At 62.8% G+C, this 57,671-nt stretch carries 52 protein-coding genes and 2 tRNA genes (2 of these 54 running past the window's edge); 26 read left to right on the top strand and 28 right to left on the bottom strand.

Annotated features, from left to right (window positions below; genetic code table 11):
- The 6 genes from NHH88_22690 to NHH88_22715 all read left to right on the top strand — a co-directional run.
- Positions 1–1,533 carry the 3' portion of an ATP-binding protein gene (locus NHH88_22690; protein USX12481.1) on the top strand. 666 nt of this gene lie to the left of the window's left edge, so only the last 1,533 of its 2,199 coding nucleotides appear in the window; its start codon lies off the left edge, out of view; its stop codon occupies positions 1,531–1,533.
- Positions 1,534–1,615: 82 nt separating this feature from the next.
- A complete protein-coding gene (locus NHH88_22695; GenBank protein ID USX12482.1) occupies positions 1,616–1,825 on the top strand; it encodes a hypothetical protein in 210 nt (69 codons plus the stop codon).
- Positions 1,826–1,890: 65 nt separating this feature from the next.
- A complete protein-coding gene (locus NHH88_22700) occupies positions 1,891–2,445 on the top strand; it encodes a phasin family protein (GenBank protein USX12483.1) in 555 nt (184 codons plus the stop codon).
- 102 nt (positions 2,446–2,547) lie between these two features.
- Entirely contained in the window at positions 2,548–4,188 is a 1,641-nt protein-coding gene (locus tag NHH88_22705) for a VRR-NUC domain-containing protein (protein ID USX12484.1), read from the top strand.
- Positions 4,185–6,518: an ATP-dependent DNA helicase gene (locus tag NHH88_22710; protein USX17402.1), complete on the top strand. Its 2,334-nt coding sequence runs from the start codon at positions 4,185–4,187 to the stop codon at positions 6,516–6,518. The genes NHH88_22705 and NHH88_22710 overlap by 4 nt, the downstream gene beginning before the upstream one ends.
- Before the next feature lie 125 nt (positions 6,519–6,643).
- Positions 6,644–6,952, top strand: coding sequence for a PEP-CTERM sorting domain-containing protein (locus tag NHH88_22715; protein ID USX12485.1), 309 nt, complete (start codon positions 6,644–6,646; stop codon positions 6,950–6,952).
- Positions 6,953–6,967: 15 nt separating this feature from the next.
- Here NHH88_22715 and NHH88_22720 read toward each other — a convergent pair whose 3' ends face one another.
- From NHH88_22720 to NHH88_22750, 7 genes are all read right to left on the bottom strand, one after another.
- The gene (locus NHH88_22720; GenBank protein ID USX12486.1) at positions 6,968–7,717 is read right to left on the bottom strand and encodes a LytTR family DNA-binding domain-containing protein; all 750 of its coding nucleotides are present in this window, start codon (positions 7,715–7,717) and stop codon (positions 6,968–6,970) included.
- Positions 7,718–7,733: 16 nt separating this feature from the next.
- Positions 7,734–8,816 carry a histidine kinase gene (locus tag NHH88_22725; protein ID USX12487.1) on the bottom strand — a complete coding sequence of 361 codons (1,083 nt, stop codon included), beginning with the start codon at positions 8,814–8,816 and terminating at the stop codon, positions 7,734–7,736.
- A gap of 13 nt (positions 8,817–8,829) precedes the next feature.
- On the bottom strand, positions 8,830–9,537 hold the full coding sequence (locus NHH88_22730; GenBank protein USX12488.1) for a cell wall-active antibiotics response protein: 708 nt from the start codon (positions 9,535–9,537) through the stop codon (positions 8,830–8,832).
- A complete protein-coding gene (locus tag NHH88_22735) occupies positions 9,534–9,911 on the bottom strand; it encodes a DUF5668 domain-containing protein (protein USX12489.1) in 378 nt (125 codons plus the stop codon). Before NHH88_22735 ends, NHH88_22730 begins: the two co-directional genes overlap by 4 nt.
- Before the next feature lie 134 nt (positions 9,912–10,045).
- Complete coding sequence (locus NHH88_22740; protein ID USX12490.1) at positions 10,046–10,207, bottom strand: hypothetical protein; 162 nt, start codon at positions 10,205–10,207, stop codon at positions 10,046–10,048.
- A gap of 206 nt (positions 10,208–10,413) precedes the next feature.
- Complete coding sequence (locus NHH88_22745; protein USX12491.1) at positions 10,414–11,295, bottom strand: LysR family transcriptional regulator; 882 nt, start codon at positions 11,293–11,295, stop codon at positions 10,414–10,416.
- 20 nt (positions 11,296–11,315) lie between these two features.
- The gene (locus tag NHH88_22750) at positions 11,316–11,933 is read right to left on the bottom strand and encodes a hemolysin III family protein (GenBank protein ID USX12492.1); all 618 of its coding nucleotides are present in this window, start codon (positions 11,931–11,933) and stop codon (positions 11,316–11,318) included.
- Positions 11,934–12,224: 291 nt separating this feature from the next.
- On the opposite strand from NHH88_22750, the gene NHH88_22755 reads away from it, so the two are divergent.
- From NHH88_22755 to NHH88_22765, 3 genes are all read left to right on the top strand, one after another.
- Positions 12,225–12,620 (top strand): BlaI/MecI/CopY family transcriptional regulator, encoded by a 396-nt coding sequence (locus tag NHH88_22755; protein USX12493.1) that lies wholly within the window; start codon positions 12,225–12,227, stop codon positions 12,618–12,620.
- Complete coding sequence (locus tag NHH88_22760) at positions 12,617–14,215, top strand: M23/M56 family metallopeptidase (protein ID USX12494.1); 1,599 nt, start codon at positions 12,617–12,619, stop codon at positions 14,213–14,215. The genes NHH88_22755 and NHH88_22760 overlap by 4 nt, the downstream gene beginning before the upstream one ends.
- Positions 14,216–14,330: 115 nt before the next feature.
- The gene (locus NHH88_22765) at positions 14,331–16,478 is read left to right on the top strand and encodes a TonB-dependent receptor (protein USX12495.1); all 2,148 of its coding nucleotides are present in this window, start codon (positions 14,331–14,333) and stop codon (positions 16,476–16,478) included.
- Between the two features lie 12 nt (positions 16,479–16,490).
- On the opposite strand, the gene NHH88_22770 is transcribed toward NHH88_22765, so the two are convergent.
- On the bottom strand, positions 16,491–16,910 hold the full coding sequence (locus tag NHH88_22770; GenBank protein ID USX12496.1) for a hypothetical protein: 420 nt from the start codon (positions 16,908–16,910) through the stop codon (positions 16,491–16,493).
- Positions 16,911–17,011: 101 nt separating this feature from the next.
- On the opposite strand from NHH88_22770, the gene NHH88_22775 reads away from it, so the two are divergent.
- Complete coding sequence (locus NHH88_22775; protein USX12497.1) at positions 17,012–18,133, top strand: patatin-like phospholipase family protein; 1,122 nt, start codon at positions 17,012–17,014, stop codon at positions 18,131–18,133.
- A 181-nt stretch (positions 18,134–18,314) separates the two neighbouring features.
- Here the strand turns inward: NHH88_22775 and NHH88_22780 are convergent, their stop codons facing one another.
- A complete protein-coding gene (locus NHH88_22780; GenBank protein USX12498.1) occupies positions 18,315–20,009 on the bottom strand; it encodes an FAD-dependent oxidoreductase in 1,695 nt (564 codons plus the stop codon).
- A gap of 51 nt (positions 20,010–20,060) precedes the next feature.
- Positions 20,061–20,420 (bottom strand): hypothetical protein, encoded by a 360-nt coding sequence (locus NHH88_22785; protein USX12499.1) that lies wholly within the window; start codon positions 20,418–20,420, stop codon positions 20,061–20,063.
- A gap of 139 nt (positions 20,421–20,559) precedes the next feature.
- Between NHH88_22785 and NHH88_22790 the strand changes: the two genes are divergently transcribed.
- The gene (locus tag NHH88_22790; GenBank protein USX12500.1) at positions 20,560–21,642 is read left to right on the top strand and encodes a type II asparaginase; all 1,083 of its coding nucleotides are present in this window, start codon (positions 20,560–20,562) and stop codon (positions 21,640–21,642) included.
- A gap of 9 nt (positions 21,643–21,651) precedes the next feature.
- On the opposite strand, the gene NHH88_22795 is transcribed toward NHH88_22790, so the two are convergent.
- A complete protein-coding gene (locus NHH88_22795; GenBank protein ID USX12501.1) occupies positions 21,652–22,275 on the bottom strand; it encodes a flavin reductase family protein in 624 nt (207 codons plus the stop codon).
- 172 nt (positions 22,276–22,447) lie between these two features.
- Between NHH88_22795 and NHH88_22800 the strand changes: the two genes are divergently transcribed.
- Positions 22,448–22,897 carry a GNAT family N-acetyltransferase gene (locus tag NHH88_22800; GenBank protein USX12502.1) on the top strand — a complete coding sequence of 150 codons (450 nt, stop codon included), beginning with the start codon at positions 22,448–22,450 and terminating at the stop codon, positions 22,895–22,897.
- A gap of 60 nt (positions 22,898–22,957) precedes the next feature.
- On the opposite strand, the gene NHH88_22805 is transcribed toward NHH88_22800, so the two are convergent.
- Positions 22,958–23,815 carry a type 1 glutamine amidotransferase domain-containing protein gene (locus NHH88_22805; protein ID USX12503.1) on the bottom strand — a complete coding sequence of 286 codons (858 nt, stop codon included), beginning with the start codon at positions 23,813–23,815 and terminating at the stop codon, positions 22,958–22,960.
- Positions 23,816–23,929: 114 nt separating this feature from the next.
- Between NHH88_22805 and NHH88_22810 the strand changes: the two genes are divergently transcribed.
- Positions 23,930–24,823 carry a LysR family transcriptional regulator gene (locus tag NHH88_22810; GenBank protein USX12504.1) on the top strand — a complete coding sequence of 298 codons (894 nt, stop codon included), beginning with the start codon at positions 23,930–23,932 and terminating at the stop codon, positions 24,821–24,823.
- A gap of 57 nt (positions 24,824–24,880) precedes the next feature.
- Here NHH88_22810 and NHH88_22815 read toward each other — a convergent pair whose 3' ends face one another.
- Positions 24,881–25,468, bottom strand: coding sequence for a PEP-CTERM sorting domain-containing protein (locus tag NHH88_22815; GenBank protein USX12505.1), 588 nt, complete (start codon positions 25,466–25,468; stop codon positions 24,881–24,883).
- Positions 25,469–25,787: 319 nt separating this feature from the next.
- Here NHH88_22815 and NHH88_22820 point away from each other — a divergent pair, with 319 nt between their 5' ends.
- From NHH88_22820 to NHH88_22830, 3 genes are all read left to right on the top strand, one after another.
- A complete protein-coding gene (locus NHH88_22820) occupies positions 25,788–27,740 on the top strand; it encodes a CocE/NonD family hydrolase (GenBank protein ID USX12506.1) in 1,953 nt (650 codons plus the stop codon).
- A gap of 124 nt (positions 27,741–27,864) precedes the next feature.
- Complete coding sequence (locus NHH88_22825) at positions 27,865–29,964, top strand: TonB-dependent siderophore receptor (GenBank protein ID USX12507.1); 2,100 nt, start codon at positions 27,865–27,867, stop codon at positions 29,962–29,964.
- Positions 29,965–30,376: 412 nt separating this feature from the next.
- On the top strand, positions 30,377–30,586 hold the full coding sequence (locus NHH88_22830; protein USX12508.1) for a hypothetical protein: 210 nt from the start codon (positions 30,377–30,379) through the stop codon (positions 30,584–30,586).
- A gap of 39 nt (positions 30,587–30,625) precedes the next feature.
- Here NHH88_22830 and NHH88_22835 read toward each other — a convergent pair.
- From NHH88_22835 to NHH88_22860, 6 genes are all read right to left on the bottom strand, one after another.
- A tRNA-Arg gene (locus NHH88_22835) sits at positions 30,626–30,702 on the bottom strand.
- A 67-nt stretch (positions 30,703–30,769) separates the two neighbouring features.
- Positions 30,770–30,846, bottom strand: a tRNA-Pro gene (locus NHH88_22840).
- Between the two features lie 82 nt (positions 30,847–30,928).
- Positions 30,929–32,281 carry a phosphoglucosamine mutase gene (gene glmM / locus NHH88_22845; GenBank protein USX12509.1) on the bottom strand — a complete coding sequence of 451 codons (1,353 nt, stop codon included), beginning with the start codon at positions 32,279–32,281 and terminating at the stop codon, positions 30,929–30,931.
- A gap of 52 nt (positions 32,282–32,333) precedes the next feature.
- Complete coding sequence (gene folP / locus NHH88_22850; protein ID USX12510.1) at positions 32,334–33,173, bottom strand: dihydropteroate synthase; 840 nt, start codon at positions 33,171–33,173, stop codon at positions 32,334–32,336.
- An 82-nt stretch (positions 33,174–33,255) separates the two neighbouring features.
- The gene (ftsH, locus tag NHH88_22855) at positions 33,256–35,139 is read right to left on the bottom strand and encodes an ATP-dependent zinc metalloprotease FtsH (GenBank protein USX12511.1); all 1,884 of its coding nucleotides are present in this window, start codon (positions 35,137–35,139) and stop codon (positions 33,256–33,258) included.
- A 211-nt stretch (positions 35,140–35,350) separates the two neighbouring features.
- Entirely contained in the window at positions 35,351–36,043 is a 693-nt protein-coding gene (locus NHH88_22860; protein USX12512.1) for an RlmE family RNA methyltransferase, read from the bottom strand.
- A 43-nt stretch (positions 36,044–36,086) separates the two neighbouring features.
- Here NHH88_22860 and NHH88_22865 point away from each other — a divergent pair, with 43 nt between their 5' ends.
- Positions 36,087–36,557, top strand: a complete 471-nt coding sequence (locus NHH88_22865) for a YhbY family RNA-binding protein (GenBank protein USX12513.1) — start codon at positions 36,087–36,089, stop codon at positions 36,555–36,557.
- An 81-nt stretch (positions 36,558–36,638) separates the two neighbouring features.
- On the opposite strand, the gene NHH88_22870 is transcribed toward NHH88_22865, so the two are convergent.
- The 6 genes from NHH88_22870 to NHH88_22895 all read right to left on the bottom strand — a co-directional run bounded on the left by NHH88_22870 (position 36,639) and on the right by NHH88_22895 (position 43,769).
- Positions 36,639–37,121, bottom strand: coding sequence for a DUF4149 domain-containing protein (locus NHH88_22870; protein USX12514.1), 483 nt, complete (start codon positions 37,119–37,121; stop codon positions 36,639–36,641).
- A complete protein-coding gene (gene greA / locus NHH88_22875) occupies positions 37,121–37,597 on the bottom strand; it encodes a transcription elongation factor GreA (GenBank protein ID USX12515.1) in 477 nt (158 codons plus the stop codon). The genes NHH88_22870 and greA overlap by 1 nt, the downstream gene beginning before the upstream one ends.
- Before the next feature lie 91 nt (positions 37,598–37,688).
- The gene (gene carB / locus NHH88_22880; GenBank protein ID USX12516.1) at positions 37,689–40,919 is read right to left on the bottom strand and encodes a carbamoyl-phosphate synthase large subunit; all 3,231 of its coding nucleotides are present in this window, start codon (positions 40,917–40,919) and stop codon (positions 37,689–37,691) included.
- A 1-nt stretch (position 40,920) separates the two neighbouring features.
- Complete coding sequence (gene carA, locus NHH88_22885; protein ID USX12517.1) at positions 40,921–42,084, bottom strand: glutamine-hydrolyzing carbamoyl-phosphate synthase small subunit; 1,164 nt, start codon at positions 42,082–42,084, stop codon at positions 40,921–40,923.
- Between the two features lie 305 nt (positions 42,085–42,389).
- On the bottom strand, positions 42,390–42,800 hold the full coding sequence (locus NHH88_22890; GenBank protein ID USX12518.1) for a heme-binding protein: 411 nt from the start codon (positions 42,798–42,800) through the stop codon (positions 42,390–42,392).
- A gap of 48 nt (positions 42,801–42,848) precedes the next feature.
- Positions 42,849–43,769 carry a patatin-like phospholipase family protein gene (locus NHH88_22895; protein USX12519.1) on the bottom strand — a complete coding sequence of 307 codons (921 nt, stop codon included), beginning with the start codon at positions 43,767–43,769 and terminating at the stop codon, positions 42,849–42,851.
- Between the two features lie 158 nt (positions 43,770–43,927).
- Between NHH88_22895 and NHH88_22900 the strand changes: the two genes are divergently transcribed.
- Positions 43,928–47,227 carry a discoidin domain-containing protein gene (locus NHH88_22900; GenBank protein ID USX12520.1) on the top strand — a complete coding sequence of 1,100 codons (3,300 nt, stop codon included), beginning with the start codon at positions 43,928–43,930 and terminating at the stop codon, positions 47,225–47,227.
- 97 nt (positions 47,228–47,324) lie between these two features.
- Here NHH88_22900 and NHH88_22905 read toward each other — a convergent pair whose 3' ends face one another.
- Entirely contained in the window at positions 47,325–48,152 is an 828-nt protein-coding gene (locus tag NHH88_22905) for an alpha/beta hydrolase (protein USX12521.1), read from the bottom strand.
- 25 nt (positions 48,153–48,177) lie between these two features.
- Here NHH88_22905 and NHH88_22910 point away from each other — a divergent pair, with 25 nt between their 5' ends.
- Both NHH88_22910 and NHH88_22915 read left to right on the top strand, forming a co-directional pair.
- Positions 48,178–49,497, top strand: a complete 1,320-nt coding sequence (locus tag NHH88_22910) for an aminopeptidase P family protein (GenBank protein USX12522.1) — start codon at positions 48,178–48,180, stop codon at positions 49,495–49,497.
- A 158-nt stretch (positions 49,498–49,655) separates the two neighbouring features.
- Positions 49,656–50,186, top strand: a complete 531-nt coding sequence (locus NHH88_22915) for a phasin family protein (GenBank protein ID USX12523.1) — start codon at positions 49,656–49,658, stop codon at positions 50,184–50,186.
- Between the two features lie 100 nt (positions 50,187–50,286).
- On the opposite strand, the gene NHH88_22920 is transcribed toward NHH88_22915, so the two are convergent.
- Complete coding sequence (locus tag NHH88_22920; GenBank protein USX12524.1) at positions 50,287–50,949, bottom strand: glutathione S-transferase family protein; 663 nt, start codon at positions 50,947–50,949, stop codon at positions 50,287–50,289.
- Positions 50,950–51,117: 168 nt separating this feature from the next.
- Here NHH88_22920 and NHH88_22925 point away from each other — a divergent pair, with 168 nt between their 5' ends.
- The 6 genes from NHH88_22925 (at position 51,118) to NHH88_22950 (ending at position 56,399) form a co-directional block, all read left to right on the top strand.
- A complete protein-coding gene (locus NHH88_22925; protein ID USX12525.1) occupies positions 51,118–51,906 on the top strand; it encodes a MipA/OmpV family protein in 789 nt (262 codons plus the stop codon).
- Positions 51,907–51,956: 50 nt separating this feature from the next.
- The gene (locus NHH88_22930) at positions 51,957–52,832 is read left to right on the top strand and encodes a CPBP family intramembrane metalloprotease (GenBank protein USX12526.1); all 876 of its coding nucleotides are present in this window, start codon (positions 51,957–51,959) and stop codon (positions 52,830–52,832) included.
- A 275-nt stretch (positions 52,833–53,107) separates the two neighbouring features.
- Positions 53,108–53,452 carry a YkvA family protein gene (locus NHH88_22935; protein USX12527.1) on the top strand — a complete coding sequence of 115 codons (345 nt, stop codon included), beginning with the start codon at positions 53,108–53,110 and terminating at the stop codon, positions 53,450–53,452.
- Between the two features lie 129 nt (positions 53,453–53,581).
- A complete protein-coding gene (locus tag NHH88_22940; protein ID USX12528.1) occupies positions 53,582–53,878 on the top strand; it encodes a hypothetical protein in 297 nt (98 codons plus the stop codon).
- A gap of 214 nt (positions 53,879–54,092) precedes the next feature.
- Positions 54,093–55,976, top strand: coding sequence for an AI-2E family transporter (locus NHH88_22945; GenBank protein ID USX12529.1), 1,884 nt, complete (start codon positions 54,093–54,095; stop codon positions 55,974–55,976).
- Positions 55,977–55,997: 21 nt separating this feature from the next.
- Positions 55,998–56,399 carry a VOC family protein gene (locus NHH88_22950; protein USX12530.1) on the top strand — a complete coding sequence of 134 codons (402 nt, stop codon included), beginning with the start codon at positions 55,998–56,000 and terminating at the stop codon, positions 56,397–56,399.
- Between the two features lie 129 nt (positions 56,400–56,528).
- Here the strand turns inward: NHH88_22950 and phoR are convergent, their stop codons facing one another.
- Positions 56,529–57,671: the 3' portion of a phosphate regulon sensor histidine kinase PhoR gene (phoR, locus tag NHH88_22955; GenBank protein USX12531.1), read on the bottom strand. It continues 171 nt past the right edge of the window; 1,143 of the gene's 1,314 nt are visible here — the last part of the coding sequence; the start codon falls outside the window, past its right edge — the gene reads right to left on this strand; its stop codon occupies positions 56,529–56,531.

Consider the following 57,671-nt stretch of genomic DNA (forward strand, 5'->3'; position numbering starts at 1 on the left):
GTGCAGGTGTTCGAGCTGACCATGCGGCACAGCTCGGGCCGTACCGTGTGCTGCGAGCTGCGCATGGTTCCGCTCAATTCCGGGCAGCACCGGCTGATGCACGTGCGGGTGGTCGATGTCACGCGGCGCAAGCTGGCCGACGCGCTGCGCGACGGCAAAAACCGCTTGCTGGAAATGATCGCCCGCGCCGCGCCGCTGCGCGATATCCTCGAGCGCCTGATGCTGCTGATCGAGTCGCAGGCAGAGGACGTGATGTGCACGGCCATGCTGCTGGCGCCGGACGGGGTGAGCGTCCAGGTCGGCGCCGGCCCGAGCATGCCGCCCGAATACCTCGCCGCCCTCGAAGGCTTGCCCGTCGGGCCGGCGGCAGGCTCCTGCGGCACCGCCATCCACCGCAAGCAAACGGTGGTGGTGGCCGACATCATGAACGATCCGCTGTGGGCCGGCTACCGGGAGTCGGCCGCGCAATACGGCCTGCGCGCGTGCTGGTCGATGCCGATCATGCTCGACAACGACACCGTGCTCGGTTCGTTCGCGATGTACTACCGCGAGGTGCGCACGCCCAGCCCCGAAGATTTGAGCCTGATCGGCGCGGCCACCTACATCGCCGGCATCGCCATCGTCCGCACCCGCCGCGAGGAGGAGCTGCGGCGCCACCGCGAGCATCTGGAAGAGCTGGTGGCGGCGCGCACGGCCGAGCTGTTGCAGGCCAAGGAGGAAGCCGAGCACATCAACGAAGAGCTGACCACCGCGCTCGACAACCTCAGCCTGACGCAGGAGGAGCTGGTGCGGCGCGACAAGCTGGCGGCGCTGGGCGCGCTGGTGGCGGGCGTCGCGCACGAGTTGAACACGCCGATCGGCAACAGCTTGGTGATGGCCAGCAGCATGAGCGAGCGCACGGCCGAACTGCGGCGCGACATGGACAGCGGCCTGCGCCGCTCGGCGCTGGAAAGCTACCTGAAGGAGGCCGCCAGCGCCGACGAGGTGGTGGTGCGCAACCTGACCCGCGCCGCCGCGCTGGTGGCCAGCTTCAAGCACATCGCCGCCGACAGCGCCAGTTCGCAGCGGGCCCGCTTCGTGCTGGGCGACCCGATCGCGCAACTGCTGCAACCGCTCGACGCCGACCTGCGCCAGCACGGCCTGACCCTGGAGGAGGACGTCGACCACATGCTGGAAATGGACAGCTATCCGGGTCCGCTCAGCCAGGCGCTGCACAACCTGATCGAGAACAGCATCGTGCACGGCTTCGACGGCCGCACCTCCGGCACGATCACGCTGTCGGCGCGCGACGGCGGCAACGGCGAGCTCGTCATCGAGGTCGGCGACACCGGCGCCGGCATCCCTGCCGCCAACCAGCCGCGCATCTACGATCCCTTCTTCACCACCCGGCTCGGTTCGGGCGGCTCCGGACTGGGCCTCTACATCACCCATAACATCGTCACCGGCGTGCTGGGCGGGCGCATCGACGCCAGCAGCGTCGAGGGCCAAGGCGCGCGCTTCACCTTGCGGCTGCCGAAGGTGGCGCCGCTGTGATGTTAGCGGCCATGATGTTATCGACCATAGTGTCGGATCGACACGCATCGCCACCGGCGCCGTTTTGCTGTACGCTCAAAGCATGACGAATATCAATACGCGTGTCGCCGCCGTGCTGACACTGATGCTGTGCAGCGCCCAGCTCAGCGCCGGTCCGGCGCCGTGGTGGCAGTACCGCAGCAAAATCGACGGCAAGCTGGCGTGTTCGCAAACCCCGCTCGGCGCCGGCTGGGAGAGGGTCGCGGGACCGTACAAAGATAGCCGTTGCGAAAAGTTAGTTCTTGCTAAATAATGGACCCACAACAACACGGGAGAACCCCGGGGCATTACATACCATCATCATAATGAGGAGACTGTATGTTTACGAATCCCGAGCAATTTGCCAACGCCACCAAAGCCCTGTTTGAATTCCAACTTGAAACATTCAACGCACTGACCAGCAAAGCCGTGCAAGGCGTCGAGCAGGTGGTGGCGCTGAACATGGCCACCGCCAAGTCGCAGATAGAGGACGGTCTGGCCACCGGCAAGGAAATGAGCCAGGCGGCCGACCCGAAAGCGGCGATGAGCCTGGCCGCCGCCAAGCTGCAGCCCGGCGTCGCCGGCGCCAACGCCTACAACCAGCAACTGGGCCTGATCATCGCCGAGATCCGTGAAGAATTCACCCGCGCGGCCGACGCCCATGTGGCCGAGGCCAAGAGCAATCTGAGCGCGCTGATCTACGACGTCACCAAAAACGTGCGTCCCGGCTCGGAGAACGCGGTGCAAATCGTCAAAACCGCCATCGACAACGCCTTCAACGGCTACGAGCAGGTGACCAAAGCCACCAAGCAAGCGGTGCAGTCGGTGGAGGCGCAAATCGCCAAAGCCAGCGAAATGGTGGAAAAAAACACCCCCGCCGCCAAGCAAGCCTGATCCGTTCGGTTCCAACGTAATTTTGCTGGGCAAGCGGTGCTGAAAGCGATACACTGTATATAAATACAGTTTATCGCTCTTCTCGCTTCCGCTTCCCCTGCAATGATCAAAGTTCTCGACAACGCGTTTTATTACCTGGATAACTTCCATCAGGTGCTGACGTGGATAGGCGACCGTTACGACGATCTGCTGACCACCGAGGAGCGCGATTTCATCACCGCCTTTCCCACGCTGCCACAGGCGTCGCGCGCGCTGCTGGTGCGTATGGTCATGCGTAAGGGAACTCTTTTCCGTGCAAGCAAGCTGGCGTATGCCGAGATCGGCAGCGCGCACGAGGCCGCCCGTCCGCTGGCGGCGCTGGGCCTGATCGAGGAAGATCCGCTGCTGGATCTGCAACAGCTGTTCGATCTGCTGCAAAAGCCGGAGATCGGCAAGATCTTCCAGCTGACGCCGCACGTGCGGCAGTTGCGCAAGAGCGAGCAGCTCGAGGCGCTGCGCGAGCAGTACGATGGCCAGCACCGCTTTTCCAACTGGTACGAGAATTCCGGCGACCATGTCTACAGCCATCTGACGCAGCAACTGTGCGACCGCCTGCGCCTTATCTTCTTCGGCAACTATCACCAGGACTGGACCGAGTTCGTGTTGTCCGACCTGGGCATCTACCAGTACGAAAAAGTGGCGTTCTCGCCGGCCGCGCGCGGTTTCCGCAGCCGCCGCGACATCGACGATTTCCTGATGCTGCACCGGTGCCACGAGCGCTTTGTCGACGGCGAGGACCCGGCCGACGTGATCCGCGATCTGCCGCCGTGCTCGGACGACAACGAATGGCTGCGCAGCCGCCGCGACAAGCTGACCTTCACCATCGCCCAGCATGTGGAAAAGCTGGCCGACTGGAAGGCCGCGCATGCGCTCTACGCCGCCTGTCACTATCCGGGCGCCCGCGCGCGCGCCATCCGCGTGCTGGAAAAAGACGAGCAGCCGCGCGAAGCGTTTGATTTGCTTCAGCTTGCGCTGCAACAGCCCGAGAGCGAGGCCGAACGCCAGCAACTGCTGCGCATGGGGCCACGCCTGGCGCGCAAGCTGGGCCACGCCAAGCCGCCGCGCACGCCCTCGGCGCAGGCGCTGCGCATCGACCTGAGCCTGCCGCCACCACAGGAACCGAGCTACGTCGAATTTGTCGTGCGCGACCATCTGACGCGCGACGACGCACCGGTTTATTACGTCGAGAATTCGCTGATCAACTCGCTGTTCGGCCTGCTGTGCTGGGATGCCGTGTTCTGCCCGATACCGGGCGCCTTCTTCCATCCCTACCATCGCGGCCCGGCCGACCTGCACAGCGCCGATTTCCAGCGCCGCCGCGCGCAGCAATTCGCCAACTGCCTGGCGCAGCTCGACGGCGACCAGTACCGCGCCACCATCCTGGCCAACTACGCCGCCAAGACCGGCATCCAGTCGCCCTTCCTGTACTGGGAGGCGCTCGACGAGGACCTGATCGGGCTGGCGCTCGACTGCATCCCGCCGCTGCACCTGAAGCGCGCCTTCGAGCGCATCCTGCTCGACATCAAAGCCAACCGCAGCGGCTTTCCCGACCTGATCCAGTTCTGGCCCGCCGAGCGGCGCTACAACATGATCGAGGTGAAGGGTCCCGGCGACCGCCTGCAGGACAACCAGCTGCGCTGGATCGAATACTGCGCCACGCACCAGATGCCGATCTCGGTCTGCTATCTGCAATGGGCGGCATGAAGGGCGCCACCTACACCGTCGCCGTGCGCGCGTTGTGCGAGTTCACCGCCAAGACCGGCGACCTGGATTTGCGTTTCACGCCCTCGCCCACCGCGCAGGAAGGCATCGCCGGCCACGCGCTGGTGACCTCGCGCCGCGACGAAGACTACGAAACCGAGATCCCCTTGTCCGGCGACTTCGGCCCGCTGCACGTGCGCGGCCGCGCCGACGGCTACGACCGCCGCGCCAACCGGCTGGAGGAAATCAAGACCTATCGCGGCGACTTGAAGAAGATGCCCGACAACCAGCGCCAGCTCCATTGGGCGCAGGTCAAGATCTATGGCCATCTGCTGTGCAAGGACCAGGCCCTCGACAAGGTGCATCTGGCGCTGGTCTACTTCGACATCGGCAGCCAGAAGGAAACCATGCTGCACGAGGAGCATACGGCGCTCGGACTGCGCGCCTATTTCGAAAAGCAGTGCGGCCTGTTCCTGCAATGGGCGGAGAAGGAAATGGCGCACCGCGAGGCGCGCGACACGCAGCTCAAGGCGATGCGGTTTCCGCACGCGGATTTCCGTCCCGGCCAGCGGCAACTGGCCGAGGCGATGTACAAGGCCAGCAACCGGGGTGTGTGCCTGTTGGCGCAGGCGCCGACCGGCATCGGCAAGACCGTCGGCAGCCTGTTCCCGATGCTGAAGGCCAGCGCCGAACATGGCGTCGACAAGGTGTTTTTCCTGGCCGCGAAAACCTCGGGCCGGCAAATGGCGCTGGACGCCGTCGACATCATTCGCGAAGGCGCGCCGTTGCTGCCGTTGCGCACCCTGGAGCTGGCGGCCAAGTCCACCGCCTGCGTCCATCCGGACAAGGCCTGCCACGGCGAATCGTGCCCGCTGGCCAAGGGCTTCTATGACCGCCTGCCGGCCGCGCGCCAGTCGGCGCTGGACATCATGCTGCCGCCATCACCAGAGGATGGCGAAGCGGCGAAGGCGTCCTTCCTGGCGCTGGACCGCGAAACCTTGCGCGCGGTCGCGCTGGCGCACGATGTTTGCCCGTATTACCTGAGCAGCGAGATGGCGCGCTGGTGCGACATCGTCATCGGCGACTATAACTACTACTTCGACATCAGCGCCATGCTGCACAGCCTCACCTTGCTCAACGACTGGAAGGTCAACGTGCTGGTGGACGAGGCGCACAACATGGTCTCCCGCGCGCGCAAGATGTACTCGGCGGAGATGGAGCACGCCAGCCTGCGCATGCTGCGCAAGGTGGCGCCGGAGGAATTGAAAAAGCCGCTGGACCGCGTGCACCGGCAATGGAACCAGCTGGAGAAGGACCAGACGGCCGAATACCAGTGCTACGCGACGTTGCCCGAGAAGTTCATGGGCGCGCTGCAGACGGCGGCCACGGCGATCTCCGACTACATGACCGACCATCCGAGCTACGTCGACGCTGACCTGCAGGAATTCTACTTCGGCGCCCTGCTGTTCGCGCGGCTGGCCGAGAGCTTCGGCGACCACGCGCTGTTCGATATCGAAAAGAGCGAAGGCGCGCGCGCCAGCCATTCCAACTCGGTGCTTTGCATCCGCAACATCGTGCCGGCGCCCTTCCTCAAGCCGCGCTTCGAGAGCACGCACACCACCGCGCTGTTCTCGGCCACGCTCAGTCCCTGGAACTACTTCGGCGACATGCTCGGCATGCCCGACACCACGGCCTGGGTAGATGTCGAATCGCCGTTCGTGGCCGAGCAGCTGTCGGTGCAAGTGGCCGCGCACATCTCCACGCGCTACCAGCACCGCCAGCAATCGCTGCGTCCCATCGCCGCCCTGATGGGACGCCAGTACCAGCAGCAGCGCGGCAATTACCTGGCCTTCTTCAGCAGCTTCGATTACATGGAAAAGGCGGCCAGCCAGTTCGCCGAAGCCTATCCGGACGTGCCGGTGTGGCGCCAGTCGCGCCGCATGGACGAAGCCGAGCGCGCGCAATTCCTGGCCCGCTTCACGCTCGAAAGTGAAGGCATCGGCTTCGCGGTGCTGGGCGGCTCCTTCGGCGAAGGCGTCGACCTGCCCGGCGCGCGCCTGATCGGGGCCTTCGTCGCCACCCTCGGGCTACCGCAGATCAATCCCGTCAACGAGCAAATCCGCCTGCGCATGGACGCCATCTTCGGCGCCGGCTACGACTACACCTACACCTATCCCGGCCTGCAGAAGGTGGTGCAGGCGGCGGGCCGCGTGATCCGCACCCAGTCGGACCAGGGCACCGTCTACCTGATCGACGACCGCTTCGGCCGCCCTGAGATCCAGCAACTGATGCCGGCATGGTGGCGGATTGAATCCGCCCTGCCCACACCATAGCCGCACACTATTGCGGACGTTGTCATAATGGGAAAATTCAATAACATAATGATAATTATTCCATAGTATGATAACCAGCTAAGCTCACAAGGCTTCTGTTTATAACTGACAACAGGTGGTTGCCAATGCCGAAGACGATTTGCTTCATGCTGTGTGCCCTTTTGCTGATCAGCTCGCCATCATTTGCCGCCGTGATCATTGTTGCCAACGACGACGTCGCCACCGGCCCTTCTCCTGTCTGGAATTCGAGCATCGATCCGCAAGCCTATTTGTCCAAGTACGACTACAGCGCCGGCAACGTCATTGCCACCGCGAACGACACCCTGCTGGTGCTGCCCGTATCTTCCGTACCGGAGCCGTCGGCGGTGCTGACGGTCATGCTCGGCCTGAGCATGCTGGGCATCGCGGCGCGCAAACAAAGCAAGCCGTTTTAACCCTGGTAGCCACAGCTACTGAACCGCATCCCTGATTTTCTGGTAGCCGCTGCGGCTCACCGGCAGCTTGACGCCGTCGCGCAGGATCGCCACGTGACTGTCCTTGGTGGCCTGCTCGATGCGCTCCACGCAGGCGATGTTGACGATGTACGAGCGATGGATGCGCAGGAATTGTTCGCCGTCGAGCTGCCCTTCCAGTTCCGTCAGGCGCTGGTTCTTCAGATAGGATTTGCCCTCCGCCCGGATCTGCACGTAATCGTCCTGCGCCTCGATATAGTCGATCTTGTCGCTGCTGATGACGTGCACCTTGGCGCCGTCGCGTATCAGCACGCGGCCCAGCGGCTTGTTGCGGCCGGCCGCTTCGCGCACCAGGTTCTCCACCACGGGATCGGCCGCGTCGTCGCCCTTGCCCACGTTGGCGCGCGCATGCGCCAGCGCCTGGTCGAAGCGCTGCTGGCTGAAGGGTTTGAGCAGATAATCGAGCGCGTGGAACTCGAACGCCTTGATCGCATACTGGTCGAAGGCGGTGGCGAAGATGTAGCGCGTCTTCGCGCTCGCGCCCGCCAGTTCGGCCACTTCGAAGCCATCCAGCTTGGGCATCTGGATATCGAGGATCACCAGGTCGGGCGACAGTTCCGTGATCGCCTTAACGGCTTCGAAGCCGTTGGCGCATTCGGCCACGATCTCCGCGTCCGCATGCTCGGACAGGTATTCGCGCACCACCGCGCGCGCCAGCATTTCATCGTCGACGATTACGATACGCATGCTTTGATCTCCACCATTACTCTCCATCCTCTGTCGTTTGCGCCGGCATCGCGATCTCCACGCCGAAGCCGTTCTCGTTGAAGCCCCAATGGATGCTGGCTTCGTGTTTGTACGCGCCCGCCAGGCGCTGGCGCACATTCGCCAGGCCGATGCCGCTGCCCTTGCCGGACGGCTGCGGCGGCGTATCGGCGTCGACCGGATTGTCGACGCGGATATACAGCACCGATCCGGCGCGCCGCGCGCTGATCGTCACCGTGCCGCCTTCCGGCATATTGCAGATGCCGTGCTTGACGGCGTTCTCCACCAGCGGCTGGATGATCATCGGCGGCACCAGGCATGCCAGCGCGGCGTCCTCCAGCGACTCCTCCACCAGCAGCCGCTGGCCGAAGCGCACCTGTTCGATCCCCAGGAAGTGCCGTATCAGCACCATCTCCTCGCCCAAGGTGACCTTCTTGTGCGCCTCCATGCCCAGGCTTTGACGGAAGAAGCTCGCCAGTTCAAGCGTCATGCGGCGCGCCGCCTTGGGGTCCTGCGAGGTCAGCGCGCTGATCGAATTGAGGCTGTTGAACAGGAAGTGGGGATCGATCTGCGTGCGCAGCATGCGCAGCTCGGCCTCCTGCGCCATCAGCAGCGATTCGAACTCGCGCTGCTCGGCCTGTTTCGCGCGCAGGAATTCGATCACCATGTAATGCAGCGCCGCCGCGAAGCCGTACAGCAGGATGCCCAGTCCGACGATCAGCGCCGACAGCTGCCGGGTGATGACGATGCCCGCCCAATCGGCGCCCAGCAACCTGGTCACGCCGTTCCACATATGCCCCAGCAGCAGCCACAGTATTCCGCAGACCACCGCCGCCGCCAACAACACCAGCGCGATCGACAGCGGGCGGCGGCTGCCCAGCGGGTAGGCGCGGCACATATAATAGGCCGAGTAGCCGGCCGCGAACGCGTACACCAGGGTGATCGGAATCGCGAACAGCATGGCGTTGGTCATCGGCGTGTCGCCCAACAGCGCGATCACACCGCCTAGCGCCACGCCGATGAACAGCCACACGACCATGTAAATGGCCGCGCCACGCCGGCCGGGGGAGTTCTCCTGCATGCTCGGCTACTTCTTAATTACGTACTTCCAGCCCGCCCATGATGGCGTAGCCGCGCACGTACAGTACTTTGCCCGGCGTGGCGGGAGGCGCGGTCTTTTCCTCGAAGCCGCCCATGATCGGCGTGCCCTGCAAGACCACCGTCCAGTCGACCGGCACCTTGATGGTGACGCCGCCGAACAGCGAGAAGACGTTGAGCACCGCCTCGCCGTTGATCGAGCTTTGACGCAGATCGAGATCGCAGCCGCCCATCAGCGCGGTGATTTCGCCACCGCGAAAATCGGCGGTGATGATGCGCCGCTTGAAGGCGCCCATAAACGAGGTGATGTCGACTTCCATCTGATCGAACTCGTTGTCCGCCTTGGCGCCTGGTTGCTTGAAGGCGGATCGTCCGGTGCTCGATTTGAACACCACCGCGATGCCGAACACGATCAGCATCACGGGCCACAGCGATTGCCAGCTGATGTCGAGGATGCCGAAGCGGCGCAGGAAAATCAGGCAGCCGGCGGCGATCAACCCGCCGCCGATCAACTTGCCGGACGAGGTACGGGTTTGCATCAATTTGAGCGTGCCGAAGAAAATCAGCGCGAGCGGCAGCAGGTGGCGTCGGAAATCGAGATCGATCCAGCCCAGGTTATCGACCAGGAAAAGCAAGCCGATGACGATGACCGCGATACCGATGGCCATCTGCGATTTTGGATCTGTTTTGGCGAAGGAGCTCATTTTTGCTCCTTGGCGGCGGCGAAGATGTTGTCAAGCAGTGGACGCAGCAGCAGGCCTATGCCGAAGGCGATGATCACCGCCGGCCACGTGTCCTCGAAGCCCCAGCCCCAGATGCGGTTGAAAGAGACGTACCACCAGCCGGCGGTGAACAGGCATCCCAGGCCGCCAAGGATGTACTTCGGCGAGGTCGGTGGAATGAGTTGGGTGACGCCGCTGATGACCGCCAGCCATGGCCAGTAGCGCCACAAGCGTGTGATGTCGAATTCCACGTCGATGTAGCCGGCGCGATCGAGCAGGAAGGTACAGCCGACGGCGATCATGATCAGCCCCCAGACCAGCTGTTTGCGCCATTGATAAGCTATTTCTGCGTTCATGTGAGTTCCCCAAGTCGGTATGGATAGAACAATACCGGGGAACGGAAGGCGGGGGAACCGCTATTCGGCGAATAGCGGAAAAGAGCCGGTGAATGACGAAACGCGGGGCGAAAAGCGGGAGCGCCCGCGCGGGTTCAGGAGCGTCCGCCGTTGCTGAGCTTGGGCTCGAACATCAACATGCCCCAGCCCAGCTGGCGGCGGATTTCCTCGGGCTTGGGCGGCGGTTTGACGTCGCGCGTACGGCGCTCCAGGTAGGCCCGGACCAGATGCTTGGATGGATGAGTAGTCTGCGACATGATGTTCTCCCAGTCAGCAACCCTGTTGTTGGTGCCGGTACTTGAGGCTACCGGCTTACCTGCTGCTGAGCTTTCATCTGACGATGCGCTCCAAGCACGCAAGGCCAGTGTACGTCGCTACGCTATCAATATCTGTACGGCGCCACACACTCGCAATCATCGAGGTTTACCTCGCGGCTTACCTCAAGGCTTACCTCAAGGTGACCTCACAGCTTACGCTGCAGGAACTCGAGGAAACAGCTGATGCGCTGCGCCAGCTGGGTGTTGCGGTAATAGACCGCGTGGATCTGCTGCCGGTAGCCGGTGTAGCTGTCCTCGAGCACCTTGACCAGGCGGCCGGCGTCGAGATCGGCGCGCGTCATGAAGTCGGCCAAACAGACGATGCCCTGCCCGGCCAGCGCCAGCTGGCGCAAGGTTTCGCCGCTGGAGGCCGAGATCGACGGCGTGATCTGCAGGCTGTTGCCGGTGGCGTGACGCAGCGGCCAGCTGTTACCCTGCTCGTACTGCGCGAAGCCGACCAGCGAATGGGCGGCCAGGTCCTCCGGCTTTTGCGGCGTGCCGTGGCGGGCCAGATAGTCGGGACTGGCCATGACGTACAGCGGACTGGAACTGAGGGCGCGCGCGTGCAGGGTCGAATCGGTCAGCGCGCCGATGCGGATGGCGACGTCGGTGCGGTGCTCGATCAAATCGGCGATCTGGTCGTTGCTGCTCAATTCGAGCTTGATGTCCGGGTACAGCGCGCGGAACTCCGCCATGTGCGGCACCACGCAATGGAGCATGAATGGCGACGCCGCGTCCACGCACAAACGGCCGGCCGGCTTCTGGCGGCGGATGCGGATGGTTTCCTCGGCCTCCTCCATCGCGCCCAGGATCGCCCGCGCGCGCTCGAGGAACAGGTGGCCCTCCTCGGTCAGCTCCATGCGGCGCGTGGTGCGCGTGAGCAGCGACGTGGCCAGCTTGTCCTCGAGCCGCGACAGCGCCCGGCTCACGCCGGAGGTGGTCTGGCCCAGATGGACCGACGCCGCGCTCAGCGTGCCGCTGTCGATCACGGTGATGAAAGTTTTCAGATCGTCGGAATTAATATCCACGTTTTCAGCTCAAAAAATCGTTACGCCACGTACAGCAACACCGCGCCGAAATGGCATGCGCTGCCGCCCAGTACAAACAAATGCCAGACGCCGTGACCGTAGCGCCATTTGTGGTCGGTGACGAAGAAGGCGATGCCCACCGTGTAGACCACGCCGCCGGCGGCCAGCCACATGAAGCCATCCCAGCCCAGCGCGTCGATCAGCGGACTGGCGCCGATCACGCCGACCCAGCCCATGGCGACATAGATCACCAGCGACAGCACGCGCGCGCCCTTGGCATACCAGATCTCCTGCAGGATGCCGACGACGGCCAGCCCCCAGACCACGCCGAACAGCGACCAGCCCCACGGTCCGCGCAGGCTGACCAAGGTGAACGGCGTATAGCTGCCGGCGATGAGCAGGTAGATGGCGCAATGGTCCATCCGCCGCAGCACGTCTTTGGCGCGGCCACGCATGCTGTGATACAGGGTCGAGGTCAGATACAGTCCGAGCAAGGTGGCGGCGTAGACGCTGAAGCTGACCACCTTCCAGATGTCGCCGCTGCGCGCCGCCATCACGATCAGCAGCGTGCCGCCGATAGCGGCCAGCACCGCGCCGATGACGTGGGTGATGCTGTTGAAGCGCTCTCCGTAATACATATGTGCTTCCAATGCAGATGTGGCCACGGCAGGGAGCGCTGTGGCCAGGTGCATTGTATAGCGCATCGCCGCGCGCCGCGATGGTGCTCACCACGTGTTCAGCCTTGTACCCACGCCGCGATACCTTCGGTCCAGCCTGCATCGACCATACTTTATTTGCAATTAGCAAAAACTCAATCGTAGCATATTAGGAATTAATTCAAAGCAATGTTACAAATTCATGCAATTGGGATTGACCAGCCTGCGACATATGTCGCATAATCATCCCAATCGTCGCATAAAGGTCCAGCCATGTCCGTCAATACCCCCATTCCCTCCGTCAGCGAGCTGACACTGTTGAAAGCGCTGTGGAAGCAACAGCCGCTCAGCGCCCGCGAAATCCACGACGCCGCCGCCGACGAACTGGCGTGGTCGTTCTCGTCGACCCGCAAGACGCTGGACCGCATGCTGGAAAAGCGCATGGTCGGCCTGCAAACGGTCCACGGCATCAACGTCTACAGCGCGCAGCTGGAAAAAGTCGGCACCCTGGCGGCGTTCGCGCACGACTTCGGCCGGCGCGTGATGGAAATGGACGCGCCGCTGCCCGTCACCATGTTCACCGGCAGCAAACTGGTCGACCAACAGGAACTGGCGCAATTGGAGCAGATGCTGCACGAGTGGCCCGACGACGACGCGGCGAAGCCATGATGTCCGCCTATGTGCTGATGTTCAAATGGCTGCTGGCCGGCGTCAGTTGCGCGCTGGCGGGGCTGGCGATGTACTACCTGCTGAACGCCGCGCTGCGTGTGTGGCCGGCGCTGGCGGCGCGTCGCGCGGTATGGCTGGCCGCGCAAATGGTCGTCGCCGGCGCGGCGCTGCTGCCCTTCCTGCCGCACGGCGAGCAAATCAGCGTGGCGCCGGCCGTCACGCTCAACGCGGAAGAGTCATCGGCCATTCGTCGCCTGGCGCTGGAGGATGACGGCGACCGGCATGGCGACGCCGAGCCATTTGACCATGCCGATGTCGCGCCGCGTGACGCAGCCAATGATGCCGGCGGCCGGCAGCCGTCCATGGCCGCGCTGGCGGCGGGGCTACCGATATTGTGGGCCGCGTTGTACACCGCCGGCCTGGCCTACGCGCTGGCCCGCCTGCTGCGCGCCAACATGCTGTGGCGGCGATTGCTGGCGGCCGCCCGGCCCCTGTCACCGCGCGAGTTGCTGGCGCATGGGGCGTTCAGCGAGGATCAACTGTCCGAGATCGGGCGATCCCGCCTGACGGTGATGGAGACCGAGGCGGCAATCTCGCCGATGCTGATCGGCCTGCGCCGGCCGATACTGCTGCTGCCGCGCCATCTGCGGGAGTTCAGCGCCGATCAGCAGCAGATGATCGTCGCGCACGAACTGCACCACTGGCGCGCGCGCGATCCACTTTGCCTGGGCGTGTCGAGCGCGCTGCAAACGGTATTCTGGTTCAATCCCGCGCTGCGCTGGCTGACCGCGAAGATGACGTGGGCGCTGGAACTGGCGTGCGACCAGCGCGTGCTGGCCGGCCGGCCACAGCAACAGCGCAAGCGCTACGCCGCCGCGCTGCTGCAACAGTGGAAGGCCCAGGCGACGATGCCGCCGAACGGCGGCCTGGCGTTCGGCGGCATTCATGGCGAGACCATCGCCGCGCGCATCCTGCATATGCAGAAAACCTCGCTGCCGGCGCTGAACACCCTGGCCGCATGGACCGTGGCGGCGCTGATGGCGGCGGTGCTGGCGGCGGGCGCCCTGCTGCAGCCTGCGCTGGCGTTCAATATCGAGCGGCAGGCCACGGCCGGGCCGGCGGCTGTCGATACCTCGGCGCCGGCCGCCGCCACTTGGCGCCATCCGCTCGACAAGATGCGCGTGTCCGGCTTTTTCGGCGTGCGGCGCGACGTCTCGGACAGGCCGCACCAGGGAATCGACCTGGCGGCGCCCAAAGGCACGCCGATACACGCGGCGGCGGCGGGCAAAGTGATCGCAGCCGGCGAGCTGGCGGAGAACAATGGCCGCTACGGCACCTCGGTCATCATCGAAACCGGCTCGCGGCAAACGCTGTATGCGCATTTGAACAGCGTCGTCGTCAAAGTCGGCGACCGCGTCACCTCCGGGCAACTGATCGGCGCCGTCGGCGAAACCGGCTTTGCCACCGGGCCGCATCTGCACTTCGAGGTGCGCCAGGATAATCGGACGATCGATCCCGCGACAGTGCTCGCCGATCTCGATGCCCACGCCACCCGGCGCGCGCTGAAGGTCAGGCGCCAGCAACAAGGCTACTAGGCCGCCGTCCCACTTCCCTTTTTCAACCATTCTTTGCCAGTAAGCCGCAGCCCTTGAAGGCTGCGGCAAGGTGAACTGCCGCCCAAAATTTGGCGGCGACCATCGAGGAACCGCCATGCCGTTACACAGAATCGCCGGCAGCTTGCTGCTGATCTCCGCCGCGGGCGCCAACGCCGCCGACATACCCGAGCCACTCCAGGTGCAGGTCACGGGCGCCCGCGCCGACCAGCGCCAGCGCGAAACCACCACCGCCATCGTCATCCAGCATGAGGAACTGGTGCGCCAGGGCGACCAGTCCCTGTCCGACGCGCTCAAGCGCCTGCCGGGCATCAGCATCTCAGGCACACCAGGCCAGGGCGGCGCGATCAGCATGCGCGGACTTGGCAACGGCTACACACAGATCATGCTGAACGGCGAGCCGGTGGCGGCCGGGTTTTCGCTGGACTCCATCGCACCCGAGATGATCGAACGCGTCGAGATCATGCGCAGCGCGACGGCGGAATTCAGCAACCAGGCGGTGGCCGGCGCCATCAACGTCATCCTGAAAAAGGCGGTCAAGCGCGGCCAGCGTTCGCTCAGCGCCAGCATTGCCCGCCACGGCGGCGAGACCACGCCAACCCTGACGGCGCAGTTCTCAGACCAGGACAAAGGCTACTCATACAGTCTGGCGGCGACGGTGCAGCGCAAGCATACGGACAAGCCCTTTACCGACTTTGAGGAGCAGCGTGACCTGAATGGCGCCTTGCTCCTGCTGCGGCGCACGCCGCAAACCGATTCCGGCCGCACGGACTCGCTGACCCTGACGCCGCGCCTGAACTGGACGCTGGCAGGCGGCGACACCGTCAGCTGGCAAAGCTTCGCCAATCTGCGCCGGGTCGACAATCGCAACCGCGCCGAGGAGACGGCGCTGGTCGGCGACAACAGCGAGTATCCGCGCAACTTCGCCGACTTCGTCGCGGACTTCGTCATGCTGCGCAGCGATGTGAACTGGACCCACTTGATGTCACACGGCGCCAGGCTGGAAACGAAACTTGGCGTGAGCAGCAACCGTCGCAGCGGCACTTTCGATTTCTACGGCATGGATATCGAAGGCAATCCCAAGGCGCGGCACTTCGTCGATTCCGGGCCGTCGGAGACCGGCGTGACGGCCAGCGGCACTTACCGCCACCCGGTCGGCGAGCGCCACGCGCTGGCGCTGGGCTGGGATGTCAGCCGCGCCGTGCGCAACGAGGACCGCAACGAAAGAACGTTCGGTGCGGACGGCGAGCAGACCGGCGCCAACAACGCCGACTACCGCGCCAACGTCAATCGCCTGGCCTTCTTCGTGCAGGACGAATGGGAGGCGGCCAAGAACTACTCGCTCTATCTGGGCCTGCGCCACGAACGGCTGGAAACCGCGAGCCGCGCCGACGCGGCCAACGCGCCCGATGCGCTGGACTCGCGCTCGGCGGTCTGGAGTCCGTCGCTGCAAACCCGCTACGCGCTGCCGAACAAGGACGTATTGCGCCTGGCGGTCAGCCGCACCTACAAGGCGCCGCCGCTGGCCAAGCTGGTGCCGCGCCGCTACACCAACGACAACAACAATAACCCGACCAATCCCGATGAACAGGGCAATCCGAATCTGCGCCCGGAACTGGCGTGGGGGCTGGACGCGGCCTATGAACATTATTTGGGCGACGGTGCGCTGCTCAGTGTTAGCACCTATCTGCGGCGGATACGCGACGTCACGATCACGCGCCTGTTCGAGCAGGATGGCGAGTGGGTCGAGGCGCCGTTCAACAACGGCAACGCCAGTGTGCGCGGCGTCGAGCTGGAGGCCAAGCTGCCGCTGCGCCGCCTGGTGCGCGGTGCGCCAGCGATTGACCTGCGCGCCAACCTGGCGCGCAACTGGTCGCGCGTCGACAACGTGCCGGGACCGGACAACCGGCTGGAGACGCAGACCCCGCTCACCGCCAACCTGGGCGCGGATTATCGCCCGGATGGGTCGGCGCTGACGGTAGGGGGCAATCTGAATTACCAGGCCGGCGGCCCGGTGCGGCAGGCGCGGCAGGTGCGGCTGGGCAGCAGTCCAAAACGGGAGCTGGATCTGTACGCGCTATGGAAAATCGATGCGAAGACACAGCTGCGCATCGCCGGCAGCAACCTGCTGCGGCAAACCGCGACCGAGTGGCACGATTACGTCGATACCGGCGGCGTGCGGCACCGGGTGACGGTCACGCCCAGCAGCGCCACGCTGCGCGTGATGCTGGAGTACCAGCTGTGATCGAGCGCGCGGCTAATGAACATTGCGGGCGATGAAGTAGACCGCTGCCGTCAGTCCTGAGCAAACCACTGTCATCCATGTGATCAACCGCCACGTCTGGGCCTCCATCGCCTTGTAGAATTCTGTGCGCACCATTTCGACGTCCACCTTTTTAGCGTAGTGTTCAATGAAAAAATCGAACTTGCCATTTAAGATCGTGACTTCCGCTTGCACTTGCGTCAAAGCGGACTGCTGAGATGCAACATCGCTTTGGACCTTCGTCACATCGCTCTGAAGTTTGTTCACGTCACTTTGAAGTCTATTGACCGTGCTCTGCACTACTGCAACCTCTTCACGCACGAGTGCAGAGTCCGCATGCAAGGCCTCATTGCTCGCCTGCAGCGCGCGGAGAGCTTCTTCTATTGCGATGTATCGATAGTCGTCCATCACCATATGATTCGCCTCGCACGTTAGAACGTCAAGCGGCACCGCTCCGCAATATCGACCAGATCAAATTGCCGGATTGAAGGCTGCGCTGTGGTAAGGTCTCATCCATGACGCACGCACAAACCCAACCTTTACAAGAAGTCTATAAACCGTATAAACGCTGCATGGTGATGGGCGGCGGCGGCTTCCGGTTTGGCATCTACATCGGCATGTACGCGGCGCTGCGGCAGGCGGGCAAGGCGCCGGACATCCTGCTGGCCAGCTGCGGGGGCGCCATCGCCGCGACCATCATCAACAACCTGCCCGACCCGGGCGAGCAGCGCGCATGGCTGGCGTCGCGCGATATGTACGACTTCTGGTGCGGGCTGAAGTCGACGCGCCACGCGGCGCTGATCGGCACCCTGGCGCGCGCCGCCAGGCGCAGGCTGTCGCCGGCGAGCGTACCCGTCATCCCAGACCTGTTCGGCGATTATCTGTTCGACATTCCGCCGCAGTTGCCCTTCCCGTCCGCCAGCGGCGCGCCGGAGGTCGACGTGGCCATCATCGGCGGCAAGCTGCTGTTCGATCCTTCGGAAGTGGGCCAGCCTCGCGGCCAGCGCAAGCTGTTCGCGGAAACCGTGTTCTGTGGCGAACGCGCCGCCGCCGCGCTGCGTGGCATGCCCTCGCCCCTCGGCGACCCGCGCTGGGGCGAGCACGCGGTGTCCGGTGATTTGCTGATCGACGGCGGCGTGCCGATCACCGAGGCGGCCCGCATCTCGATCTCCGACATGATCTACTTCCGCTGCCGCCAGTATGGTGGCGATGAGTACATTGGCGGCGTGCTGGATCTGTTCCCGGTCGAAATCGCGCGCCGGTTGGGGGATGAGGTGATCATGGAGTTCAAGGAGGCGTTCGACCAGGTGTTCTCGATACCGGCCTGGCGCGCGGTGCTGGGACTAAACGGCAATGCGCGTCTGCGCTATGCCAACACCCATCTGGCGGACTTGCGTATCGATTCGTCGGACGTGTCGCGGGTGCTGGCCAAGCAGCAGTTGCAGCAAAAGCTGCACTGGCGCCGCAACCGCATCGAGCTGGCGATGCCGCCGACATACGACACCTTTGTGCAGCACATGAACGACCAGTGGCAGTACGGCTACGACCGCGCGACGGAGGCGCTGGCGCATCCCGCCGGACAGCATCCGCCGGTGCGGCGGGCGACCAGGTACAGCAAGCGGTTAAGCGGGGTGTGACCGGCTGTGGATGCGCCATCGGCGGCGCGCACATGGCGGATTACGCTTCGCTAATCCGCCCTACGTGGTTCCGCGTGCCCTCATAGGGTCGTAGCCTAAAATCCGCCACGGAAATACGTAGGGCGGATTAGGCGGGACGCCGTAATCGGCCATGCATGCGCCGCCGATAACGCACGCACCATTAGACAAAATCCGAGGCCAGCGCCTGATGCAGCGCCTGAACCGCCGCCGAGCCTTCACCCACGGCCGCCGCCACCCGCTTGACCGAGCCGCTGCGCACATCGCCGACGGCGAAGATGCGCGGCCTGCTGGTCTCCAGAAAATGCTGCTCCCGCTCCAGCGGCCAGGCGCCCGGCGCCACATCCGATCCGGTGAGCACGAAGTTCTTGTCGTCCAGCGCCACGCAATCGCCTAGCCACGCGGTATTGGGCTCGGCGCCCAGGAACAGGAACACATGGCGCACCGGCGAAGCCCGCGCCTCGCCGCCCGCCGTCTGCCAGACGATGCTCTCGAGCCGGTCGCCGCCGACCATTTCAACGATCTGCTTGCGCGTGTGCAGCGTGATGTTCGGCGCCGCCTCGATGCGCTGGATCAGGTAGCGCGACATGCTGGCGGCCAGGCCGTCGGCACGCACCACGATGTGGACATGTTTCGCATGCCCGGCCAGGAACACCGCCGCCTGCCCGGCCGAATTGCCGCCGCCGACGATGACCACCTCCTCGTCGGCGCAGAAGGTGGCCTCCATGAACGAGGCGCTGTAATAGACGCCCCGCCCTTCGAAGCGCTCCAGTCCCGGCAAGTCCGGCTTGCGGTAACGCGCCCCGGTGGCGATGACGATGGAGCGCGCACGCAGCCGCTCGCCACTGTCGATGGCGATGTCGAATTCCGCGTTGTCGCAATTGAGCGCGCTGACCTTGACCGGCACCGCCACCTCGGCGCCGAACTTGCGCGCCTGCGACAGTCCCCGTCCCGCCAGCGCCTGGCCGGAGACGCCGGTAGGGAAGCCGAAGTAGTTTTCGATCTTGGAACTGGAACCGGCCTGCCCGCCCGGCGCCTTGGCGTCCAGCACGGCCACGCTCAAGCCTTCCGACGCCGCGTACACGGCGGCGGCCAGGCCGGCAGGCCCGGCGCCGACGACGACCAGGTCGAAGGTGCGGCCGTCGATGCGGTCGGAACTCAGGCCGATGCCGTCGGCCAGCTGGCGCAAGGTGGGATTGCGCAGCACCTCGCCATTGGGCGTGACCACGGCCGGAATATCTGCCGCCGTCACGCCGAACCGCGCCATCAGCGCGCCGGTTTCCTCGTGCAGGTCGAGATCGAAATAAGCGGCCGGTTGGCCGTTGCGGGTCAGGAAGTGGCGCAGCGCCAGGGTCGGCGCCGAGTCGCGCGCGCCGAACATCAGCAGGCCGCCGCTCTGGTCCTGCATGTAGGCGACGCGCCGCAGGATGTAGGCGCGCATGATGGTTTCGCTCAAATCGGCCTCGGATACCACCAGGGTGCCGAGCGACTCCTCGCTGATGACGATCACTTCGGCATCGGCGATCACGCGGGCGGTGGCGACGGCGGCGCGCCCGGCCAGGGTGCCCATCTCGCCGGTGAAGGAACCGGGGCCGTGGGTGCCGATGACGGTCGTTCCCAGCGCCGAGGCGCGCTCGACCTCGATGGCGCCGGAGATCAGCACGTACATGGGAATGTGTCGGTCGCCCTGGCGGAACAACACGCCGCCGGCGGCGATGGCGCGGCGCTCGCCGTAGCGGCTGAGCACTTCGAACTGCCGGTCGCTCAGCGTGGGGAAGATCTGGTGGCGGCGGTTGCCGATGTCCGATGAGGCCAAATGCGGGCTGATCGCCATGCCGGCGCCGGGCTGCTGTTCCATGCGTGTCCTCGACAGTTCAATGATGTTGGGAGGCCTCCGGTGGCGCCGCCGCTAGCGGCACAGCTCGCGCCACGATTCCTCGAACTCGGCCGGGGCGACATCCTGCGCCAGCAAGGTCAGCTCGCGGGCGACCGAGATGTAGCGCTGGAAGCCGATATAGGTGCCGAAGGCATCCTTGGCGTTGACCTCGCCGCAGGGCGCGCCGCCCTTGCCGATGAACTGGTTGCGAAATTGCGCGGAACCAGGGTCGCGGATCTTTTCTTTTACATATTTTTCGCCCAAACTGGTCAGTGTCAGGACTTCTTCCTGCTGCTTCTGCGCCTGGCTCTTGCCGCAGGCGGTCACACAGGCCAGCAGCGTCAACGCCACCGACAGCACCGCACCCCGGCGAAGGGTGTTTGCTAAAGTCATAATGTTTTCTCTTTTGTAATTCCCTGAAATCACCTCTAATATAGCAGGTCTGTCAACCGTAACGCCGCAACACCTTGCATTGTTGACAGAGTGTGTATTTGTTACTATCTCAAGCTTTACAGTTTGATCAGGAGATCGCATGTTACATAACCATAATATTACCAACCGTGTTTACCAAGTTTTACTGGCCTGTACTTTGTTGCTTGGTAGCTATGCGGAGGCAGCGGACAAACTGGCCAATGTGACCATCCTCGCCACGGGCGGCACCATCGCCGGCAGCGGCGCCAGCAGCACGACCACGGTCGGCTACACCGCCGCCACCGTCGGCGTCGACACCCTGATCAAAGCCGTGCCGGAACTGTCCAAGGTCGCCCAGGTCAAGGGCGAGCAGGTGTTCCAGATCGCCAGCGAAAACATGACCAACGAACACTGGCTGACCCTGGCCAAGCGCGTCAACGTGCTGCTGGCGCAGTCCGACGTCGACGGCATCGTCATCACCCACGGCACCGATACGCTGGAAGAAACCGCTTACTTCCTCGACCTGGTCGTGAAAAGCAAGAAGCCGGTCGTGCTGGTCGGCGCCATGCGCCCGGGCACCGCGCTGTCGGCCGACGGCCCGATCAACCTCTACAACGCCGTGCTGCTGGCCGCCAATCCCGACGCCGCCGGCAAAGGCGTGCTGGTGGCCATGGCCGACCAGATCCACAGCGCCCGCGACGTGAGCAAGACCAACACCTCCACCCCGGACAGCTTCAAGACGACCGAACTGGGCCTGCTGGGCTACATCCAGGGCAACAAGCCTTATTTCTACCGCGCCTCGACCCGCAAGCATACGGTTGACACCGAGTTCGACATCAGCAAACTGGACAAACTGCCGCAAGTGGACATCGTCTACGGCTACGCCAACGTCGGCCCGGTCGCGTTGAACGCGCTGGTCGCCGCCGGCGCCAAGGGCATCATCCACGCCGGCGTCGGCGACGGCAGCCTGGCCACTTCGGTCAAAACGGCGCTCGTCGCGGCCCGCAAACAGGGCGTGATGATCGTGCGTGGCAGCCGCGTCGGCCAGGGCATCCTGGCGCGCAACGGCGAAGCCAACGACGACGAGCTGGACTTCGTTGCCGCCGACACGCTCAACCCGCAAAAAGCGCGCATCCTGCTGATGCTGGCACTGACCAAGACCAGTGACAGCAAGGCCGTGCAGAAAATGTTCTACACGTATTAATCGCAGGACTTACGGATAGTCCGGCCGCCGCATGCGGAACAGGCTATCCGCCCCAATCTCGAAGTAATCGGCCGGGCCGCCGCCGCGCAAAATGGTGCGCGAGCCCGCCGTGTCATAGATGCCGTCGCGCAGCAGTTCGTTGGCGATGTGCACACCCACCACCTCCCCCATGATCAGCCAGCCATTGGTCGGCTCGCCCGCCGCGCTTTGCAGGCGGATGATCTGCGTGCATTTGCATTCGAACGCGACCGGACTTTCCGCCACGCGCGGCACCCCGACGATGCGCGACGGCGCCGGCGTCAGCCCCGCCAGCACGAACTCGTCCACCTCGGGCGGCGCCGGCGCGCAGCTGGCGTTCATCGCCTCGGCCAGCGGACGCGTGGCCAGATTCCAGACGAACTCGCCGGTCTGCTCGATATTGCGCAGCGTATCCTTGCGGCCCTGGCTGGAAAAGCCGATCAATGGCGGCGTGTAGTTGAAGGCGTTGAAAAAACTGTAGGGCGCCAGGTTCAGGTTGCCCGGTTCGCCGCGCGAGGAAATCCAGCCGATCGGGCGCGGCCCGACGATGGCGTTGAACGGATCGTGCGGCAGGCCGTGGCCCTGGGATGGCTGGTAAAAATAGCGTTCGGTCATATGGTTCCGGTCAGTGCGGCGCACGATGGCGCCATGGCCGATTTTCGCACAAGGATTCGACTTGTGCTTTGGACCGGACTGGTGCGTCCACGAGCGAATACCTGTGACGCCGCCCTTGCGCGACCGGCGCGCGAGGTTTACGCTTGAGCACCTTCTCTGCCGAATGCCCTACATGATCGAAGAATTGCAATTCCGTCCGCTCAAGGCGCCCCTGTCGAACAAGGCGCTGGAAGCCTACCGCAAGGACGGCAACTTGTCCGGGACGCGGCCGAAGCCGTCGTCTGCGGACGCGCGCGGCAAAGTCCAGTGGGTCAGCGTGGAATGGAAAGCCAAACAAATCGGCATCGCGCGCCTGGAACTGGCGCCGCCGGAATTTTGCTACCTGTCGGAGCTGATTATTTCGAGCAAGTTCCGTGGACGCGGCGTCGGCCGCTGGTTCATGGCGCGCATCGAACAATTTTGTCATGCCCAAGGCATACGCCGCCTGCTGCTCGAAGCGGCCGACGGCACCGAGTCGTTCTACAAAGCGCAGGCGTTCGTGGCCGATCCGTTGCTGCCGAACTTGCTGAAAAAAGACATTAATCCCTTCCAGCGCAAGATGTTCGTGCCGATGGGCGGATAAATGTCGTAGCGTCCGGGCCGCCGCTGACGCGGCCGCGCCGGGCATCAGGGCTTCAGGGCTTCAAGGCTTCAGGCGCGCGAGCAGCTGGTCCGCCACCGCCGACGCCGAGGCCGGATTCTGACCGGTGATCAACTCCCGGTCGACCACCACTTTGCTTTGCCAGTTGGCGGCGCTGCCGTAGACACCGCCCGCGCGCTGCAAGGCTGTCTGCGGCAAGAACTTCATCGTGCCGCCGTTTAACATGCCTTTGGCCGCCTCTTCCTCGCTATTGCTAATCACAGTCATCTGGTAGCCGGCGTAGATCCATGCGGGCGCTGTCCTGACAGCGGCGGCCGGCGACGTCAGCTTGCGCGTGAACTGCTCGGGCTCCTCCAGCGCCGACAACAAAGCGATCGGTCCGTGGCACACCAGCGCCGTCGGCTTGGCCCGCGCATGGAAGTCGCGCAGCAGGCGGCCCAGCGCCGCGCTGTGCAGCAAGTCCTGCATCGGCGCGTGGCCGCCCGGGACGTAGACCGCGTCGTAGCGCGCGTAACCGCCCTGCTCGATCCGCGCCAGGCTGACGACCGGCGATTGCTCCGCCGACGTGATGCGCAATTTTTCCAGCAGCGCCAGATGCTGTTGCATGCTGGCTTCGTCATTATCGAAGTACATCTTATCGACCGAATTGCGGTCCAGCGTAGGCGCTTTGCCCAACGGCGTGGCGAAGGTAATGGTATGCCCCGCGTCCAGCAGCTTTTTGACCGGCTGCATCAATTCGTTGGCGTAAAAGCCGGTGTCGAAGGTGCGGTTGTCGCGCAGTTCCAGCTGCGAGGCGTCCGACAGGACGACCAGCACATGGGCGGCGTTTGCGTTCAGGGCTGCGAGGCTCAACGCCACCGCGGCGGCGGTGGCGGCGGTTTTGCGGATGGTAAGTGTCATGAGAGTGCTCCTGTAAGGTGTTTGGCAGTGGTTTTGCAGTAGCGCTACTCTATTGATGACTGTAAAGTGTGTAAATAACCGAAAACTCAAATCATTTGTTCTTTGAAGGCTGGAATGGGACGTCAATTCGATCACATGGCGGATGTGGAAGCGTTTGTGACCATCGTCGACAAGGGCACCATCAGCGCGGCGGCGGTGGCGCTGGGCACCACGCCCTCGGTACTCAGCCGCGCCGTCGCCCGGCTCGAAGCGCGCTTGGGCGTGCAACTGATGCGCCGCACGACGCGCCGCCTGAGCGTGACCGAGGCCGGCACCTTGTATCTGGAACAGGCGCGCAGCGCCTTCGGACTGATCGCCGATGCCGAGCGCGCCATTCAGGGCCGGGGCGGCGAACTGTCAGGCACGATACGCATCAGCGCGCCGACGACCTACGGCCACTACCGGCTGCCAGGGATGCTGCGGCCGTTCATGGAGCGCCATCCGAAAGTCATGATCGAATTGAGCATTTCCAACCGCAATGTGGATCTGGTCGAAGAAGGCTACGACATGGCGATACGGCTGGGGGAGTTGGCCGACAGCGGCCTGGCGGCCAAGCGCCTCGGCGACGCCGACGTCTGCCTGGTGGCCTCGCCCGACTATCTGCGGCGCGCGGGCACGCCAATGGGGCTGGAGGATCTGGCCAGCCACGCTTGCCTGCCGTTCACCATGCCAAGCACCGGCCGGCTGTCGCCGTGGCTGCTGAGGGTGGAAGGCAAGGATGTCGATTGGCTGGCGCCGGCGCGCATGCGCGTGGCCGATGATGTGCTGGGGGTGGTGACCTTGGCGCAGCAAGGCCTGGGCATTTGCCAGACCTACCGCTTTGTCGCCGACGAGCGGCTGCGGGCCGGCCAACTGGTCGAAGTGCTGCCGGCGTTCGGGGGCCGCAGCAAACCGTTTTCACTGATTTATCCGCCGCATCGGCGCATGTCGGCCGCTTGCCGCGCGTTGATCGATAGCTTGCAGCCATAAAAAAACGCGTCTGAGTTCGTAGGCTCAGACGCGTCGGACAACACCTACCCTAGGTTCTTACGCTTTTTTGGCTTGCTTGCGGCGTGCGACAAAGCCCAGCAGGCCCAGGCCGGCGGCCATCATGCCGTAGGTTGCTGGTTCTGGCACTGCCGATACGGCGATGGTCAGGTCGGAGCCGTAAGCGCCGCCGCCGGTGCCGGCGACCAGACCGTCAACTTGAACGAAATAGCTGCCTGCCGACAGGCCGGTCGCGGTCAATTCCCAACGATCGGTCGGATGCGCACCACCACCGGTGACGTTGCTGCCTGCGTAGGTGCCCAGCACGGCGCTGGTCATCGGATCATATTTCACCAGGTTGAACGAGGTGATCTGCAGATCCTTGACCGTGCTCGACGCCAGGTAGCTCGACGTCAGCGAGGTGGACGAGTCGAAATTGGAGTTCAGAACGAACATATACTTGTCGGTGAACGTGTTGGTGCGGTCAGCGCTACCGTAGGTGTTGCCGAAGTGCGCGTTGAAACCGCCGACGCCATCGCTATCCAGGTTGATGCTGACGGTTTGTCCCACGTTCGCGGCGAAAGCTGCCGAGCCGAACAGGCTGGCGCCCGCGATCATCGATGCCAGCAAGATATTTTTAATTTTCATTTTTGTTTCCGCAGTAGTTAGTATTTAAGCAATTAGAGTTACCGAACACCCTTATTCGGTGATGCGGAGAATATAGTTTTGTCTCCGCGCCAACTGTGCGGTAGCCAACATAAGTGTCGAAATGTACAAATTATTGCCGATATAACATCGATGACGGTTGTTAACAAATTCTGTGGATAAGGCTGTTAACAAGCGTCAAACCCATCACGCAAGTTGATGTTTTTAAAGAGAAATATGGTGATGCGCAAATTTGTCGCAGCCAAAGTTATCCACTGGCATTACACTAATGCATCTTTGCCTATCAGATCACAAGGAACCCATGAAATCGCGTCTTACCGCCCTCGCTCTCGCCCTCAACGCGCTCGTGCTGGGCGGACTTTGCTTCCCGGTCACCGCCGCCGCCATCGACGCGCCGGCCAAATACAATCTGCGCGAGCACTACACCAAGTACGAATATCGCATTCCGATGCGCGATGGCGTGCGCCTGTTCACCGCCGTCTACGTGCCCAAGGATGCGACCAAGCGCTACCCCTTCCTGATGGAACGCACGCCCTATAGCGCCGGCGTGGACATTGAGGACGAGCTGCACTACGGCGTCGACTTTTATCCGGACCATGTCGGACCGTCGCCCGAGTTCGAGCAAAGCGGCTATATCTTCGTGCAGCAGGATGTGCGCGGCCGTTACATGTCCGAGGGCAAGTGGCAGGAGATGACGCCGCACGTCAACGCGAAGCGCGCCAAGGGCGAAGGCAACGAGAGCGAAGACATGCACGACACGGTCGAATGGCTGTTGAAAAACGTCCCCAACAACAATGGCAAGGTCGGCATCCTGGGCATCTCGTATCCGGGCTTCTACACCTCGGCCAGCATCATCGATTCGCATCCGGCCATCAAAGCCGCCTCACCGCAGGCGCCGGTGACCAACCTGTACATGAACGACGATTCGTATCACGGCGGCGCCTTCATGTTGTCGGCGAACTTCGACTTCTACTCGGCCTTCGTCGATGTGCCCAACCCGACGCCGCTGCCGAAAACCTGGACCCGCTTCGACTACGGCACCGCCGACGCCTACGAATTCTTCCTGTCGCACCTGACGTTGTCCAACATCACCAACACGATGACGGCAAACCAGCGCACGCTGCTGATGCCCACCATCGAACATGCGACCTACGACGAATTCTGGAAGGCGCGCGACATCGCGCCCCACCTGAAAAACATCAAGGCGGCGGTGCTGACGGTGGGCGGCTGGTACGACGCCGAAGACCTGCAGGGGCCGCTGACAACCTACAGCACGATCAAGCGCAACAATCCCGGCATCTACAGCGGCCTGGTGATGGGCCCGTGGTCGCATGGCGGCTGGAGCCGCTACGACGGCAAGAGCCTGGGCCATGTCCAGTTCGACTCGAAAACCGGCGAGTACTTCCGCAACCAGATCGAATTGCCGTTCTTCGAGCAGCATCTGAAAGGCGTTCCAAACAAGAACGTGTCCGAGGTGTATGCGTTTGAAACGGGCAGCAACGTCTGGCGCAACTACGCGGCGTGGCCGCCAAAGCAGGCCCAGGCACGCACCCTGTATCTGGGACCGAACGGCACGTTGGACTGGAAGCAGCCGGCCGCCGGCGCCGCCCAGGCCTTCGACGAGTATGTGGCCGATCCGCGCAAGCCGGTGCCGTACACCGCCTATCCGGCGACCGGCGTGCCGAAGGAATACATGGTGGGTGACCAGCGCTTCGCCTCCACCCGGCCGGACGTGCTGACCTACCGCAGCGAGGTGCTCGAAGAAGACGTGACCTTGAGTGGCCCCGTCAAGCCACGGCTGTTCGTCTCCACCACGGGCACCGACGCCGACTGGGTCGTCAAGCTGATCGACGTCTATCCGGCAAGCTATCCCAACAGCGGCCACAGCGACGAACACCACACCGACGTGCCGAAACCGACGCTGAGCATGGCCGGCTACCAGCAACTGGTGCGCGGCGACCCGCTGCGCGGCAAGTTCCGCAATGGTTTCGAGAAGCCGCAGCCGTTCACGCCGGGCAAGGTGGAGGCGGTCAACTACACGATGAGCGACGTCAACCACACCTTCCGGCGCGGGCACCGCATCATGGTGCAGATCCAGAGCTCTTGGTTCCCGCTGGTGGACTTGAATCCGCAGACCTTTGTCGACATTCCTAAAGCCAAGCCGGAGGACTTCCAGAAAGCGACACAACGGATATATCGCGCGCCGTCGATGTACTCGGGCATCGAAGTGCAGCTGTTGCCGGCGACGCGCTGATTCGGCGCCGATTCTTGCGTTGCTAGCATCTTAGGAGGATAATCAGATGATAATTATTCCTATTTAGCCAGCGAAGTGTCATGCGACCCAAGTAGCCAGCCAACAACTACTTCAAGGTACTCACATGACACTGACCAAGACCCCGCTGGCCTTGATGCTGGCCAGCCTCTCCTTTTCCAACGCCGCGCTGGCGCAAACCGGCGCGGTGCCCGACCAGGCCATGCCGGTCGTGACCGTCAGCGGCGAAGCCGACGGCTACCGCCCGACCACCTCCACCACCGGCACCAAGATCGACGCGCCGCTGCGCGACATTCCCCAAACTATCAACGTCGTGCCGCAGGAACTGCTGCGCGATCAAGGCGCGCGCTCGATGCAGGACGTGCTCAAGGCCGTGCCCGGGATCGGCATGTCGCACGGCGACGGCCAGCGCGACCAGGTCACCATTCGCGGCTTTAGCGCCATCAGCGACCAGTTTGTCGACGGAATGCGCGACGATGCGCTGTATTTCCGCGATTTGTCGAATGTCGAGCAGATCGAGGTCATCAAGGGGCCGGCTTCGGTGCTGTATGGCCGTGGCTCGTCAGGCGGCATGATCAACCGCATCACCAAGAAGCCGGGCATCGACCGTAGCGAAGTGAGCCTGCAGGTGGGCCGCTGGGGCCAGAAACGCGGCGAGTTCGACCTGGCGCGCAATTTGACGGACAACGGCGTCGCCTTCCGCGTGACGGGCGCGGCGGAAGACTCGGACAGCTACCGCGACCAGCAATTCCTCAAGCGCCAGGCGCTGGCGCCGTCGGTGCAATTCAAGCTCGGCGCCGACACATTGTTGCTGCTGCAGGCGGAATATCTGAAAGACAAGCGCGTGACCGACTTCGGCATCCCCTCGTATCAGGGGCGCGCGGTCGACGTGCCGGCCGGGACCTACTACGGCGCGGCCAACGCCGAAGACTTCGACTACAGCGAGTCGGAAGTGAAAGCCTACGGTTTCACCTTGGATCACCGCTTCAATCAGAAACTGTCGATCCGCAACGCCTTCCGCCACTACGATTACTCGCTCGACCGCAACAACACGCTGGTCGGCTCGGTGAATGAAGCGGCGCGCACCGCCTCCCTCACCCGTGGCAATGTCGCGCGCGACGAGGATGGCTATTCGAACCAGACCGAGCTGACCCAACTGGCGGAACTGGCCGGCATGCAGCATCAGATACTTTACGGTGTCGAGTTCGGCAAGCAGAACAAGAACCAGCTGGTGCGCTCGCAACCCAACGTTGCGACCGTGTCATTGTTTAATCCGGTAAATCCGGTTGTGCCGTTCACGGCCGCCGGCGCGCCGACGTCGAATAACCTGGGCATCTTCAAAATCGCCAGCGCTTATTTGCAGGACATGGTGACGTTGGCGCCTCAATGGAAAGCGCTGGCCGGTATTCGCTACGACCGGTTTGAACAGGAGAATGTCGAAAGGCGCGTAGGCGTTCCGAGTGTCAGCCGCACCGATCGCAATTGGAGTCCGCGCGCGGGCCTGGTTTATCAGCCGAACGCGGTGCAATCGTATTACGCGTCGTTCAGCCGTTCGTTCCAGCCGTCGGGTGAAGGATTCGCCTTAACCACCGCGAATGCGCAGATCGCGCCAGAGATAACCAAGAATAAGGAAATCGGTGCCAAATACGACTTATTCAATGGCCGCGCCTCGGCAGGTGTATCGGTATTCCAGCTGACTCGCACCAATATTAAAACTGCCGATCCGCTGACGCTTCAGCTGTTACCTCTCGGAACGCAGCGGACTAAAGGCATCGAACTGACGTTCAATGGCGATCTGGGGAATGGCTGGAAAACGTGGGCCGGTTATTCCTATTTGGACGCGGCGATGATCTCTTCGATCGCACGGGATGACGGCCAGCCCGTTCAAGGGAAACGTCCAACATTAACTCCAAAGCACGCGGCCAATTTATGGGTAAGCAAAGCGCTCGGCGGTAGTTTCGGCATTGGCGGTGGCGTGAATTATGTCGGCGACCGTTTTGCAAATCCGGGCAATACGGTAACGCTGCCTAGCTACGTTACTGCGGATGCGATGGCCTATTATCGTCACGCGGGTATCGATTTGACCTTAAACCTGACGAATCTGTTCGATCGCGCCTACATCGTAGCTGGCCACGGCAGCAGCAAGAACTTGAACCTGCCCGGCGCCCCCCGCTCAGTGCAGCTGACCGCCCGCTACCGCTTCTAAGGCAAGACGTGCCAGAAATTGGTGTAATGAAGCTAATTTTTGGCACTGACAAACTTCTTCCAGAACGCGTAGAGGTACTGAACCTTTCTGCCCGGAAGGCTGTCTAACCCATACGTCGGCTTCGGCAGCGAAAATTCGTACCCTAGAAAACGACAACCGCATGGCAACGTGTACATTGGCACTTGAATTGATTGCTGAAGAGACTTTGGCGCGAATTAGTGTGCGTGAGGTTGATTTGGCCGTAATCAAATCAAGTTATGCAACTAAAGAGGACGTCGCCAGCTTGAGAGAAGAGATCGCAAAGTCGAAGGCGACTTTACGCAAATGGTTTATAGGAATCACAGTGACAATTTCGAGCTCAGCCTTCGCTGCAGCCAAATTTATTAACTAGTCGGCGATCGAAAGATTCACCATGGAAGACCGCAGATCATCACTTGAATCAATAAACCAAAATATCTTGGATCGTCTGTCTGCGTTGGAGGTTGATTTAGCCGTGGTGAAATCAAACTACGCAACGAAAGAGGATCTTGCAAAGATGGAGGGCACGCTGCTGAAATGGTTTATCGGAACAGCGGTTGCCATTTCAGGCATAGCATTCGCGGCAGCGAGATTTATTCACTAACTGCGGCGACCCGCTGAAATAACGATATAAGAAATGTTTTGGCCTGCCCAGCAGGAATCGAACCTGCGACCCTTAGCTTAGAAGGCTAATGCTCTATCCAACTGAGCTATGGGCAGTCACGACAGCGAGAATTCGCCGCAGAAATGAAAAACGGGTTGTCTATGACAACCCGTTTAGTGTTTTTGGTCGGAGTACAAGGATTCGAACCTTGGACCCCCTGGTCCCAAACCAGGTGCGCTACCGGGCTGCGCTACACTCCGAAGACAGTATTCTAACGCTTGGCGCCCTCGCCGTCAATGCAAGGGCCAGCTTAATCGTTCATTGCTGAACTCAGTTGTCACCCTAAGCCGCCAGTTGGGCTTCCACTTTGTCGGCGATGCGCTGGGCCATCGAATCGGCGTCCTTGGCGTTACGTGCTTCGACCATCACGCGGATCAAAGGTTCCGTACCCGAGGCGCGGATCAGCACGCGGCCGCTGCCTTCCAGTTCGCGCTCGACCTTTTCCTTTTCGGCCACCATGGCGGCGTTCTTGGTCCAGTCGAAACCGGGCGCGACGCGCACGTTAACCAGGGTCTGCGGGAACAGCACCAGCTCCGCAGTGCACTCCTCCAGCGATTTGCCGGCGCGTTTGAGTGCCGACAGCACTTGCAACGCCGAGATGATGCCGTCGCCGGTGGTGTGTTTGTCCAGGCACAGCAGGTGGCCCGAGCCTTCGCCGCCCAGCAGCCAGCCCTTGTCCTGCATCACTTCCAGCACGTAGCGGTCGCCGACCTTGGCACGGGCGAAACCGACGCCCTTCTCTTTCAACGCGACCTCGACCGCCATATTGGTCATCAGGGTGCCGACGGCGCCCGCCACCGGGCCGGTGGCCATGCGGTCCATGACCATCAGGTACAGCAGCTCGTCACCGTTGTAGAGGCGGCCATTGGCGTCGCACATGATCAGGCGGTCGGCGTCGCCGTCCAGGGCGATGCCGAGATCGGCGCCATGCGCGCGCACCGCAGCCGCCATCGCTTCCGGCGCGGTGGCGCCATGGCCGAGGTTGATGTTGAAGCCGTCCGGCTTGTTGCCGATGGCAATGACTTCCGCGCCAAGCTCGTGGAATACGTGCGGGGCGATGTTATAGGCGGCGCCGTGCGCGCAGTCGACCACCAGCTTCATGCCGCGCAGGTCCAGCTCGTTCGGGAAGGTGCTCTTGCAGAATTCGATATAGCGGCCCTGGGCGTCGTCCAGGCGCTTGGCACGACCCAGTTTTTCCGACGGCACGCACACCATCGGCAGGTCCAGCGCCGCTTCGATATCGAGTTCGACCGAATCGGGTAACTTGGTGCCCTGGTCGGAGAAGAATTTGATGCCGTTGTCCTGGAACGGGTTGTGCGACGCCGAGATGACCACGCCGGCCGACAGGCGCAGCGCGCGCGTCAGGTAGGCGATCGCCGGGGTCGGCATCGGGCCGGCCAGCATGACGTCGACGCCGGCCGCCGAAAAGCCGGCCTCGAGCGCAGCTTCAAGCATGTAGCCGGAGATGCGCGTGTCCTTGCCGATCAGGACCGTCGGTCGCTTGCCGCCGGTGCGCGGAACGCCCGCCAACACCTTGCCGGCTGCGTAGCCGAGTCGCATAACGAAGTCAGGCGTGATTGGCGATTCGCCGACCAGACCGCGGATACCATCGGTGCCAAAATATTTACGTGCCATGTTGTGTGCTCTTTATCGTCGGTGTCGTTATTGTGTGATGTCGTTATTGGTTTTAATGTGCCGCCTGCCATACCTTGAGGGCGTCGACCGTTTCGGCGACGTCGTGCACGCGGACGATCACCGCCCCGTGCGCCACCGCCGCCAGCGCGCCGCCGACGCTGCCGGCCATGCGCTGCTCGACCGGTTTGCCCGTCACCGCGCCGACCATCGATTTACGCGACAAGCCGGCCAGCAACGGCATATCCAGTTCCTCAATCAACCGCCTTGTGGCTCTGAGTAAGGCGTAATTATGCTCCACCGTCTTCCCAAAGCCAAAGCCGGGATCGATACACAATCGACGGGGATCAATTCCCGATGCGATCATGGCATCGATCCGTTCCCGCAAGAAAGCAATCACCTCGGCCACCACGTCGGTGTACGACGGCGCCAGCTGCATGTGTTGCGGATCGGATTGCATGTGCATGATACACAGCGCGCAGTCGCTGTCGCGCACCGCCTCCAGCGCGCCCGGCGCGCGGAAGCCGTTGATGTCGTTGATCATGTCGACGCCGGCGATGATGGCTTCGCGCATCACCTGCGGCTTGTAGGTGTCCACCGAGATCGCCGGCCCCTGGTCGCGCAGCGCGTACAGCACCGGCATCACGCGGCGCAACTCGTCTTCCAGCGGCAGCGGCGGCGCGCCGGGGCGGCTCGATTCGCCGCCGACGTCGATGATGTCCACGCCGTCGAGGATCATTTGCTCGGCGTGCGAAATGGCGAATTCCAGCGACTGGTAATGGCCGCCGTCGGAAAACGAATCGGGGGTGACGTTGAGGATGCCCATTACGCGGGCGCGCGCGGACTCACCTTGCAGGGGGTAATTGAATCGGCCGAACTGTAGTGTGGATCGCATGAAGAAAACGGGTGGGGGAATGAAAAAGGGCGAGGATTTCTCCTCACCCTTGTCTCTGCTAGCGGACCGTGCGGCCCACTGCTTAGGCCGGTGCCGTCACGCTAGGCGTCACGCCGGTGCCGCCGTCGCTAGGCGGCTGTTTGCGAATCGTCACACCAGGTTTCGGTGGACGTGGCTCCAGACCGGCCATGATGTCGTTGATCTGGTCCGCGTCGATGGTTTCCCATTCCAGCAGCGCCTTGGTCATGACCTCGACCTTGTCGCGGTTCGCTTCGAGCAGCGAGCGGGCCAGCTTGTACTGCTGGTCCAGGATGTTGCGGATCTCGGCGTCGACCATTTGCTGGGTCGCTTCCGAAATCGTCTTCGACGCGCCGCCGAAGAAGCCGTCGTTCTGGCTGTCCTCGTAGACCATCACGCCCATCGCGTCGGACATGCCGAAGCGGGTGACCATCGAGCGGGCCACCTTGGTGGCGCGCGAGAAGTCGTTCGAGGCGCCGGTCGACATCTGGCCGACGAAGATTTCCTCGGCGATACGGCCGCCGAACAGGATCGAAATCTCTTCCAGCATCTTGTCCTTGTAGCCCGAAATATTATCGTGCTCAGGCAGCTGCCAGGTCAGACCCAGTGCCCAGCCGCGCGGCATGATCGTCACTTTGTGGACCGGATCGGCCTTGGGCAACAGCTTGGCGACGACCGCGTGGCCCGACTCGTGGTACGCGGTGTTGCGGCGCTCTTCCTCGCGGATGATCATCGACTTGCGTTCCGGACCCATGAAGATCTTGTCCTTGGCATCTTCGAAGTCGATCATGTCGACCAGGCGCTTGCTGCGGCGCGCGGCGAACAGTGCCGCCTCGTTGACCAGGTTGGCCAGGTCGGCGCCCGAGAAGCCAGGGGTGCCACGGGCCAGGATGTCGGCCTTGACGTCGGTGCCGATCGGCACTTTGCGCATGTGCACGTTCAGGATCTGCTCGCGGCCACGGATGTCCGGCAGGCCGACCGAAACTTGACGGTCGAAACGGCCCGGACGCAGCAGCGCTTTATCCAGCACGTCGGCGCGGTTGGTCGCGGCGACCACGATCACGCCGGACGACGCTTCGAAACCGTCCATCTCCACCAGCAACTGGTTCAAGGTCTGTTCGCGTTCGTCGTTACCGCCGCCCATGCCGGCGCCGCGGTGACGGCCGACAGCGTCGATCTCGTCGATGAAGATGATGCAAGGCGAATGCTTTTTGGCGTTCTCGAACATGTCACGGACGCGGCTGGCGCCGACACCGACGAACATTTCAACGAAGTCCGAACCGGAGATCGAGAAGAACGGTACCTTGGCTTCGCCGGCGATGGCGCGCGCCAGCAGGGTTTTACCCGTGCCCGGCGGACCGACCATCAGCACGCCGCGCGGAATGCGGCCGCCCAGTTTCTGGAACTTGCTCGGATCCTTCAGGAAGTCGACGATCTCGTTGACCTCTTCCTTGGCTTCGTCGCAACCGGCGACGTCGGCGAAGGTGACGGTGTTGTTCGATTCGTCCATCATGCGCGCCTTCGACTTGCCGAAGGAGAACGCGCCGCCCTTGCCGCCGCCCTGCATCTGACGCATGAAGAAAATCCACACGCCGATCAGCAACAGCATCGGGAACCACGACACGAACACTTGCTGCAGGAACGATGGCTCCTCAGGCGGTTTCACGTCGAAACGGACGCCGTTGTCGCGCAGGTCGCCCACCAGGCCGCGATCGAGGATCGTGGCGGTGGTGCGCACCTTGGTGTCATCGCTGCGGGTCGCGGTGATGTTGCCACCCTCGATCACGACATCCTTGATGCGCTTGGCTTTCACGTCATCCAGCAAATCGGAGTAAGCGATGGGTTTGGCGCCGCCTGCAACGCCATGGCTATCGAACTGCTTGTAAAGCATAAGCAGGAGCAGTACGACGACTACCCAGATGGCTGATTTGGAAAACATGTTATTCACGAAAACTCCTTGGATGCGGGGCGCATCTTTTAACCTAGGGCTAGAAACCCGATTTTACTCGTAATAAGCAGGCGGTGCCAGAAGCCCACCCGTGCGCAGGGGTGTAAACCCAGCAGAAAGGCACATTATTTGATCAAAATATGGTGCGGATCAAGACAAAAGTACGCTTCCTTGCTGCATGTGCGGCCCGTACGGTAAAAAACAAGAGCGATCAAGGACGGAATTGGTCGGATTCTAACGGCTGAGCCGATGCCATGCCGTCGGTGGGGTTTTTCAAACCACGGCCGAGCAGGAAAATCTCGGACGATTTGTCGCGGCTGGCTTTCGGTTTTTTCTGCACCACCGTTTTAAACTCTTGGCGAAACTTCAACACTATATCGTTAAAACCCATGTCTTTAAAACATTTGACCAGCAAGGAACCGCTAGGTTTCAAATGCGCCTGCGAGAATTCTATTGCCAGATCGATCAGATGCTCCATGCGCGCGGCGTCCGCGCTGGCGATGCCGGACAGGTTGGGCGCCATATCTGATAACACAACGTCAACTTTCCGGCCCTTCACGAGATCTTCCAGTTGCTGCAACACCTCCGGCTCGCGGAAATCGCCCTGGATGAAATGGAAGTCGGCGATCGGCTCCATCGGCAGCATGTCGAGGCCGATCAGCGTGCCGTTAATGCCGCCGCCATCCTTGCCGGCCAGCTTGCGGCGCACGTATTGGCCCCAGCTGCCGGGAGTGCAGCCGAGGTCGACGATGACCTGGTCGGGCTTGATCAGGTGCTCGTCCTCGTCGATCTCCTTGAGCTTGAAAGCGGCGCGGGCGCGGTAGCCCTCTTTTTGCGCTAATTTCACGTAAGGGTCGTTAATGTGGTCGTGCAACCAGTTTTTGTTTAATTTCTTCTTCTTCATTCGCGTAGAATACTGCCTTTAAGGGAACCACTAAAAATATATTATGCAAAAACTTACACCCGTTGAGCGCAGCGCCCTGCGCGCCGAAGCTCACGCGCTGAAGCCCATCGTTCTGATCGGCGAAGCGGGATTGACCGCCAACGTCCTCAAGGAAATCGCCCTGGGCCTGGATTCGCACGGCCTGATCAAGGTTCGCGTGTTCGGCGACGACCGCGAAGCCCGCGCCGCCATGTACGACACCATCTGCGAGCAACTGGACGCCGCCCCGGTGCAACACCTCGGCAAGCTGCTGGTCCTGTACCGCCCGAAAGTGGAAACCACGAAGGAACGTTCGACGTCCGGCAAGGGCTTGCGCGAAGTGACCATCGTCAAGCCTAGCCCGAGCGGCACCAAACGTCCGTCCGTGACCAAGGTGCTGTTGAAAGGGAATGAACGCGTGACCCAGGGCGGCAACATCAAGCGCGCCAAGCCACAGCAGAAATCCTCGAAGAAGAGCGCTCTGGGTTCGAAATAACGGCGCTAGCGGCACCGTTGAACCCCGCACCCCGTTGGCCCGGGGTCTGACCCCAAGGGGTCAGACCCCATCGGTTTGGGGTTACTGTTTGATCACCAGCCACGCGGCCAGCAAGCTCTGCACCAAAAACAGCCCGCTGGAAATGCCGTGCAGGATGCCGAACTCGTTCTTGGCAGCCGACTCCATCACACCGCCCGGCCCCGCTGCGGCACGCAGCGCGCCCATCATCGGCTGCAGGCCGAAGTGCGACACCAACGTACATCCCAGCATCACCAGGATCACCGCCATCAATGTACGGCGGGATTTGACCTCGGAGTTGCGGGCCGACCCGGCGAAAATCCCGGCTGTCTCCGTGCCCTTGCTCACCCACACCAGCACCAGCATGATCGCGGCGCAGGCGATCGACAGCCATGCGAGGTTGTTGAAGAGGCTGGCGGCAATCGTGCCGGCCAGCACGCGGTCGGTCAAGGTGGCGAACAAGGTCGGGGCGGCCAGGTAGCCGATCGCCCACAAACTGCCCGCCCACAAGGTCGCGACCAGCAAACGGATACGCGCAAGTAGCATCAGATGTAACGCACTTCCAGAATTTCGTATTCGCGCGGGCCCGACGGCGCCTGCACTTCCACCACGTCGCCGGCGGATTTGCCGATCAGCGCGCGGGCGATCGGCGAGGTCACCGACACTTTGCTCAATTTCAAATCCGCCTCGTCCAGACCGACGATCTGGTAAGTCACTTTCGCGCCCGATTCCAAATCTTCGAGGTCGACGGTCGACGCGAACACGACGCGGCCTTCGGCGTCCAGGGTGGTCGGATCGATGATTTGCGCTGCGCTCAGCTTACCTTCCAATTCCGCGATGCGGCCTTCGACGAACGCCTGGCGTTCCTTCGCGGCATCGTACTCGGCGTTTTCAGACAGGTCGCCATGGGAACGCGCTTCAGCAATCGCGTCGATCACGATACGGCGTTCTTTGGTCTTCAACTGGTGCAACTCTTCTTTCAAGAGCTCGGCGCCGTACTTGGTAAGTGGAACTGAAGTCATGTTGTTTATTTACTCTGGTTTTACAATGGAAAACCACAGAGGCCACGCCAACTGCAGCGCGAGCTCTGTGGTTCAAAAGTACTGCTAAGCCTTAGTGTAAGGTTTTATGCAGCCCTTGTAAATCGTACACTTGCAGTTCGTCCAAATGACGAATGCCCTCGACCGCCGCTTCGGCGCCGGCGATGGTGGTGTACGTCGTCACGCGCGAGGCCAGCGACGAGGTGCGAATCGCGCGCGAGTCGGTGATGGCGTTGCGCTTCTCTTCGACGGTGTTAATCACCAGCACGATCTCGTGGTTCTTGATCATGTCGACGATGTGCGGACGGCCTTCGACCACCTTGTTGACGGCGGTCACCGGAATGCCGGCGGCCGAGATCACGGCGGCGGTGCCCTTGGTGGCCACCAGCGAGAAGCCGATCTCCACCAGGTCGCGCGCCACTTTCACGGCGCGCGGCTTGTCGGACGATTTCACCGACAGGAACACCTTGCCCGACTTCGGCAGCTTGACGCCGGCGCCCATCTGCGACTTGACGAAGGCTTCGCCAAAGGTCTTGCCCACGCCCATGACTTCGCCGGTCGACTTCATCTCGGGTCCGAGGATGGTGTCGACACCAGGGAATTTCACAAACGGGAACACGGCTTCCTTGACGCTGTAGTAAGGCGGCACGACTTCGGTCGTGATGCCCTGCTGCGCCAGGGTCTGGCCGACCATGCAGCGCGCCGCGATCTTGGCCAGTTGCAGGCCGGTCGCCTTGGACACGAACGGCACCGTGCGCGATGCGCGCGGATTCACTTCCAGCACGTAGACCACGTCCTTCGATTCGCCGTCGACGTCCTGCTTCTGGATCGCGAACTGCACGTTCATCAGGCCGACCACGTTCAGGCCCTTGGCCATCAGCGAGGTTTGACGCTTCAGTTCATCGATGGTTTCCTGCGCCAGCGAGTACGGTGGCAGCGAGCACGCCGAGTCGCCCGAGTGGACGCCGGCTTGTTCGATGTGTTCCATCACGCCGCCGATGAAGGTGGTTTCGCCGTCGGAGATGCAATCGACGTCGCACTCGATGGCGTCGTTGAGGAAGCGGTCCAGCAGCACCGGCGAATCGTGCGATACCTTGACCGCTTCGCGCATGTAGCGTTCCAGGTCGCGCTGCTCGTGGACGATTTCCATCGCGCGTCCGCCCAGCACGTACGAAGGACGCACCACCAGCGGGTAGCCGATTTCCTGCGCCAGCGCCAGGGCGTCGGCCTCGGTGCGCGCGGTGCGGTTGGGCGGCTGGCGCAGGTCCAGCTTTTGCAGCATCTTCTGGAAACGCTCGCGGTCTTCGGCGGCGTCGATCATGTCCGGCGAGGTGCCGACGATCGGCACGCCGTTGGCTTCCAGGTCCAGCGCCAGTTTCAACGGGGTCTGGCCGCCGTATTGGACGATCACGCCGACCGGTTTTTCCAGATCGACGATTTCCAGCACGTCTTCCAGGGTCAGCGACTCGAAGTACAGGCGGTCGGAGGTATCGTAGTCGGTCGACACGGTCTCCGGATTGCAGTTGACCATGATGGTCTCGTAGCCGTCTTCGCGCATCGCCAGCGCCGCGTGTACGCAGCAGTAGTCGAATTCGATACCCTGGCCGATACGGTTAGGGCCACCGCCCAGCACCATGATCTTTTTCTTGTCGGTCGGGTTGGACTCGCACTCTTCATCGTAGGTCGAGTACATGTACGCGGTGTTGGTCGAGAACTCGGCCGCGCAGGTGTCGACGCGTTTGTACACCGGACGGATGTTCAGTTCATGACGACGGGCGCGCACGGCCTTGGCATCGGTCTGCAGCAGGAAGGCCAGACGGCGATCCGAGAAGCCTTTTTGCTTCAGCTTGTACAGCACGGTCTTGTCCAGCTGTTCCAGCTTCTGCGTGTCCATCCACAGTTCCAGATCGACGATCTCTTTAATCTGGATCAGGAACCATGGATCGATCTTGGTCAGCTGGTGTACTTCTTCCAGGGTGAAGCCCTGGGCGAAAGCGTCGCCCACGTACCAGATACGCTCCGGACCTGGCTCGCCCAGTTCCTCTTCGATCTTCTCGCGGTCCTTGGTCTTCTCGTTCAGGCCATCGACGCCGACTTCCAGGCCGCGCAAGGCTTTCTGGAACGACTCCTGGAATGTGCGGCCGATCGCCATCACTTCGCCGACGGATTTCATCTGCGTAGTCAGGTGGTGGTCGGCGGTCGGGAATTTCTCGAACGTGAAGCGCGGGATCTTGGTCACGACGTAGTCGATCGAAGGCTCGAACGAGGCCGGGGTCGCGCCGCCGGTGATCTCGTTGCGCAGCTCATCGAGCGTGAAGCCAACGGCCAGCTTGGCCGCCACTTTGGCGATCGGGAAGCCGGTGGCCTTGGAGGCCAGCGCCGACGAACGCGATACGCGCGGATTCATTTCGATGACGATCATGCGGCCGTCGGCCGGGTTGATCGAGAACTGCACGTTCGAACCGCCGGTGTCGACGCCGATTTCACGCAGCACCGCCAAGGAGGCGTTGCGCATGATCTGGTATTCCTTGTCGGTCAGGGTCTGCGCAGGCGCCACGGTGATCGAGTCGCCGGTGTGCACGCCCATCGGGTCCAGGTTCTCGATCGAGCAGATGATGATGCAGTTGTCCGCCTTGTCGCGCACCACTTCCATCTCGTACTCTTTCCAACCCAGCAGCGATTCTTCGATCAGCAGCTCGTTGGTCGGCGACGCTTCCAGGCCGCGTTTGCAGATCGCTTCGAATTCTTCTTCGTTGTAGGCGATGCCGCCGCCGCTGCCGCCCATCGTGAACGATGGACGAATGATGGTCGGGAAGCCGACGTCGCGCTGCACGGCCCACGCCTCGTCCAGCGAGTGCGCGACGCCGGAGCGTGCCGAACCCAGGCCGATCTTGGTCATCGCGTCCTTGAACTTGGAGCGGTCCTCGGCCTTGTCGATGGCTTCCGGCGTGGCGCCGATCAGCTCGACCTTGTATTTGTCCAGGATGCCGTGGCGATGCAGGTCCAGCGCGCAGTTCAGCGCCGTCTGGCCGCCCATCGTCGGCAAGATCGCGTCCGGCTTTTCCTTGGCGATGATCTTCTCGACGACTTGCCACGTGATCGGCTCGATGTAGGTCACATCGGCCATTTCGGGGTCGGTCATGATGGTCGCAGGATTGCTGTTGACCAGAATGACTTTGTAGCCTTCTTCGCGCAGGGCCTTGCAGGCCTGGGCGCCGGAATAATCGAACTCGCAAGCCTGGCCGATAATGATCGGACCAGCGCCAATAATCAGAATACTTTTTATGTCTGTACGTTTAGGCATCTTATTTTTTCTCCGTTGCTTCCATCATGCCGATGAAGCGGTCAAACAGGTAAGCGACGTCAGTCGGGCCGGGCGAAGCTTCAGGGTGGCCCTGGAAGCAGAACGCCGGTTTGTCGGTGCGGGCGAAGCCCTGCAGCGAGCCGTCGAACAACGAGCTATGGGTTACGCGGGTGTTGGCTGGCAGGGTCGCGGCGTCCACGGCGAAACCGTGGTTCTGCGAAGTGATCATCACCTTCTTGCTGTCCAGGTCCTGCACCGGGTGGTTGGCGCCGTGGTGGCCGAACTTCATCTTCAGCGTTTTCGCGCCGGAGGCCAGTGCCATGATCTGGTGGCCGAGGCAGATGCCGAACACCGGGATGCCCTTGTCGATCAATTCCCTGGTGGCCTGGATCGCGTAATCGCATGGCTCAGGATCGCCAGGACCGTTCGACAGGAACACGCCGTCCGGGTTGAGCGCCAGCGCGTCGGCGGCGGTGGCCTGCGCCGGCAGCACGGTCACTTTGCAGCCGCGTTGCACCAGCATGCGCAGGATGTTGCGCTTGACGCCGTAGTCGTAGGCGACCACGTGGAATTTAGGCTCCGCGAGTTTGCCGTAGCCCTCGCCCAGCTTCCATTCCGCTTCGGTGAACTCGTAGGCGGTCTTGGTCGAAACGACTTTCGCCAGGTCCATGCCGGCCAGGCCCGGGAAGGAACGGGCCAGTTCCAGCGCTTGCGCGGTGGACGGCTCGTTGCCCTGGGTGCCGACCAGGATGGCGCCGGATTGGGCGCCCTTTTCGCGCAGGATGCGGGTCAGTTTGCGGGTGTCGATACCGGCGATGGCGACGATGTTCTCGGCCTTCAGGTAATCGGCCAGCGACTGGGTGGAGCGGAAGTTCGACGCCATCAGCGGCAGATCACGGATGATTAGACCTGCTGCGTGGACTTTCGAGGACTCGACGTCTTCTGGATTGACGCCGGTGTTGCCGATGTGTGGATACGTCAGCGTGACGATCTGGCGGCAATAGCTGGGATCGGTCAGGATTTCCTGATAGCCGGTCATGGAGGTATTGAAAACGACTTCGCCGGTGGTATGGCCGGCGGCGCCGATTGAAAAACCTTTAAAAATGGTTCCGTCGGCGAGGGCCAGTATGGCTGGAACGGCGGGGCCAGAAAAAAATGGCGGCAAGGGTAACTCCTGATAAAGTTACCGTAGCTGCGCCACGTCAGACGACCGTCGTGTACCCAAGGCCGTCGCAGGCCGGGGTGGAAGGTCAGATTGAATATGGAGTGAGTGGTGGTCGGCTACGGTAGGGTGAGATTGGCTAAACCTTTGAATTATAACCAAATCCACCCTGCTTGGCAATGGAGGGGCAGCGAAACAGCGGCAAAAAAAAATCGCCCGTTGCGGGCGATTTACCTCTATTGCCAGATCGGCATGCGATGTTTCCGTAGGGCGGATTACGCTGCGCTAATCCGCCCTACAGGTTCGCACTAGTTCAGCGCGGCGATACCGGCCTTGGCGACCTGCGCGTCTTCCGCCGATTTGACACCGGAGACGCCGACGGCGCCGATGATGTGGCCGTCAACGATGATCGGCACGCCGCCTTCGAGCATGCCGTCGGTCTGCGGCGCCGGCGCGCTCAGGAACGAAACGCGGCCATTGTTGATCATGTCTTCGTAGATTTTCGATTCACGGCGGCCCAGCGCCGACACGCGCGCCTTGGCCGGCGCGATGTGCGACGACAACGGCGCGGCGCCGTCCTGGCGCTGCAGCCACAGCAGGTGGCCGCCGTCATCGACGATGGCGATCACGACCGCCCATTTGTTGGCGACAGCCTCGGCTTCAGCAGCAGCGGCGATTTTCTTGACGTCGGCAAGCGACAGATACGGTTTGGTTTGCATGGTTCTTCCTTGGTTGTTGCTTATTATTTGGAAAGGTAATTGTAAAGCCTACGGCCTGCGCCGCGCTTCGAGTTTCTGTTTGAGCTGCGGCATGGCCAGCGCGGCGGCTTGCTCGCCGGCCAGGATGGCCTGGTTGCGGCCGGCGAAGTCGTTGCCGGCCATCTTGCCCAGGCTAGGCGCGATGACGATATCGGCGTCCTTCAATTCATACTGGTTGATGCGCTGGCCCATGATGCTGAAGGTCTGCATGATCACGTCGACCGAGCTGACGGTCGCCTGCACGTCGGCCTGCGTGGAGATATTGACGGCGATGACGAAGTCCGCGCCCATGTCGCGCGCGAAGCGCACCGGCACCGGCGCCACCAACCCGCCGTCGACGTACGAGCGGCCGCTGATCGTCACTGGCTGGAACACGCCCGGCACCGACGACGACGCCCGCACCGCCATGCCGGTATTCCCGCGCTGGAAAAGAATCGGCTGGCCGGTCTTCAAATCCGTCGCCACGGCGCCAAACGACACCTTCAGCTTTTCCATCGGCTGGTTGTTGACCACCTTGTTGACGTAGGCCTGCAGCGCCTCGCCTTTCAACACACCGGTACTTTTGCCGAACAGCGGCATGGCCCAATCGGAGATCGCCGCCTCGTCCATGTCGAAGGCGAGTTTTTGCAGCTGGAAGCCGGTGTTCCCGGCCGCGTACAGCGCCCCGACCACGCTGCCGGCGCTGGTGCCGACCACGATATCCGGATAAATGCCCTGCGCCTCGAGCGCCTTGATCACGCCGATGTGGGCAAAGCCGCGCGCGGCGCCACCGCCCAGCGCCAGGCCGATCTTGATTTTGCGCGGCGGTAGCGGCTCGGGCACGGCGATCGGCTGCACCGGCGTTTCAATCACTGGCGTGGTTTTGCAGCCGACGATGGCAGTTGCAGCAAAGATGGCCAAAGCGGCAAGGGTAAGACGGCGTAGTTGCATGTGTTGGTATAGTGGCTATAGTGGCTGGTTTGGCGCAGCAGATTGTAACTGAATAGGCCCGGACGACGCCAAACGCGCACGTAGTTGACTGAAAGCCGCATGCGGATTGGTTGAATTGGTTGATAAACTCGCGCTACCCTCGTTTTGCAAGGCACTCCATGCTCCGCATCCTCGCCATCGCCCTCCTTTGCGTCCCAGTCTGCGCCCACGGCATCCTGCACGCGGCCGAGTCGCGCGACCTCTCCGGCGAGTGGCGTTTCGCCATGGACCGCAACGACGAAGGCGTGAACCAGGCCTGGTTCGCCCGCGATCTGAAGGACGGCATCGCCCTCCCCGGTATCCTGCAGGCGCAGGGCTACGGCGACGACATCACCACCAAAACGCCGTGGGTGCTGTCGCTATACGATAAAAACTGGGACCAGCGCGAAGACTACAAAACCCACACCGCCGCCGGCAACGTCAAAGTCCCATTCCTGTCGCAGCCGCCCAAGCACTACCTCGGCGCCGCCTGGTACCAGCGCGACATCGACGTGCCGGCGGCCTGGCGCGGCAAGCGCGTCGCCCTGTTCCTGGAACGTCCGCGCTGGGGGTCGACCTTGTGGATCGACGAGCGCAAGGTCGGCAGCAATCTCAGTCTGGTGGCCGAACACGAATACGACCTGGGTCTGCTGGCGCCGGGGCGGCATCGAATCTCCGTCCGCGTCGACAACCGCATGCTGATGGCTTACCGGCCCGACGCCCACAGCGTCTCCGATTCGCTCGGCATGAGCTGGAACGGCATCGTCGGCAAAATGGAATTGCGCGCCACCTCGCCGGTATGGCTGGACGACGCCCAAGTCTACCCGGATGTGAAGAGCAAAACGGCGCGCGTCAAGATCAGCATCGGCAATGCCGGCGGCCGCGCCGGCAGCGGCACCGTCACGGCCAACGGCGTGGCGCACAAGGTCAAATGGAACGCGCAAGGCGGCAGCGCCGAGATCAAGGTGCGCTTCCCGGCGAACACCCAGACGTGGGATGAATTCAACCCCGCGATGCAGAATATCCGCCTCCAGCTCAAGGGCGCGGGCGCCGCCGACACCCGCGACGTCAGCTTCGGCTTCGCGCAGATCGCCGCCAAGGGCAATCAGTTCATGCTGAACGGCCGCACGCTGTTCCTGCGCGGCACCCACCACGGCGGCGACTTCCCGCTGACCGGCTATCCGCCGACCGACGTCGCCTACTGGCGCAAGATCATCCAGATCAACAAGGACTGGGGCATCAACCACATACGCTTCCACTCCTTCTGCCCGCCCGAGGCGGCGTTCCAGGCCGCCGATGAACTGGGCGTGTACCTGCAACCGGAACCGGGCATGTGGAACGAGGTTTCACCCGGCACCGCGATGGACAAGATGCTGTACGAAGAGACCGAGCGCATGATCAAAGCCTACGGCAATCATCCGTCCTTCATTTTGCTCAGCCCCGCCAACGAGCCGAAAGGCCGCTGGAAGGAGGCCTTCGATACATGGATCGCCCACTACCGCAAGGCCGATCCGCGCCGGCTCTACTCCAACGGCACCGGCCACACCGAGAAGGAAGTCCCCGGCCTGGCCGACGGCACCGACTTCCTGTCGATGCAGCGCATCGGTCCCAAACCGCTGCGCGGCGACAAAGGCTGGTTCGGCCGCGACTACGGCGCCTCGCTGGCCGGCGTCAACGTGCCGGTGGTGTCGCACGAAACGGGTCAGTGGGCCGCTTATCCCGACTACGACATCATCCGCAAATTCCGGGGCTATCTGCGTCCCGGGAACTACGAGATCTTCCGCGACTCGCTGGCGCGCCACGGCATGGCGTCGCGCAACAAGGACTTCGCCTGGGCCTCCGGCAAATTCCAGGTGCAGGCCTACAAGGAGGAGATCGAAGCGAACCTGCGCACGCCCGGCTTGATGGGCTATCAGCTGCTCGACCTGCACGACTATCTGGGCCAGGGCACGGCGCTGGTCGGCATCCTGGACACGTTCTGGGAGCCGAAGGGCTACGCGACCGCCGAGGAATTCCGGCGCTTCAACGGCCAGACCGTGCCGCTGGCGCGCCTGCTCAAACGCACGTGGAGCACCGACGAAACGCTGACGGCGGACGTGGAGATCGCCCACTTCGGCGCCGCCGCCCTGAGCGACGCGCAGCCCTGGTGGAAGCTGATCGACGCCACCGGCCGCGTCGTCGCCGGCGGCGACTTCGCACGCAGGACCATCGACATCGGCAAGAACATCCCGCTCGGACAAATCAAGCTGCCCCTCAAGGACTTGGCGGCGCCACTGGCGTACCGGCTGCAGGTCGGCGTCGGCGTAGGGGTTGAACCGCTGGCTGAAAACGACTGGAACATCTGGCTCTATCCCGCCAAGATCACTGCGCCGGAACCGGCCGACGTGCTGGTCACGCACAGCTGGCCCGCCGCCGAAGCCGGCCTCGCGGCTGGCGGCAAGGTGCTGTTCCTGCCGCTGGCGCCGGATCTGGACTGGAGCGGCCCGCCGCTCGACAGCGTGCCGGTGTTCTGGAACCGCTTGATGAATCCAGCGTGGAGCCGCACACTCGGCGTCTGGATCGACAACAAACACCCGGCGCTGACGCAATTCCCCACCGACCGCTTCAACGACTGGCAATGGTCGGAGCTGATCAAGGGCACGCGCACCATCAATCTGGACCAGCTGCCGCCCGCGTTGCAACCGATCGTGCAACCGGTCGACGACTGGAACCGCAACTTCAAACTGGGCCTGCTGCTGGAGGCGAAGGTCGGCAACGGCCGCCTGATAGTCGCCAGTCCGGACCTGGAAACCAATCTGGATAAGCGCATCGTCGCGCGCCAGCTGCGCAAATCGGTGCTCGACTACATGGCCAGCGACAGCTTCAATCCGCAGACGGCCATCAGCGCCGCCGACTTCCGCAAGGCGCTGTTCGATACGTTGGTGATGAAGAAGCTGGCCGCCAAGGCCAGCGGCGGAAACAACCCGGCCAACGCCATCGACGGCGATCCGAACACCTTCTGGACGGCCGGTACGCAAGCGGCGCCGCGCGCTCCGCAAACGCTGACGGTCAGCTTCCCGGCCCCGGCTTCCTTCTCCGGACTGCTGCTGATGCCGCGCCAGAACCACCGCGACCACGAAGGCGACGTGCGCGACTATCTGATCGAAACCAGCGACGATGGCGACAACTGGAAGGAGATCAAACGCGGCGCGCTGGTTTCCACCTACGATCAGCAGCGGATTGAATTCGGCAAGAGCGTCAGCGCGCGGCAGCTGCGCTTTACCGCGCTCAGTGGCTTCGGCGGAGACAACACCGTCGCCATCGCCGAAGTGGCGCTGCTTTACACCGGCGCGGCGCTGCCCGAGAACAGCGGCAGCGTGACGTATCAGCGCGTGAAGTCGGCATCGAGCGACATCGACGAGAACATTGCGCCAGCGCAGGACAAAAAACCGGTCAATTAAGCGGTAACCCGCACGGCCATGCGGGGTCGTACCCCGAACGGGGTACGACCCCTAAGTGGTAACGCATGTGTATCGCCAGACGCATGCCGGGTTGGGTTTAAGGGTTCAGGCACGCCTCGATCGACAACTCCAACAGCGGGAAATGCCCGGTCGGCAGCGTGTGCACTGCGGCCTGCGGGAATACATCCTTCCAGATCGCGCAATCCAGCACCGGGTCGATCATCGGATCGAATTCGCCGAAAATCACCGACACCGGCCCTTGGTACGGGCTGCGCACCGGCTCCGGCGCGCTGGCGGCAAAATCGTCCGACGTCGCCACCGACGATGGCCCGTCAAAGACGCCCGGCTGCTGCAGCAGATAGGCGAACACCTGCGGCTCATCCCCCGAGTTCGGACCGAAATACAGCGACGTTACATTCGGCAGCAGCCACAAGGCACCCATCACGTCCCAGAACCGCGCGCGTCCCGGTGCGGCCTCGTAGTCCGCCAGCGCAGCCACCAGCTTGCCGGCGTTGGCATCTTCCGCATGCAGCGCCAGGCCGTGGCGTGCCAGCCGCAGCGCGGCCTCCTCCGGATTAAAGGTCGGCGCCAACAGCACGATGCGGGCGATCGATTCCGGCATCTGGCGCGCCAGGTGCACCGCCAGATGGGCGCCGAAGGAGCTGGCCATGATCGTCATCGGCCCGCCCAGCATGTCGACGCTGAGCCGGAACTCGGCCACGGTCGCGGCCAGCAGGTCCTGATACGGCCGCGTGGCGCAGGACACGGCCGACGGCTGCTGCCACCAGTGCACATTGTCGGCGTCCGGATAGCGCTGGCGCTCGAACGCGGTGCCGAGACCCGGCCCGCCATGCAAATAGAATATCGTCGGTGGCTGCACTCGGTGATCCTCCAGGTTGGTTGGTATCCAAATCGTTGACTTCATTGTAATCTGCCGTCAACATCTGAGCATGAAAAAATATCTGCTGGCACTCGCCCTCCCCCTGCTGATCTCCACCGCCTGCCACGCAACCGTGCTCTCGCCGCGCGACCAGGCCACGGTCGTCAACGAACTGCTGGCCGACCGCCTGGACAATCTGCTGCCGGGGATGATGGAGCAGACCGGCATCGACATGTGGGTGCTGGTCTCGCGCGAGTACAACGAAGACCCGGTGCTCAAAACCATGCTGCCGGCCGAGTGGCTCAACGCCCGCCGCCGCACAATCATTGTGTTCCACCGCGATCCGGTCAAGAAAACGGTGGAAAAGCTGGCGGTCGCGCGCTACGCGGTCGGCAAGAGCATCGCCGCCGCTTGGGACATGAAAAAATTCCCCGACCAGTGGGACGCGCTGGTCGATATCATCAAGACGCGCAATCCGAACAAGATCGCGCTGAACACCTCGCGCAATTTCGGCCACGCCGACGGCATCGACCACACCGACTACGTCGAACTGCTGCAAGCGCTGCCGGCCGCATACAAGCAAAAGGTGGTCTCGGCCGAGCCTCTGGCGATCCGCTGGCTCGAAACGCGCAGCGAGCGCGAAATGCAAATCTATCCGCAACTGGTCAACGCCACCCACAAGATCATCGACGAGGGCTTTTCCGAGCGCGTCATCACGCCCGGCATCACCACCAGCGACGACGTGGTGTGGTGGTTCCGCCAGAAGATCCGGGAGCTCGGCTACGATACCTGGTTCCACCCGTCGGTGGCGATCCAGCGCAGCGGCAAAGGCCTGCCCGATCCGACCGTGATCGTGCCGGGCGACCTGCTGCACGTCGATATCGGCATCACCTACCTGCGCCTGAACACCGACGTGCAGCAGCACGCGTACGTGCTCCAACCGGGCGAGAACGCCGCGCCGGCGGCGCTGACACAAGCCTTCGGCCAGGCCAACCGCTTGCAGGACATCCTGCTGGAGCAATTCAAGGAGGGCCGCACCGGCAACCAGATGCTGGCCGGCGCGCTGGCGCAGGCGCGCGCCGAGGGCATCAAACCGACCATCTACAGCCACCCGCTGGGCTATCACGGCCACGCCGCCGGCCCGGCCATCGGCATGTGGGACATGCAAAACGGCGTGCCGGGCAGCGGCGACGAGGCGCTGCGCGAGCGCACCGCGTATTCGATAGAACTGAGCGCGGCGTCGGTTTTACCGGGCTGGCCGGCGCCGGTCAATATCATGTTGGAAGAGGACGCGTTCTTTGACGCGTCGGGCGTGCGCTACCTCGATGGCCGGCAAAAAAGCATGTATTTGATCCCGCGCGCCACTGGCGGCGCGGCTCCCTTCAATTGAGCAACAGATAGCATCTGTTGACCCCGCAAAACGAATAGTGCCGGCAGGCTCTGGTGTGTCAATTTTCCCGCACACCTGCCAGAATATCGCTTCCGGCGTCCGGCCAAAGCGCCTGTGTCGCCTCACATTTTGGCCGCTATTTGAATGAGGAGATCAACATGAATTCGTTTGTGGAAACCATATCGCCAGCAGCAAAAAATCACATCGAAGCACGTATCGCTTACTTTAACGATGTGTCGCTTGCCATGGTGCAGACGATGCGCGAACTTGCAGAAGTGAACCTGCAGTTCAGCCGCAGCTGGATGCAGGATTCCACGCAAATGCTGCAAACGGCAATGCTGACGCCGCCCACCGAGCGCGCCGATGCCAGCCCGTCCGTCGAGGCGGTCGCGCAGAAACTGCAGACCTACCAACAGCAACTGGTGAAGATCACCAGCGACTTCCAGACCAACATCAACCAGGTCGCGCAACAGCACGTGCCGCAGACGGCGCGTACCGCCACCGAGCTGGCCGACGTGGTGACCCAAAAGGCCGCCGCCCAGACCGACCAGCAACTGCGCATGCAGAAAGCCGCCGGCAAGGAAATCCTCGACCAGGCGACCCAATTCGCCCAGGTCGCGTCGCAGAACCGCGCGATGCAACAGCCGGCTTCGATGCAAAGCGACGAGAACAAAGGCAACAAGAGCTAAAGCTGAGTATTGCCCCGCACGGCGATAGTCGCGGGGTCGTACCCAGTGGGGTACGACCCCTCTTCCCGTCCTGCGGGTTAAGACGGCGCACCGCACCTACCTACAAAAACCGGTCCGGAATATCCTGCACGAACGGATACATCGAGAAATACGGTTTCGCCTCCTCCAACACCTGCTTGAACGACGGCCGCATCACCAGCCGCTCGAAGTACGCCTGCAACTGGCTGTACTCCTCCGGGAACGGCAAGATCGTGCTGGCATAGAACAGCGCCGGCGCGGCCGCGCAGTCCGCCATGCTGAAGTCGTCGCCGCACATCCACACCCTGCTCGTCATGCGTTTCTCGATCATCTTGTAGGCGGTCTTGAGCTTGGTGCGCTCCTTGGTCTGGTCGCACTGCAATCCGGTCAGATGGCCGTTGACGATGGTCTGCATCGGCTCCTGCACATAGTTATCGAAAAAGCGGTCCCACAGGCGCACGTCCAGCGCCGCGTCCCAGTCGGCCGGGATCAGCGGTTTCTCGCCGGGAAAATGCCGATCCAGATACTCGATGATGACCGAGGTCTCCGGCACGTCGCGCGTGCGCTCGTGGTCGCGGATGACCGGAAACTTGCACGGCGGCCACATCGCCTGCAGTTCGGCGCGATCGCTCTCCTCGCCCAGATTGATGATGCGCTTGTCAAATTGCGTGCCGTTCTCGTACAGCGCGATCAGCACCTTGTGGCAGAACGAGGCCAGCGGATGGTAATAAAGGGTCAAAGACATGTCAGCTCCTGGGTGCCGGCATCGCCACGCGATACCTGAGAATTCAGCAAATGATACTTCAGCCAAGCCGATAGCGGCGGACCGCAAATGTTGCCACACTTCAGCCCGTTCCGAGCCGGGCAATCACGCACCGGCGGACCTCGAACCACAACCGACAGGATAACCACCATGCGCCACGCCCTCCAACTCCAGCTCGCCCTCGCCCTGACCACCTTGTGCGCCATCAGCGCCAACAGCAGCGCCGCCGACGCGCCCGACGGCGACAGCCTGATGGTGGGCCTGGGCGCGGCCTACGTGCCGGAATACGCCGGTAGCGACGACAGCCGTGTGGTGCCGGTGCCGTTCCTGGAACGCACCTGGGACAACGGCTTCTTCATCAGCACGCGGCGCGGCCTGGGCTACCAAACCAACGTCGGCGTCGTCAACCTGAGCGGCGCGCTGACCTACGGCGGCGCGCGCGACGAGAAAAAGCGCACCTTCGCCGCCGGCTCCGACGCGCTGCGCGGCATGGGCGACATCGACGGCGGCTTGCAAGCCGTGCTGACGGCCAGCTACCAGCTCGGCAAGGTCGGCCTCAGCGTCGGCACCACGCAGGCCGTCGGCAAGCGCGAGAACGGCTCCACCTACACCCTCGGCGCCTCGGTGCCGCTGTACAGCGGCGCCAACGACCAGGTCAGCCTGGGCGGGTCGGCGGTCTATGGCGACAACAAGCACATGCAGACTTACTTCGGCGTCACCGGCGCGCAAAGCGCCCGCTCCGGCTTCAAGGCTTACCAGGCCAAATCCGGCTTTGAAACCGTCAGCGCCGCAGTCAGCTGGGACCACGTGATCGACAAGCGCTGGTCGACCCACACCGCCGTCGGCTTCACGCGACTGCTGGGCGACGCCGCCGACAGCCCGCTGACCAAGCGCAAGACCACGCCCATGCTGATGACGGGCATTAGCTATAAGTTTTGATTGAGGTTGCTCAGGTGATATTATTGCGCGAAAAATAAACCCATCGCGCAATGATCCCGGACACCACACTCGCCACTTATATCCTGCTTGCCGCCGCGATCTGCGCCGCGTGGGCCAAACCGGTCGCCCTCGGGCGGGTCACCATCGCGCCGTGGCTGGCGTTCTTCGTCGCCGCGCTCGCGTTCGGCATGGCGGCCGGCGTGCTGCGGCCGCCGGCCATCGTCGCGCTGGCGGCGCTGGCCGGCGCAACTTATATGACGGCGCGAACGCCGCAACAATATGTACGGGTGATCTTCGGCGTCGCCACGGCGGTGCTGGCACTGGCGCTGGCGATCCACAAGCTGCCCGGCTTCAACAACGCGGTGGTGATCGACGCCGTCACGATTTCCCCCGGCGCAGCGCCGTTCACGCAATACGCCAACTTCGACAAGGGCGCAGTCGGCCTGATCCTGCTGGCTTTCCTGTGTAGCCGGGCACGCTCGTGGAACGAGTTCGGCGGCGTGCTCAAGCAGTCGTTGCCCGTGCTGCTGGTGACACTGGTGACGGTGCTCGGCCTGGCCATGGCCATCGGCGCGGTGCGCCCGGACTTCAAGCTGTCGCAGCTGACGATGCAATTCATCGCAGTCAATCTATTCTTCACCGTGGTGGCGGAGGAAGCCTTTTTCCGGGGCTTCCTCCAGCATCGCCTGGCCGCATCGCTGGCGCGCTGGCGCTCGGGCAAGTGGATCGCCCTGGTTTGCTCGGCGCTACTGTTCGGCCTGGTCCACCTGCCCGGCGGCGCGGCTTACGCGCTGCTGGCCACCGTCGCCGGCTTCGGCTACGCCTACGCCTACCACGCCACCCAGCGCATCGAGGCGCCGATTTTCCTCCACATCGCCCTCAACGCCGCCCACTTTATCGCGTTCAGCTATCCGGCGCTACGTTGAGCAGCGCCGGCAGCGTTAGCTCACATCGGCAATCACGTAGGGCGGATTAGCGAAGCGTAATCGGCCATGCATGCGTCGCGGTAGCATGCATGCATGGCCGATTACGGCGTGCCGCCTAATCCGCCCTACGTGGTTTAGATGTCGACATCAGACCGTGCCGCTTGGGCGCTTGACGCTGGCGGCGGCCCAATGTTCCGTAGGATTTTGAGCTTTACGTCCCGGCAAGCTACACTGGCTGCAACTACGCAGTTCAATGTTGTGCTTGAGGGAGAACAATGATGGCCAAGACCGAGTACGCGTCGCACTATTCCGATGCCGGCTTCTGGAACAAGGTAAAGACCCACGCGAAAACCGCCGGGCAAAAAGTGCTCGAACAGGCGCTGAAAATGTACTACTCCGCCACCGACCCGGACACGCCGTTGTGGGCGAAGACGACCATCTACGGCGCGCTCGGCTATTTCATTTCGCCGATCGACGCCATACCCGACCTGCTGCCGGCCTTGGGCTACACCGACGATATCGGCGTGCTGATCGCCGCCGCCACCGCAGTCGCCGCGCACATCAAGGACGAGCACGTGCAAAAAGCCAGGGACACGCTTAAACAATGGTTCGGCGGCTAGTAAGCGGCTAGTTTCGGCGATGCGGAAATCGTCGCGATGTATGGTGTTGCGGGGCCGCGAGTTAGGCTACAATTGGGCTCATTCAAATTTCTTCCCATCTTTTTTCATCCCCGTTGCAAGGAGTACGACATGAGTCCAGAGCACGACAGACGTCAGAGCCGACCGCCGGAGACGTCGGAAACGGCGGGTTGGCATTCGTTGGAATTCATCGTCCGGCAAGCGCTGGAAGTCCAACGCGATATCGGCACGCCAAGCGCGGTCGAGTTTTTGCAGAGCATTAATATCAACCCGCAAGTCATTGAACGCGTCCTCGCCCCCGACGCCAAATTGCGCGAAGCCGACCAGGTGGCCCTGGCCAGTTCGGTCACCGTTTCCGACCTGCCCATTTCGACCCCGGTCAACTACCTGCGTCGCAGCACCACCTGAATTTTACCGCCAACCGAAGCGCCATCTGAAACACGTAGGGCGGATTAGCGAAGCGTAATCGGCCATGTACGCGCCGCCAGCGGTTCGAAGATGGCCGATTACGGCGTTCCGCCTAATCCGCCCTACGTAAGAAGCATTGACACACGATAGCCCTTAATTTAGGCTCGGAAAGCAGGCCCATGCTTGCCTTCCGCAGACTACCCACAAGGAACACGTGTCAGACTCCCTCCCCGCCCGCGCATTGCCCAACGCCGTCGTCGGCTTGGTCGGTACGGCCACAGTGCTGGGCCTGCTGTACTTCGGCCGCGACGTGCTCATTCCCATCACGCTGGCCTTCATCTTCAGCTTCCTGATCGCGCCGTTCGTGCGCTCGCTGCGCCGCATCGGCCTGGGCCAGACCGCCTCCGTGCTGACCGGCGTGCTGCTTGTCACCGCCGCGCTGCTGATGATAGGCGCGGTGATCATCTCGCAAGTCAGCCGCCTCGGCGCCAGCTTGCCGCAATACCAGGACACCATCGCCGCCAAGGTCGAGGCCCTCGACAGCCTCACGCGCGGCACCATCGGCAGCCTGGGCGGCCCGGCTGGCCAATTGATCGAACATCTCACGCAGGACGTGCCGGGCACGCCGCTCGATGCGCAGCCTGGCCTGCCGGGGTCGAGCCGCACGCCCGTGCCGGTTGAAATCCACGAACCCGCGCTGAAACCGTTGCAGCTGCTGGGCAAAATCATCGCCTCGGTCTGGCCGCCGCTGGAAATGGCCGGCATCGTCTTCATCGTGCTGATCTTCGTGCTGCTGGAACACGAGGCGCTGCGCGACCGCTTCATCCGCCTGGCCGGCGGCGCCGACTTGCGCGCCACCACCATCGCCGTCAATGACGCCGGCGAGCGGCTATCGCGCTTCTTCATCTCGCAATTCGCCGTCAACGCCTGTACCGGCGTCGCCATCTGGATCGGTCTGAGCGTGATCGGCCTGTCGCAGGCGCTGCTGTGGGGCACGATGACCGCCGTGCTGCGCTTCATTCCTTACGTCGGCTTCTGGATGTCCGCGTTCTGCGCCACGTTGCTGGCGGCGGCCATCGATCCGGGCTGGTCGCTGGCGTTGATGACGTTCGGCTGGTTCCTGGTGGTCGACATCATCGTCGCCCAGACCATCGAACCCAAGCTGTACGGCCACACCACGGGCCTGTCGCCGCTGTCGGTGGTGGTGGCGGCAATCTTCTGGAGCGCGATCTGGGGGCCGGTCGGGCTGGTGCTGTCGACGCCGCTGACCTTGTGCCTGGTGGTGGCGGGTCGCTACATCCGCGCGCTCAAGGTGCTGGAGATCATGTTCGGCGAGCTGCCGGCGCTGACCATGCCGCAGAATTTCTATCAGCGCATCCTCTCCGGTGACGCCCACGAGATCGTCGCCAGCGCCAAGCGCTACATGCAGCACAAATCGCTGGCGGCCTATTGCGACGGCGTGCTGGTGCCCGCGCTGCACCTGGCGCACTTCGACCTGAAAGACAACGCCATCACGCCGGAGGAGGAAGTCAAGGTCAGCACCGCCGTCATCGCCGTCATCGAGGCGCTGAGCGGCAATCCGAAATGGTGGAAGCGGCGCAAGAGCGTCTCGGCCCTGGCCGGGGTCGGCATCGGACGCCAGTTGCGCGACAGCCGCATCTCCGCCACCGGTGAATGGCAGGGATCGTTCGACGTGCCGCCCGGCAGCCTGGTGCTAACGATCGGCCTCGACGGCCAGTTCGACGAGCTGGCCACGGAGATTCTGGTGCGCGTGCTGCGCGAGCAGAAGATCGACGCCCGCAGCATGAGCATGGAGGATCTGGACGAACCGGCGCCGCCCGAGGCGTCACCGGAGCTGGTGTCGATCGTTTGCCTGGTCAGCATCGATCCGCTAAACGACCGCGACAAGATGAAACTGGCGATCCAAAAATTCCGCGAAAGTCTGCCGCACTGCAAGCAGTTCGCAGTGCTATTACCGAGCCCGTTCGAAAATCCCGACCTTCGCGAGTGCACGTTCGACCAGGCCGACCACGTATCCTATTCGTTTGAAGACGCGCTGCAAAGTTGCGTGAAAGCGTTGCAAAGCAAAGCGACTTAACCTTTTGAGGACATATCCAGCATGAGCTTGTCATTTCATATCGATTACAACGGGCAGTGTGAGGAGGCGTTTAACTTCTACGCCGAGCACCTTGGTGGAACGATCGGCACGATGCTCCGGCTTAAAGACGCCCCAATTCCTGCGTCGTCGGCGTCGCATGGAGATAAAATCGTGCATGCGAATATCAGTATCGATGGTGTCGAGTTGGCGGGTGCGGACGTCGACCCGATCCGCTACGAGAAGCCGAAAGGCTTTTATGTGCTGCTCGGTGTCGACTCCGAGGCGAAGGTCAGATCCTTCTTCGACGCGTTGCAAACCGACGGGCATGTCGTGCTCTCACCGCAGAGAACATTCTGGTCGCCATGCTATGCAATTGTGGTCGACCGTTTCGGCGTTCCGTGGAAACTCAACCAAGGTACCTGACATTTGCGTTTTCGTGGAGACACGTAGGGCGGATTAGCGCAGCGTAATCGGCCATTCATGAGCCGACGTGGCGCATGCATGGCCGATTACGGCGTTCCGCCTAATCCGCCCTACGTGTCTCCGTGGTGATTAGTTGAGCATCAACTCCGGCTGGCGCTGGACGATGGCGGTTTTCGGCAGGCACACAATAAAGCTGCTGCCCTTGCCCGCTTCCGATTTGATCTGCAAGGTGCTGCCGTGGCGCAGCAACACGTGCTTGACGATCGCCAGGCCCAGCCCTGTGCCCTGGGTCTCGCGCGAGCGGCTCTTGTCGACCCGGTAGAAGCGCTCCGTCAGCCGCGAGATATGCTCCGGGCTGATGCCGATGCCCGTATCCTCGACCTTGAACTTGACGCCGCTGTCGAACTCGCGCCAGACCAGATTGATCTTGCCGCCGGCCGGCGTGTAGCGCACGGCGTTCGACGCCAGGTTGCCGAAGGCGCTGTGCAATTCCTCGTAGCTGCCCATGATGTCCGGGCCATCGAACTCCATCGTGATCTCGTGCTTGCCGGCCGACAGGGCGCGCGCGTCGCGCAGCACCTGCTCCATCAGCTTGCGCACGTCGATCTGCTCCGGCCGCATCGGGTAGTCCACCGATTCCAGCCGCGACAAGGTCAGCATGTCCTCGATCAGGTGCTGCATGCGGTGGCCCTGCTCCGTCATCAGCTTCAAGTGCGCCGAGCGCGTGGCCACGTCCAACCCTTCGGACGCGGCGATCTCCAGGAAGCCGACGATCACCGTCAGCGGCGTGCGCAGCTCGTGCGAGGCGTTGGCGATGAAGTCGCGGCGCATCTCTTCGATCCGCTCGGTCTCGGTGGCGTCGTGCGTGACCAGGATCTGGCGGCGGTTCTCGAACGGAATGATGTGCACGATCAGCTTGCGCTCGCGGAAGCTGATCGTCAGCGGCTGCTCGTAGCGGCCGAGGATGATGTAATCCATGAAGTCGGGATTGCGCACCAGGTTGGTCACGCGCATGCCCTTGTCGCGCTCGTGCGTCAGGCCCAGGTGTTTTTCGGCGGCCGGATTGCACCACTCAAGGAACAGCACGTCGTCCATGATGACCACGCCGTCCGGCAGCAGGTGCATGGCTTGGCGGAAGCGCGCCAGCCATTCGGTCAGCTCGGCCTGGTTCTTCTCGTCGTCGCGGCGCATGCGGTACAGGCGCGAGAAGATGTTGGTCCAGGCGCCCCAGCCGTCGGGCAGCTTGGCGCTTTGCGGATCGTCCATCCAGTT

It is taken from the genome of Oxalobacteraceae bacterium OTU3CAMAD1 (assembly GCA_024123915.1).
Classification (GTDB): domain Bacteria; phylum Pseudomonadota; class Gammaproteobacteria; order Burkholderiales; family Burkholderiaceae_D; genus Rugamonas.

Bases quoted from the DNA above. Each gene is read 5' to 3' on its own strand.
- NHH88_22695 (USX12482.1), top strand. From the start codon at position 1,616: ATGACGAATATCAATACGCGTGTCGCCGCCGTGCTGACACTGATGCTG.
- NHH88_22700 (USX12483.1), top strand. From the start codon at position 1,891: ATGTTTACGAATCCCGAGCAATTTGCCAACGCCACCAAAGCCCTGTTT.
- NHH88_22705 (USX12484.1), top strand. From the start codon at position 2,548: ATGATCAAAGTTCTCGACAACGCGTTTTATTACCTGGATAACTTCCAT.
- NHH88_22710 (USX17402.1), top strand. From the start codon at position 4,185: ATGAAGGGCGCCACCTACACCGTCGCCGTGCGCGCGTTGTGCGAGTTC.
- NHH88_22715 (USX12485.1), top strand. From the start codon at position 6,644: ATGCCGAAGACGATTTGCTTCATGCTGTGTGCCCTTTTGCTGATCAGC.
- NHH88_22720 (USX12486.1), bottom strand. From the start codon at position 7,717: ATGCGTATCGTAATCGTCGACGATGAAATGCTGGCGCGCGCGGTGGTG.
- NHH88_22725 (USX12487.1), bottom strand. From the start codon at position 8,816: ATGCAGGAGAACTCCCCCGGCCGGCGTGGCGCGGCCATTTACATGGTC.
- NHH88_22730 (USX12488.1), bottom strand. From the start codon at position 9,537: ATGAGCTCCTTCGCCAAAACAGATCCAAAATCGCAGATGGCCATCGGT.
- NHH88_22735 (USX12489.1), bottom strand. From the start codon at position 9,911: ATGAACGCAGAAATAGCTTATCAATGGCGCAAACAGCTGGTCTGGGGG.
- NHH88_22740 (USX12490.1), bottom strand. From the start codon at position 10,207: ATGTCGCAGACTACTCATCCATCCAAGCATCTGGTCCGGGCCTACCTG.
- NHH88_22750 (USX12492.1), bottom strand. From the start codon at position 11,933: ATGTATTACGGAGAGCGCTTCAACAGCATCACCCACGTCATCGGCGCG.
- NHH88_22755 (USX12493.1), top strand. From the start codon at position 12,225: ATGTCCGTCAATACCCCCATTCCCTCCGTCAGCGAGCTGACACTGTTG.
- NHH88_22760 (USX12494.1), top strand. From the start codon at position 12,617: ATGATGTCCGCCTATGTGCTGATGTTCAAATGGCTGCTGGCCGGCGTC.
- NHH88_22765 (USX12495.1), top strand. From the start codon at position 14,331: ATGCCGTTACACAGAATCGCCGGCAGCTTGCTGCTGATCTCCGCCGCG.
- NHH88_22770 (USX12496.1), bottom strand. From the start codon at position 16,910: ATGGTGATGGACGACTATCGATACATCGCAATAGAAGAAGCTCTCCGC.
- NHH88_22775 (USX12497.1), top strand. From the start codon at position 17,012: ATGACGCACGCACAAACCCAACCTTTACAAGAAGTCTATAAACCGTAT.
- NHH88_22780 (USX12498.1), bottom strand. From the start codon at position 20,009: ATGGAACAGCAGCCCGGCGCCGGCATGGCGATCAGCCCGCATTTGGCC.
- NHH88_22785 (USX12499.1), bottom strand. From the start codon at position 20,420: ATGACTTTAGCAAACACCCTTCGCCGGGGTGCGGTGCTGTCGGTGGCG.
- NHH88_22790 (USX12500.1), top strand. From the start codon at position 20,560: ATGTTACATAACCATAATATTACCAACCGTGTTTACCAAGTTTTACTG.
- NHH88_22795 (USX12501.1), bottom strand. From the start codon at position 22,275: ATGACCGAACGCTATTTTTACCAGCCATCCCAGGGCCACGGCCTGCCG.
- NHH88_22800 (USX12502.1), top strand. From the start codon at position 22,448: ATGATCGAAGAATTGCAATTCCGTCCGCTCAAGGCGCCCCTGTCGAAC.
- NHH88_22805 (USX12503.1), bottom strand. From the start codon at position 23,815: ATGACACTTACCATCCGCAAAACCGCCGCCACCGCCGCCGCGGTGGCG.
- NHH88_22810 (USX12504.1), top strand. From the start codon at position 23,930: ATGGGACGTCAATTCGATCACATGGCGGATGTGGAAGCGTTTGTGACC.
- NHH88_22815 (USX12505.1), bottom strand. From the start codon at position 25,468: ATGAAAATTAAAAATATCTTGCTGGCATCGATGATCGCGGGCGCCAGC.
- NHH88_22820 (USX12506.1), top strand. From the start codon at position 25,788: ATGAAATCGCGTCTTACCGCCCTCGCTCTCGCCCTCAACGCGCTCGTG.
- NHH88_22825 (USX12507.1), top strand. From the start codon at position 27,865: ATGACACTGACCAAGACCCCGCTGGCCTTGATGCTGGCCAGCCTCTCC.
- NHH88_22830 (USX12508.1), top strand. From the start codon at position 30,377: ATGGAAGACCGCAGATCATCACTTGAATCAATAAACCAAAATATCTTG.
- glmM (USX12509.1), bottom strand. From the start codon at position 32,281: ATGGCACGTAAATATTTTGGCACCGATGGTATCCGCGGTCTGGTCGGC.
- folP (USX12510.1), bottom strand. From the start codon at position 33,173: ATGCGATCCACACTACAGTTCGGCCGATTCAATTACCCCCTGCAAGGT.
- NHH88_22860 (USX12512.1), bottom strand. From the start codon at position 36,043: ATGAAGAAGAAGAAATTAAACAAAAACTGGTTGCACGACCACATTAAC.
- NHH88_22865 (USX12513.1), top strand. From the start codon at position 36,087: ATGCAAAAACTTACACCCGTTGAGCGCAGCGCCCTGCGCGCCGAAGCT.
- NHH88_22870 (USX12514.1), bottom strand. From the start codon at position 37,121: ATGCTACTTGCGCGTATCCGTTTGCTGGTCGCGACCTTGTGGGCGGGC.
- greA (USX12515.1), bottom strand. From the start codon at position 37,597: ATGACTTCAGTTCCACTTACCAAGTACGGCGCCGAGCTCTTGAAAGAA.
- carB (USX12516.1), bottom strand. From the start codon at position 40,919: ATGCCTAAACGTACAGACATAAAAAGTATTCTGATTATTGGCGCTGGT.
- NHH88_22890 (USX12518.1), bottom strand. From the start codon at position 42,800: ATGCAAACCAAACCGTATCTGTCGCTTGCCGACGTCAAGAAAATCGCC.
- NHH88_22895 (USX12519.1), bottom strand. From the start codon at position 43,769: ATGCAACTACGCCGTCTTACCCTTGCCGCTTTGGCCATCTTTGCTGCA.
- NHH88_22900 (USX12520.1), top strand. From the start codon at position 43,928: ATGCTCCGCATCCTCGCCATCGCCCTCCTTTGCGTCCCAGTCTGCGCC.
- NHH88_22905 (USX12521.1), bottom strand. From the start codon at position 48,152: ATGAAGTCAACGATTTGGATACCAACCAACCTGGAGGATCACCGAGTG.
- NHH88_22910 (USX12522.1), top strand. From the start codon at position 48,178: ATGAAAAAATATCTGCTGGCACTCGCCCTCCCCCTGCTGATCTCCACC.
- NHH88_22915 (USX12523.1), top strand. From the start codon at position 49,656: ATGAATTCGTTTGTGGAAACCATATCGCCAGCAGCAAAAAATCACATC.
- NHH88_22920 (USX12524.1), bottom strand. From the start codon at position 50,949: ATGTCTTTGACCCTTTATTACCATCCGCTGGCCTCGTTCTGCCACAAG.
- NHH88_22925 (USX12525.1), top strand. From the start codon at position 51,118: ATGCGCCACGCCCTCCAACTCCAGCTCGCCCTCGCCCTGACCACCTTG.
- NHH88_22930 (USX12526.1), top strand. From the start codon at position 51,957: ATGATCCCGGACACCACACTCGCCACTTATATCCTGCTTGCCGCCGCG.
- NHH88_22935 (USX12527.1), top strand. From the start codon at position 53,108: ATGATGGCCAAGACCGAGTACGCGTCGCACTATTCCGATGCCGGCTTC.
- NHH88_22940 (USX12528.1), top strand. From the start codon at position 53,582: ATGAGTCCAGAGCACGACAGACGTCAGAGCCGACCGCCGGAGACGTCG.
- NHH88_22950 (USX12530.1), top strand. From the start codon at position 55,998: ATGAGCTTGTCATTTCATATCGATTACAACGGGCAGTGTGAGGAGGCG.